This is a genomic window from Phaeodactylibacter xiamenensis (assembly GCF_000759025.1).
GTDB lineage: Bacteria > Bacteroidota > Bacteroidia > Chitinophagales > Saprospiraceae > Phaeodactylibacter > Phaeodactylibacter xiamenensis.
Window position 1 is genome coordinate 173,015 of sequence record NZ_JPOS01000029.1, and the last position, 57,160, is coordinate 230,174.

55 protein-coding genes and 1 pseudogene (2 of these 56 cut by a window edge) are annotated in these 57,160 nt (G+C 51.2%); 24 read left to right on the forward strand and 32 right to left on the reverse strand.

The features are described 5' to 3' along the window. Window positions 1-1,114 carry the 3' portion of a protoporphyrinogen/coproporphyrinogen oxidase gene (locus IX84_RS11885; protein WP_044220575.1) on the forward strand. 119 nt of this gene lie to the left of the window's left edge, so the window shows 1,114 of its 1,233 coding nt (coding positions 120-1,233); its start codon lies beyond the left edge, outside the window; the stop codon is at window positions 1,112-1,114. 268 nt (window positions 1,115-1,382) lie between these two features. Here IX84_RS11885 and IX84_RS11890 read toward each other — a convergent pair whose 3' ends face one another. The 5 genes from IX84_RS11890 to lpxD all read right to left on the reverse strand — a co-directional run bounded on the left by IX84_RS11890 (window position 1,383) and on the right by lpxD (window position 6,459). Further along, window positions 1,383-2,384: a fasciclin domain-containing protein gene (locus IX84_RS11890; protein WP_044220578.1), complete on the reverse strand. Its 1,002-nt coding sequence runs from the start codon at window positions 2,382-2,384 to the stop codon at window positions 1,383-1,385. A 131-nt stretch (window positions 2,385-2,515) separates the two neighbouring features. Continuing rightward, a complete protein-coding gene (locus IX84_RS11895) occupies window positions 2,516-3,136 on the reverse strand; it encodes an ABC transporter ATP-binding protein (RefSeq protein WP_044220581.1) in 621 nt (206 codons plus the stop codon). Next, entirely contained in the window at window positions 3,126-3,944 is an 819-nt protein-coding gene (gene lpxA / locus IX84_RS11900; protein ID WP_044220584.1) for an acyl-ACP--UDP-N-acetylglucosamine O-acyltransferase, read from the reverse strand. The genes IX84_RS11895 and lpxA overlap by 11 nt, the downstream gene beginning before the upstream one ends. Before the next feature lies 1 nt (window position 3,945). Next, window positions 3,946-5,340: a bifunctional UDP-3-O-[3-hydroxymyristoyl] N-acetylglucosamine deacetylase/3-hydroxyacyl-ACP dehydratase gene (locus tag IX84_RS11905; RefSeq protein ID WP_044220587.1), complete on the reverse strand. Its 1,395-nt coding sequence runs from the start codon at window positions 5,338-5,340 to the stop codon at window positions 3,946-3,948. Window positions 5,341-5,409: 69 nt separating this feature from the next. Next, entirely contained in the window at window positions 5,410-6,459 is a 1,050-nt protein-coding gene (gene lpxD, locus IX84_RS11910; RefSeq protein WP_044220590.1) for a UDP-3-O-(3-hydroxymyristoyl)glucosamine N-acyltransferase, read from the reverse strand. A gap of 206 nt (window positions 6,460-6,665) precedes the next feature. Between lpxD and IX84_RS11915 the strand changes: the two genes are divergently transcribed. Then, on the forward strand, window positions 6,666-7,268 hold the full coding sequence (locus IX84_RS11915; RefSeq protein ID WP_052515966.1) for a DUF4240 domain-containing protein: 603 nt from the start codon (window positions 6,666-6,668) through the stop codon (window positions 7,266-7,268). 6 nt (window positions 7,269-7,274) lie between these two features. Then, window positions 7,275-7,589, forward strand: a complete 315-nt coding sequence (locus IX84_RS11920; protein WP_044220594.1) for a hypothetical protein — start codon at window positions 7,275-7,277, stop codon at window positions 7,587-7,589. A 5-nt stretch (window positions 7,590-7,594) separates the two neighbouring features. Here the strand turns inward: IX84_RS11920 and IX84_RS11925 are convergent, their stop codons facing one another. The 6 genes from IX84_RS11925 to IX84_RS11945 form a co-directional block, all read right to left on the reverse strand. Continuing rightward, window positions 7,595-7,858: a hypothetical protein gene (locus IX84_RS11925; RefSeq protein WP_044220597.1), complete on the reverse strand. Its 264-nt coding sequence runs from the start codon at window positions 7,856-7,858 to the stop codon at window positions 7,595-7,597. A gap of 45 nt (window positions 7,859-7,903) precedes the next feature. Further along, window positions 7,904-8,269 carry a serine hydrolase domain-containing protein gene (locus IX84_RS11930; RefSeq protein WP_044220600.1) on the reverse strand — a complete coding sequence of 122 codons (366 nt, stop codon included), beginning with the start codon at window positions 8,267-8,269 and terminating at the stop codon, window positions 7,904-7,906. 44 nt (window positions 8,270-8,313) lie between these two features. Continuing rightward, window positions 8,314-8,454, reverse strand: coding sequence for a hypothetical protein (locus tag IX84_RS33330; protein ID WP_160213741.1), 141 nt, complete (start codon window positions 8,452-8,454; stop codon window positions 8,314-8,316). Window positions 8,455-8,500: 46 nt separating this feature from the next. Further along, window positions 8,501-9,799 carry a hypothetical protein gene (locus IX84_RS11935; RefSeq protein WP_044220603.1) on the reverse strand — a complete coding sequence of 433 codons (1,299 nt, stop codon included), beginning with the start codon at window positions 9,797-9,799 and terminating at the stop codon, window positions 8,501-8,503. Window positions 9,800-9,891: 92 nt separating this feature from the next. Then, window positions 9,892-10,776 carry a LytTR family DNA-binding domain-containing protein gene (locus IX84_RS11940; RefSeq protein ID WP_044220605.1) on the reverse strand — a complete coding sequence of 295 codons (885 nt, stop codon included), beginning with the start codon at window positions 10,774-10,776 and terminating at the stop codon, window positions 9,892-9,894. Beyond that, window positions 10,773-12,569 (reverse strand): helix-turn-helix domain-containing protein, encoded by a 1,797-nt coding sequence (locus tag IX84_RS11945; protein ID WP_044220607.1) that lies wholly within the window; start codon window positions 12,567-12,569, stop codon window positions 10,773-10,775. Before IX84_RS11945 ends, IX84_RS11940 begins: the two co-directional genes overlap by 4 nt. Before the next feature lie 150 nt (window positions 12,570-12,719). Between IX84_RS11945 and IX84_RS11950 the strand changes: the two genes are divergently transcribed. Both IX84_RS11950 and IX84_RS11955 read left to right on the forward strand, forming a co-directional pair. Then, a complete protein-coding gene (locus IX84_RS11950; RefSeq protein ID WP_044220801.1) occupies window positions 12,720-14,009 on the forward strand; it encodes an amidohydrolase family protein in 1,290 nt (429 codons plus the stop codon). A 185-nt stretch (window positions 14,010-14,194) separates the two neighbouring features. Beyond that, window positions 14,195-14,830, forward strand: a complete 636-nt coding sequence (locus IX84_RS11955; RefSeq protein ID WP_044220610.1) for a DUF4294 domain-containing protein — start codon at window positions 14,195-14,197, stop codon at window positions 14,828-14,830. Window positions 14,831-14,914: 84 nt separating this feature from the next. On the opposite strand, the gene IX84_RS11960 is transcribed toward IX84_RS11955, so the two are convergent. The 4 genes from IX84_RS11960 to IX84_RS11975 form a co-directional block, all read right to left on the reverse strand. Then, a complete protein-coding gene (locus IX84_RS11960) occupies window positions 14,915-15,568 on the reverse strand; it encodes a hypothetical protein (RefSeq protein ID WP_044220613.1) in 654 nt (217 codons plus the stop codon). 420 nt (window positions 15,569-15,988) lie between these two features. Then, window positions 15,989-16,378, reverse strand: a complete 390-nt coding sequence (locus tag IX84_RS11965) for a PIN domain-containing protein (RefSeq protein ID WP_160213743.1) — start codon at window positions 16,376-16,378, stop codon at window positions 15,989-15,991. A gap of 13 nt (window positions 16,379-16,391) precedes the next feature. Next, window positions 16,392-16,601, reverse strand: coding sequence for a hypothetical protein (locus IX84_RS11970; protein ID WP_044220617.1), 210 nt, complete (start codon window positions 16,599-16,601; stop codon window positions 16,392-16,394). 409 nt (window positions 16,602-17,010) lie between these two features. Beyond that, entirely contained in the window at window positions 17,011-17,997 is a 987-nt protein-coding gene (locus IX84_RS11975) for a hypothetical protein (RefSeq protein WP_044220621.1), read from the reverse strand. A gap of 92 nt (window positions 17,998-18,089) precedes the next feature. Here IX84_RS11975 and IX84_RS11980 point away from each other — a divergent pair, with 92 nt between their 5' ends. The 8 genes from IX84_RS11980 (at window position 18,090) to IX84_RS12020 (ending at window position 26,036) form a co-directional block, all read left to right on the forward strand. Beyond that, window positions 18,090-18,314, forward strand: a complete 225-nt coding sequence (locus IX84_RS11980; protein ID WP_044220624.1) for a hypothetical protein — start codon at window positions 18,090-18,092, stop codon at window positions 18,312-18,314. Window positions 18,315-18,578: 264 nt separating this feature from the next. Beyond that, window positions 18,579-18,980, forward strand: coding sequence for a hypothetical protein (locus IX84_RS11985; protein WP_152605014.1), 402 nt, complete (start codon window positions 18,579-18,581; stop codon window positions 18,978-18,980). Between the two features lie 48 nt (window positions 18,981-19,028). Then, the gene (locus IX84_RS11990; RefSeq protein WP_152605015.1) at window positions 19,029-21,017 is read left to right on the forward strand and encodes an RHS repeat domain-containing protein; all 1,989 of its coding nucleotides are present in this window, start codon (window positions 19,029-19,031) and stop codon (window positions 21,015-21,017) included. Further along, the gene (locus IX84_RS11995; protein WP_044220634.1) at window positions 21,001-21,765 is read left to right on the forward strand and encodes a toxin-antitoxin system YwqK family antitoxin; all 765 of its coding nucleotides are present in this window, start codon (window positions 21,001-21,003) and stop codon (window positions 21,763-21,765) included. The genes IX84_RS11990 and IX84_RS11995 overlap by 17 nt, the downstream gene beginning before the upstream one ends. Before the next feature lie 434 nt (window positions 21,766-22,199). Next, window positions 22,200-23,255 carry a helix-turn-helix domain-containing protein gene (locus IX84_RS30940; RefSeq protein WP_052515967.1) on the forward strand — a complete coding sequence of 352 codons (1,056 nt, stop codon included), beginning with the start codon at window positions 22,200-22,202 and terminating at the stop codon, window positions 23,253-23,255. A gap of 205 nt (window positions 23,256-23,460) precedes the next feature. Continuing rightward, window positions 23,461-23,631 (forward strand): hypothetical protein, encoded by a 171-nt coding sequence (locus IX84_RS33335; RefSeq protein WP_160213745.1) that lies wholly within the window; start codon window positions 23,461-23,463, stop codon window positions 23,629-23,631. Between the two features lie 5 nt (window positions 23,632-23,636). Beyond that, window positions 23,637-24,602: an RHS repeat-associated core domain-containing protein gene (locus IX84_RS12010; RefSeq protein ID WP_044220640.1), complete on the forward strand. Its 966-nt coding sequence runs from the start codon at window positions 23,637-23,639 to the stop codon at window positions 24,600-24,602. A gap of 507 nt (window positions 24,603-25,109) precedes the next feature. Beyond that, entirely contained in the window at window positions 25,110-26,036 is a 927-nt protein-coding gene (locus tag IX84_RS12020) for an RHS repeat domain-containing protein (protein ID WP_044220646.1), read from the forward strand. A gap of 416 nt (window positions 26,037-26,452) precedes the next feature. Here the strand turns inward: IX84_RS12020 and IX84_RS34090 are convergent. Both IX84_RS34090 and IX84_RS12030 read right to left on the reverse strand, forming a co-directional pair. Beyond that, a pseudogene (locus IX84_RS34090) lies at window positions 26,453-27,325 on the reverse strand (nucleotidyl transferase AbiEii/AbiGii toxin family protein). Further along, window positions 27,322-27,915 (reverse strand): type IV toxin-antitoxin system AbiEi family antitoxin domain-containing protein, encoded by a 594-nt coding sequence (locus IX84_RS12030; protein ID WP_044220649.1) that lies wholly within the window; start codon window positions 27,913-27,915, stop codon window positions 27,322-27,324. The pseudogene IX84_RS34090 and the gene IX84_RS12030 overlap by 4 nt, the downstream one beginning before the upstream one ends. A 193-nt stretch (window positions 27,916-28,108) precedes the next feature. On the opposite strand from IX84_RS12030, the gene IX84_RS12035 reads away from it, so the two are divergent. From IX84_RS12035 to IX84_RS34550, 3 genes are all read left to right on the forward strand, one after another. Next, window positions 28,109-29,026: an RHS repeat-associated core domain-containing protein gene (locus IX84_RS12035; protein ID WP_238578268.1), complete on the forward strand. Its 918-nt coding sequence runs from the start codon at window positions 28,109-28,111 to the stop codon at window positions 29,024-29,026. 660 nt (window positions 29,027-29,686) lie between these two features. Continuing rightward, a complete protein-coding gene (locus IX84_RS12045; RefSeq protein WP_044220657.1) occupies window positions 29,687-29,947 on the forward strand; it encodes a hypothetical protein in 261 nt (86 codons plus the stop codon). Continuing rightward, window positions 29,941-30,270, forward strand: coding sequence for a type II toxin-antitoxin system RelE/ParE family toxin (locus IX84_RS34550; RefSeq protein ID WP_044220660.1), 330 nt, complete (start codon window positions 29,941-29,943; stop codon window positions 30,268-30,270). The genes IX84_RS12045 and IX84_RS34550 overlap by 7 nt, the downstream gene beginning before the upstream one ends. A 46-nt stretch (window positions 30,271-30,316) precedes the next feature. On the opposite strand, the gene IX84_RS12055 is transcribed toward IX84_RS34550, so the two are convergent. After that, window positions 30,317-33,298, reverse strand: coding sequence for an amidohydrolase family protein (locus IX84_RS12055; protein ID WP_044220662.1), 2,982 nt, complete (start codon window positions 33,296-33,298; stop codon window positions 30,317-30,319). Window positions 33,299-33,391: 93 nt separating this feature from the next. Between IX84_RS12055 and IX84_RS12060 the strand changes: the two genes are divergently transcribed. After that, window positions 33,392-34,549, forward strand: coding sequence for a class I SAM-dependent methyltransferase (locus tag IX84_RS12060; RefSeq protein ID WP_044220664.1), 1,158 nt, complete (start codon window positions 33,392-33,394; stop codon window positions 34,547-34,549). Between the two features lie 119 nt (window positions 34,550-34,668). Here IX84_RS12060 and rpmA read toward each other — a convergent pair whose 3' ends face one another. The 6 genes from rpmA to IX84_RS12090 all read right to left on the reverse strand — a co-directional run bounded on the left by rpmA (window position 34,669) and on the right by IX84_RS12090 (window position 39,643). Next, window positions 34,669-35,340 carry a 50S ribosomal protein L27 gene (rpmA, locus tag IX84_RS34555; RefSeq protein WP_044220667.1) on the reverse strand — a complete coding sequence of 224 codons (672 nt, stop codon included), beginning with the start codon at window positions 35,338-35,340 and terminating at the stop codon, window positions 34,669-34,671. Window positions 35,341-35,388: 48 nt separating this feature from the next. Beyond that, complete coding sequence (rplU, locus tag IX84_RS12070; protein ID WP_044220670.1) at window positions 35,389-35,697, reverse strand: 50S ribosomal protein L21; 309 nt, start codon at window positions 35,695-35,697, stop codon at window positions 35,389-35,391. An 87-nt stretch (window positions 35,698-35,784) separates the two neighbouring features. After that, window positions 35,785-37,206, reverse strand: a complete 1,422-nt coding sequence (locus tag IX84_RS12075; RefSeq protein WP_044220673.1) for a sugar transferase — start codon at window positions 37,204-37,206, stop codon at window positions 35,785-35,787. Between the two features lie 44 nt (window positions 37,207-37,250). Further along, a complete protein-coding gene (locus IX84_RS12080) occupies window positions 37,251-38,141 on the reverse strand; it encodes a hypothetical protein (protein ID WP_044220676.1) in 891 nt (296 codons plus the stop codon). Between the two features lie 135 nt (window positions 38,142-38,276). Beyond that, entirely contained in the window at window positions 38,277-39,281 is a 1,005-nt protein-coding gene (locus tag IX84_RS12085) for a Gfo/Idh/MocA family oxidoreductase (protein WP_044220679.1), read from the reverse strand. 62 nt (window positions 39,282-39,343) lie between these two features. After that, window positions 39,344-39,643: a hypothetical protein gene (locus IX84_RS12090; RefSeq protein ID WP_039730538.1), complete on the reverse strand. Its 300-nt coding sequence runs from the start codon at window positions 39,641-39,643 to the stop codon at window positions 39,344-39,346. A 150-nt stretch (window positions 39,644-39,793) separates the two neighbouring features. Between IX84_RS12090 and IX84_RS12095 the strand changes: the two genes are divergently transcribed. Next, entirely contained in the window at window positions 39,794-42,376 is a 2,583-nt protein-coding gene (locus tag IX84_RS12095; RefSeq protein ID WP_044220684.1) for a M14 family zinc carboxypeptidase, read from the forward strand. A gap of 176 nt (window positions 42,377-42,552) precedes the next feature. Here the strand turns inward: IX84_RS12095 and ppk2 are convergent, their stop codons facing one another. The 3 genes from ppk2 to IX84_RS12110 form a co-directional block, all read right to left on the reverse strand. Then, entirely contained in the window at window positions 42,553-43,335 is a 783-nt protein-coding gene (ppk2, locus tag IX84_RS12100) for a polyphosphate kinase 2 (RefSeq protein ID WP_081968725.1), read from the reverse strand. Then, window positions 43,335-44,864 (reverse strand): carbon-nitrogen hydrolase family protein, encoded by a 1,530-nt coding sequence (locus IX84_RS12105; RefSeq protein WP_044220688.1) that lies wholly within the window; start codon window positions 44,862-44,864, stop codon window positions 43,335-43,337. The genes ppk2 and IX84_RS12105 overlap by 1 nt, the downstream gene beginning before the upstream one ends. A gap of 73 nt (window positions 44,865-44,937) precedes the next feature. Beyond that, complete coding sequence (locus tag IX84_RS12110; protein ID WP_044220691.1) at window positions 44,938-45,612, reverse strand: winged helix-turn-helix transcriptional regulator; 675 nt, start codon at window positions 45,610-45,612, stop codon at window positions 44,938-44,940. 67 nt (window positions 45,613-45,679) lie between these two features. Between IX84_RS12110 and IX84_RS33340 the strand changes: the two genes are divergently transcribed. The 6 genes from IX84_RS33340 (at window position 45,680) to IX84_RS30955 (ending at window position 52,541) form a co-directional block, all read left to right on the forward strand. Continuing rightward, complete coding sequence (locus IX84_RS33340) at window positions 45,680-45,838, forward strand: hypothetical protein (RefSeq protein ID WP_160213747.1); 159 nt, start codon at window positions 45,680-45,682, stop codon at window positions 45,836-45,838. An 8-nt stretch (window positions 45,839-45,846) separates the two neighbouring features. Beyond that, a complete protein-coding gene (locus IX84_RS12115; RefSeq protein WP_044220694.1) occupies window positions 45,847-46,491 on the forward strand; it encodes a 2OG-Fe(II) oxygenase in 645 nt (214 codons plus the stop codon). Between the two features lie 3 nt (window positions 46,492-46,494). Further along, window positions 46,495-47,130: an SET domain-containing protein gene (locus IX84_RS12120; RefSeq protein WP_044220697.1), complete on the forward strand. Its 636-nt coding sequence runs from the start codon at window positions 46,495-46,497 to the stop codon at window positions 47,128-47,130. A gap of 135 nt (window positions 47,131-47,265) precedes the next feature. Then, window positions 47,266-48,249 (forward strand): succinylglutamate desuccinylase/aspartoacylase family protein, encoded by a 984-nt coding sequence (locus IX84_RS12125; RefSeq protein ID WP_044220700.1) that lies wholly within the window; start codon window positions 47,266-47,268, stop codon window positions 48,247-48,249. A 111-nt stretch (window positions 48,250-48,360) separates the two neighbouring features. Continuing rightward, entirely contained in the window at window positions 48,361-51,168 is a 2,808-nt protein-coding gene (locus IX84_RS12130) for an alpha-amylase family glycosyl hydrolase (RefSeq protein WP_044220703.1), read from the forward strand. Between the two features lie 458 nt (window positions 51,169-51,626). Next, window positions 51,627-52,541 carry a helix-turn-helix transcriptional regulator gene (locus tag IX84_RS30955; RefSeq protein ID WP_160213749.1) on the forward strand — a complete coding sequence of 305 codons (915 nt, stop codon included), beginning with the start codon at window positions 51,627-51,629 and terminating at the stop codon, window positions 52,539-52,541. A 45-nt stretch (window positions 52,542-52,586) separates the two neighbouring features. Here the strand turns inward: IX84_RS30955 and def are convergent, their stop codons facing one another. From def to gldB, 5 genes are all read right to left on the reverse strand, one after another. Next, window positions 52,587-53,141 (reverse strand): peptide deformylase, encoded by a 555-nt coding sequence (gene def, locus IX84_RS12140; RefSeq protein ID WP_044220707.1) that lies wholly within the window; start codon window positions 53,139-53,141, stop codon window positions 52,587-52,589. A gap of 7 nt (window positions 53,142-53,148) precedes the next feature. Then, window positions 53,149-53,565 carry a Holliday junction resolvase RuvX gene (ruvX, locus tag IX84_RS12145; RefSeq protein ID WP_044220711.1) on the reverse strand — a complete coding sequence of 139 codons (417 nt, stop codon included), beginning with the start codon at window positions 53,563-53,565 and terminating at the stop codon, window positions 53,149-53,151. A gap of 57 nt (window positions 53,566-53,622) precedes the next feature. Continuing rightward, entirely contained in the window at window positions 53,623-54,312 is a 690-nt protein-coding gene (locus IX84_RS12150) for a Crp/Fnr family transcriptional regulator (RefSeq protein WP_044220712.1), read from the reverse strand. Between the two features lie 172 nt (window positions 54,313-54,484). Beyond that, entirely contained in the window at window positions 54,485-56,266 is a 1,782-nt protein-coding gene (locus IX84_RS12155; protein WP_044220715.1) for a DNA polymerase III subunit gamma/tau, read from the reverse strand. A 45-nt stretch (window positions 56,267-56,311) separates the two neighbouring features. Continuing rightward, window positions 56,312-57,160, reverse strand: partial view of a gliding motility lipoprotein GldB gene (gldB, locus tag IX84_RS12160; RefSeq protein ID WP_044220717.1) — the 3' portion only. It continues 195 nt past the right edge of the window; only the last 849 of its 1,044 coding nucleotides appear in the window; its start codon lies beyond the right edge, outside the window; its stop codon occupies window positions 56,312-56,314.

A 57,160-nucleotide genomic window follows, 5' to 3' on the forward strand; every position in this document is an offset into this window, starting at 1 on the left:
GAAAACCACTGAAAAGCAAGGCTTTTTGCTGGACCACGGCTTTCAGGTGCTGGCCACCGCCTATCCGGAAGCCCGTGCCCTGCTCGATTACAAAAAGCTGGATTTGAAACCGTTTCTGCCGGGCGCTATGCTCCTGCAACCGGATGGCAGCCGCGACCGCATTGGCGATCCGCTCCGCGACTGGAGCAGCCTGTTGCCTACCCTGTTTGCCAAAGCAGGCGGGCTGGGGAGCAAATTTGGTATTCTGCAACTTCGCAACCGCCTAAAGGAAATGCCGCTGGAGGCCATCTTCAAGCAACCGGAAATGACCACCGCTGAGGCCCTGGAAAAAGAATACGGTTTTGACAGCCGTATGGTAAGCCGGTTCTTCAAGCCCTTTTACAGCGGGATTTTTCTGGAAAAAGAGCTTGCTACGAGCCGCCGGATGTTTGACTTTGTATTCAAAATGTTTGCGGAAGGGGCAGTCGCAGTGCCGGACAAGGGCATGCAGCAGATTCCACTTCAGCTTGCCGCCAATTTGCCGGAGGACAGTATCCGCCTGAATTGTAAAGTGGAAAAAGTGGAAGGCCATCAGGTTTCTCTGGAAAACGGAGAAGTGCTGAGCGCTAAAAACATCGTGCTGGCTACTGAAGCTACCGGTCTGGTGCGGGAGTACCTGCCGCTGGTGAATACCGCATACCAAACAACCACGCACCTGCATTTTATCACGAGCCATACGCCGGTTCAACAGCCGTTGATTGCATTGAATACGAGGAGCGGCGACCTGGTCAATAGCATTACGCCGATCAGTCAGGTAGCACAGGGGTATGCGCCTTCTGGCAAAACCTTGTTGTCCGTGTCAATTGTAGGCAAGACGGATTTGGATGATGTAAGCCTGGCGGGCAAAGTACGGGGCGAGTTGCAGCATTGGTTTGGGCAATCGGTCAACGAATGGGATTTACTGGATATCCGAGAAGTCACCTACGCCCTCCCTGCGCAGCGGCATGTGCAGCACGATGCGGATTTGTCGATTGGTGAAGGGCTTTACGCTATCGGGGACCACCTCCTGAATGGCTCCATCAATGCGGCTATGCGGACCGGGCGGTTGGTGGCGGAGGAAATTTCAGGGGACTGAGGGTGATACTTGTCAATTCGGCTGCACTATCAGCGCAAAAACAAAACAACTCTGGCAGTCCTTTACCTGCCAGAGCTGTCCGTTTTTTGCCTAAGAAAGCCTGCTAGTGGTCTGTCAAGTGTTAATTTATGGGTTGAGTGGGAGCGAATTTTGAGGCTAATCAAGGCGGATGTTCCCGCGCATAGCAGCGCTACGTAAGGGGTTATCCAACGAAGAGTAGCCTCAAAAGTCGCCGCAGGCAACCCCTAGTTTTAGCCTTGACAGACCACTAGGGCATGACAACCGCATCAATTGCATGGATGATACCATTAGATGCATTAACGTCAGTAGCAATTACCGTAGCGGTATTGCCCTGTGCATCAGTAAGGACCACTTTCCCGTCCTGAATGGAAGCAGTGAGTTCTGCACCATTGACAGTGGTAATGGTGTAGGTGCCTTCCTCCGCATTTTGAATAGCGTTGGTAAGGGTAGCTGCATCCACCTTGTCGGCTACAACGTGGTAAGTCAGTATTCCCGAGAGCTGATCCTTATTCTCAGCTTCCAACAGGGACTCTACGGTGCCTTCGGGCAGCGCAGCAAAGGCATCATCGACCGGTGCAAAAACAGTAAATGGGCCTTCGCCTTGTAAGGTCTCCACTAAGCCTGCGGCTTTTACGGCAGCAACCAACGTAGCGAATTGCTCATTATCCATGGCTACGCCAACGATATCAGCAGGCCCCAGAAGGGCAGCAGGGTTTACGCCACCCGGTAGCAGTACCGCATCAATAGTGTGAATGACGCCATTCGAAGCCATAAGGTCAGCTCCGGTTACATTTGCTGTGTTTCCCTGTACATCAGCAAGCTTGACGGCATCCCCTTCAAGAGTGGCTATAAGGGCAGCGCCGTTGAGTGTTTCTACGGTATAGCCTTCTGTAGCCATGCTTAGTGCTTCCTTGATCTCGGTTGCTGTTAGCTTAGAGGCGGCGACGTGATAGCGGAGAATGGCAGTTAAAGCGTCCTTGTTTTCGGGCTTTAGCAAGGCTTCAAGAACGTCTTCGGGAAGGGCCTCAAAGGCTGCATTGGTTGGCGCAAAGACCGTGAAAGGGCCCTCGCCTTCTAATGCAGAAGCCAACTCGGCAGCCCCCAGGGCTTCGACTAAAGTGCTTACATTTTCGTTACCGGAAGCGACTTCCACGATGTTCTCAGTTGGAGCGGGCTCCCCACAGGCAAAGGTGAATACTGCCAGAACGCTCGTCAAAAACAAAGCATTAAGGCTGAAATGGGTTTTCATAATGTACTTGGATTGTGTGATTGGAATAGTTTACTAATGACAAAGCTGATTTGCTTTGCCTGCGGAACAGCAAGAAGCAAGTTTTGTTGCAGAATTAGGTCAGGAAGGAGCTGAAAATCAGCAGGAAAGCATTAGTGCTTATACTGTGGTATATCGATATGATACTCGCAAAAATCAAAATCGACCTCCACATTGGAGGCAATGACGAGGGTGCGGCCGGCGGTGTACTGCTCGATGAGCTGCCGGTACCACTGTACCCCTTCGGTGTCGAGGTTGGTGGTGGGCTCGTCAAGTAGCAGGTAAGGGGTGTCGGAAAGAATCGCCAGGGCAAGTTTCAGCCGCTGCTTCATGCCCGATGAGAAGTTGCGAATGGGCTTGCGGCGGGCTTTCTTGAAACCGAGAATGCGATAGATGTCATCAGATTGCAATTGCCCCTGAAAGGGCTTGAACCGTTGGTGAAAGTCGAGTGCTTCGATCAGGGTAAGCTCTTCGATCAGTTCGATATAGGGAGCAGCATAAGCCAGGTGTTGGTAGACCTCGCTGACAGGAACCGGCTTATCGTTGAGCGTGAATTGGATTTTTCCTTTGGAAGGCGTCAGGTGGCCGGAAAGCATCTTCATCAGGGTGGACTTCCCTGAGCCGTTAGGTCCGGTGATAGCATAGCGCTGTGCCGGGTGGATGGTCAGCGCCACGCCTCTCATGATCCATTCCATTTTGTAGCGCTTACCTACGCCCGCTAATTCAATCTTCATCCGGATTTTTTCCGTTCAGTTGCTGAAAGCCCCGCATAATGCCCGGGTCGGCGCTCTTAATGAAGTCCAGGATGGCATCGCGCTCGTCGGTAGGCTCCAGGGAGTCTTCGATAATCTCCAGTGCATGAGAGGTACTGTACCCTTTGACAAAGAGGATGCGGTAAATCTCCTGTATTTCGTTGATTTTCTCTGCGTTAAACTGCCGCCGCCTAAGCCCGATGCTGTTCACGCCTGCGTAGGAAAGAGGCTCCCGGGCCGCTTTTACGAAAGGCGGCACATGCTTGCGCACCAAAGATCCCCCGGCAATAAAGCTATGCTTGCCAATGTGGATAAACTGCTGCACGGCCACCAGGCCTTCCAAAATAGCGTAATCTCCCACTTGTACATGGCCGGCCAGGTTGACGTTATTGGCCAGAATGACGTTGTCGCCCAGTATGCAATCGTGTGCAACATGAGCGTACGCCATCAGCAGGCAGTTTTGGCCTACTTTGGTGGTATTAGCGTAAGAGGTGCCCCGGTTGATCGTCACATACTCCCTTACGGTAGTATTGTCGCCAATCTCGGCGGTGGTTTTTTCGCCTTTGAATTTCAGGTCCTGTGGGATGCCGGCAATGACAGCCCCCGGAAAAATCCTGCAGTTTTTACCAATCCGTGCGCCTTCAAAAATGGTGACAGAAGGGCCAATCCAGGTGCCATCGCCAATTTCAACATCTCTGTCAATATAAGCGAAGGGGCCAATCATGACATTTTTCCCAATCTTAGCTTCCGGATGAATGTAGGGTACGGCGTTGCTATTGTTCGTATTCATCTTATGAGCGCTTAACGATTTGAGCAGTCAGTTCGGCCTCCGATACAATTTTATTGCCTACATAGGCAGTGGCTTGCATCTGGCAGATTCCCCGGCGGATAGGGGCCATGAGTTCCATCTTGAACAGGACCGTATCGCCCGGGACGACTTTGTTTTTAAATTTAGCGTTCTCGATCTTCAGGAAGTAGGTGTCCCAGTTGCCGGGATCATCTACGGTTGACAAAGCCAGGATGCCGCCGGTCTGCGCCATAGCTTCGATTTGCAGTACGCCGGGCATTACCGGGTTGTTGGGGAAGTGCCCCTGAAAGAAGCCTTCATTGAAGGTAATGTTCTTGACACCAACCACGTGGGTGTCTGATAACTCGATGATCTTGTCAACGAGCAGAAACGGAAAGCGGTGGGGAAGCCAGGCAGCGATCTTCACGGAATCAAACAGCGGTTCTGCATCGGGGTCGTAATTGGGCTTGCCTTTGAGCTTTCGCTTTTCGACCAATACCTTTTTGAGCACTCTCGTAAATTCGATATTGGGTGTATGCCCCGGTTTGGTAGCCAGAATTTTCCCTTTGATTGGCATGCCCAGCAGGGAAATATCGCCTACCACGTCGAGCAGCTTATGCCGGGCAGGCTCGTTTTTGAATTGTAGCTTCAGGGTATTCAGGATGCCATCGTCGTAGTCAACAGTGACACTGGGTTTACCCAGTTTTTCAGCCAGACGGTCCAGCTCGTCCTGCTCCACTTTACGGTCTACAATCACAATGGCGTTATCTAAATCGCCCCCCTTAATCAGGTTCTGCTCGAACAAAAATTCCAGTTCGTGCAGGAAGACAAAAGTCCGGCAGGGCGCAATTTCCTTGGCATAGTCCGTAGTGCCATTCAGGTGGGCGTACTGCTGGCCCAGTACGTTGGAGTTGAAGTCAATCATAGCGACCACTTCAAAGCCATCGTGCGGTAATGCGACCAGTTCGGAGCCGGTGGCTTCGTCTTTGTAGAAAATGGGCTCCTCGACTACAAAGTACTCCCGGGCTTTGTCCTGTGGTTCAATACCTGCTTTCTGCAGCGCTTTCACAAAAGGGCCGGCACTGCCATCCAGGATAGGGACTTCCGGGCCATCCAGCTGAATGAGGACATTATCAACGCCCAGTCCGGAGAGGGCAGACAGGACATGCTCTACGGTATGGACTTCGGCCTGGCCTACTTTTATGGTCGTACCCCGCTGAGTGGAAACAACGCGGTTGATGTCTGCACTCAGGACAGGTTCTTTTTCCATGTCTATGCGCTGGAACTTATAGCCATGGTCAACCGGAGCCGGGTGGAAAGTCAGCTTCACAGTTTTGCCGGTATGAAGGCCAACGCCTTCCACACTGACAGTATTCTTGATCGTATGTTGTTGCTCCATAAGAGTTTTAGTCAGCTGAAATTTTCTGCAAAGATAGGATTTTCGCGGATAGTACTGTTAAATACGGCTCTATTGGTCCGCTTCTGGCGCCTTCAGGGTTGCCAGCTCCCGCTCCATCCGGCTGATGGTTTTGTAGAGTTCAGGCAGCTTTTTGAAGACGGAGTGAGAGCGGATGAAATCCCGGTAAGGGATAATCGGGGAGCCAAACCAAGCCTGATTAGGTTCTTTTATGTTTCCGGCGATGCCGCTCTGCGCTTGTATCTGTGAGCCATCTGCAATTTCTACATGTCCGGAAAAACCTACCTGCCCGCCAATACGGCAATATTGGCCAATTTTGGTGCTGCCGGCAATGCCGCTTTGTGCAGCGATCACGGTATGAGCACCGATTTCCACATTATGCCCGACCTGTATCAGGTTATCGAGCTTTACGCCTTCCCGGATGATGGTGCTGCCCATTGTGGCCCGGTCGATGGTGGTATTGGCACCAATTTCGACCTCATCTTCGATGACGACATTGCCGACGTGGACAATCTTTTCGTAGCTCCGGTCTTCTCTTGGGGCAAACCCAAAGCCATCGCTGCCGATCACCGCGTTGGCATGAATGATGCAATTCCGGCCCACCTCGCAGCGGTCCAGGATTCGGGCACCAGGATAGATCAGTGTATTCGGGCCGATTTTGGCGCCTTTGCCGATATAGGCCTGCCCCATGATGATCGCACCCTCTCCAACCTGAGCCCCAGCCTCCACGATTACAGCGGCGCCAATGCTCACCTGATTGCCGAGCATGGCTTCATCGCTAATTACAGCCGTTTCAGAAATGCCGGGCGCTGGCTTTGCCTGTTGCCCAAACTGTTGCAGCAAGCGGGCAATAGAGGCGTACACGTCGTCCACCCGTATCAGGGTAGCGGATACGGGTGACTTGGGTGCAAAGTCTTTACTCACGAGCAGTACGGACGCGGTTGTCGTGTAGGCATACGATTCGTACTTCGGATTGCCGAGAAATGAGATGGTACCCTCTCCTCCTTCCTCAATTTTGCTGGGCTGGCTGACGGTTATATCGGGATTACCCTCGAGGGAGCCTCCCAGAAAATGTGCGAGTTCTCTTGCTGTAATTTGCATCCCGCAAAGGTAATAAAAAGGCAGAAATGGCAGATACCTGTGCGTGGGATTTGAATAGGTAGTTTGGATATACGGTAGTGTCAGGGACGAAAGTAAAAACAGGCGCAGGATATCCGGAAGTCTTCATTCTAAAGTAAGTAATCTTGCAGGGAACTAAATCTGCCGGAAAAGCCTTATCTTAGGGTGGAAAGCAACTGTAAAACAATATGACCTGGGAAGTCCCATTGAAACAAATGACTGCGGAGGAACTAGCCCGCTTGCAAGCTCGGTATCCGGATGCAAAAGTTCGGATTGAAACGGCGGAAGGACAGGGCAATGAGGGTATGGACGAAGAGAAGTTTTGGTCTGTTATTGATATGCTGGATTGGTCGCAGGAAGAAAGCGGCAAAGTACTGGAGCCTGCCATTCTTAAGTTAGGAGAGTACACTAAAGAAGCTATATGCCAGTTTCAGGAAATACTTTCTACAAAATTATTTGATCTGGATGCCAAACGCTTCGCAGAAGAACTGGGTAGTAACGCCTGGCCACCCGATGAGGAGCACGGGCGTTATTTTTCGGTTGATGATTTCCTCTATTCCCGGTGTGCGGTTGTTGCCAATGGAAAGCGCTTTTATGAATCTGTAATCAGGGATCCGTCCCGTATACCTAAAGAGTTTACCTTCGAGCCTCTCTTGTACCTGGCAGACCGGGCATGGAGCCGAAAGACAGGGGAACCACTGGATTGTTTTCCGACGCTTAGTTCTGAGACCTTTAGCAACGCGCAAGGTTGGCCCGGGGTGAAATTACCGCCAAGACGGATTAAACGATAGTGCGCTATGGCCAGGCATGGCAATGAAAATTCAAACCTTGCTGAACACCATCTTTACGAAATCAGAGATCGTGAGTTCAATGATGTATACAAATATGGAATTTGTGGGGACTCACTGTTGGAAGATGGGAGTTCTCCCAGAGCTTTACGCCAAGTCAAAGAGTTGAACAGAGCAGTTAGGTGGTTGCGTTTCTTCCATAAGGTTATTGTCCGGGGAATTGCTGGCCGCGTAAAAGCTAAAAAGTTAGAAAGTGAGTATATTGATCAGCATAAAGCCCGGTTCGGACATGTGCCACCGGGCAATGATGCATTTGAAGAATAATTGATTCAGGGATTGTTTTCTTTCTGAAAAAAACGTTCCACCTTATCCTCAAACCGCTGCAATCGCCCTTTCTCATCCTTCTTCCGCAGCCAGTTCATCACCCGCCCCAGAAACGGGACTTTGTGATGTAAAAGATAAGAGCCGACAAATACGCCTACGTAGCCCAGGGGGATGACTGGGAACAGCATAGCCACTGCGCCTATGACCAGGATGATACTGCCATAGACCACGCGGGCGTATTTGAAGGTAAAAAGGCTTTTAAATTTCATACCACCTTTTCAAAGCATGGGTCTGGGGGGATGTTCATTGTTGTCTTACTCCACCCGCTCAAACACATCCCGCCCAAACGAAAAGTCGACCACTTTGCCGTCCTCCACACCAAAACAGATGACCATGCCGGAGCCCGGCGCCATTTCCACAAATTCGTGGGCAGTGCTGACTTGCTTTTCATAGGATTGCCGAACGGCAGCAGTGGGGAAGGGGCCTTGCTCCGGTGCAAGATAGTACGACAAAAACCGGGCGGCGTCTTCTCCCGTCGTCATCAGCCCACCGGCAGCGTGCATGGTGGCATCGACTTTTCTCAGGTAAACAGGCAGCAATTTGTCCTGGTGCAAGCCATCGTAGGGTAAGGCCTCATTCGGTGTGCTGACTTTTGATGCATAGGCGGTCGTATGATTCATATCCAAAGGGTCAAATATCTTTTCCTGCAACAAATCACGCCAGCTTATGCCTGGCTCAACCCGATCAGGTGGTCCGTGGCGGCCAGGGTTTGCTCGATGAATTGGGTGAGCCGCTCTGCTTTATTGGTTTGGGCCGTGAGCGAAACGGTGCAAAGGCAAAAAAGAATCAGTGGGGTGAATTTCATGTTGATGGTTTATTCTTTTAATTGATGCGTTGAAGAACATTTGCCCCTATAAATTTCGGGCATGCCGCTTCGTTTTGCCTACGTGGTACATCCGCTGCGGATAAAATACCATCTGTATGAAGTTGAATTCCAGTTGGTCCACCCGGGCTTTTCCGCCAGCGACACTATTGATTTCCAGCTTAGGATAGTAGCGCAGATTCGTGCGCAATACCCAGGTCTCCAAGGGGGAAGGCAGGATATCCCACCCAAAAATCAGCCCCGGCTGTATGCCTTCCGTTCGGACCACTTCACCTACTTGTATATTGCCTTCAAAGTCGCCCATTGCCCAGCGGTCATAGGAAAGCGACAAGCCCAGGAAGGGCACAAACCCATTGTAATCCAGCAAAAACTTGTAGCCTTCCAAAGCTACTGATCGCCGTCGCAGGATTTGCTGATAGCCGAAGCTGCCTACCCGGCTGTCGTAGTCGCGGTAGGCTACCCCCATATGTACGCCGTAGCGGTGGAACAGATAGCCCAGCCCAAGGTCAAGGTTGAGCGCGGTTTTGTGTTCGGGCAGCGACTGCCGCACGAAGTCTTCAAATGCAGGCCGGCGGAGAAAAATACCAGCACTTCCACCAATGCCCACTGAGAGGCTGTTGAGCTTGCCGGCGGATTGCAGCGTTTCCTCGAGGGCGTAAGTGCTGCCATCTTTCAACCCGGGTTCCTCCCGCAGGGTGGTGTCGAAATAGTGGGAAAGGCCTAGACTGAGTTGCCAGGGCGGTAGTTCCAGGCTGACCGGCGTCCGGGAATCAATGTAGAATTCCTTTTCAGAAGACAGGATGTAGGTGGCTTTCAGTGTCGCCTGCCAGTTTCGGCTGCCGAAGGATAGGCCGGCTTCCGGGTAAAAAGTAAGCCAGCCATCGGTCCTGTCCTGCCCATTCTGCTCATAAGTAAGGTTGTGCCCGACGTAGGTACCCTCGATGAAGGGGCGGAGCTTGCCAAACTCCATGCGCCAGGGGTAAAAATGGGCGCCCAGGTCTGCAAATTGCTGCCTTTGGATTTTAGTGTTGGGGGCGATTTCTTGCGTTCTGCTTACCGGCAGGTCGAAGTGCATCACAAAGTTGAGGTGCCCCCAGAAGTGCAGCCCGCCAATACTGATTTGTGGGGTGCCAAAAGCAGGAAAGGTACCGGACTCCAGACCATCCGGCCCCTGCAAGAAGAGCTTCCCGCCCTCCGGCTGATAACGGTAGTGCAACCCCACATGGGTTTGTGCAAACCGGTGCTGGGTTTGTTCTTTCAGGTACACCTGCGCCTTCATGGAGAGGCTGCAAAGCCATGCCAGGGCAAAAAGTAAGGTCGTTTTCATCGCGTTCGTGATTTTGGCGCAAAAGACTAGTATAATCCGGGTTTTTGCAACTCAAAGGGACGAACGGGAGAATGCCGGGATGAACGGGAAGCCTATGTTTTTCCGATGATTGCCATAACAGGTGCGGCCTTGCTGCGGGCTACCGGGACCGTCTGCTCGGTTCCTTCCAGGACCAGCTCATAATTCCGGGCATTGCCCTTCACCTGACGGATGAGCTGCTGGTTAGCCAGATAGCTGCGGTGGCATTGGATGAAATGGCCTTCGGGCAGGGTTTCCTGCAGCACCTTAAGGCGATTGCGGAGGAGCTCCCGCCGGGGCTGCCGGGTTTCGTCCAGAAAGTGCACTTCAGCGTAGTTGCCGGCCGCCTGCAAAAAGAGGATGCGCTCAGCAGGGAGTTGGAGGACGGGCTTGCCATTTTCATCCGTAAGGGAAACTAAGTGCTCAATTGGTGCTGCTTCCGGTTGGTCCAATTGCCGGGTGTACTGTTCGGCTTGTTTAAGATGGCGTTTCAGCAATCTGTTCTGGTCTCGGGCGATGAAGATCAGGATGGGAACCAGCGCAATAAGGGCTGTATTCAAAAGCACCTTAAAGGCTTGCTTCAGGCTAAGCAGTGCTATGATATTATGAGCATGAAGGATGCCCCCTACTGCAACGGCTATCAGTAATGTGGTAAAGAGCGTCAGAATCAGCTCATGCTTTACCATCCACTGATCTGCCGGCTCAAAGTTGGGGAACAGGCGGTACAGTAGCCACCAGTTCAGGCATATGAAGAAGATGACAGCTGCTGAGATTTCCAAGCTAACGAGCAATAGTGCAGCAGAGGAAAGCTGGTAAAACCCAAAGGGCTCGAAAAACCAAAGCACTGCAAAAGTGATGGCCCCGAAGCCTAAAGCCTGCCGGAATATTGCCCATGGGCGGTCCTCCCAGTAATGCGGGCGACTGAGGTATTGTTTGAGTTGTGCCCATCCGTTGCTCATGCCTGCTGCTGTTTTTTGACCCAGGCGCGGGGCGTCATCCCCGTCGATTTTTTGAAGTAAGCGTTGAAGACGGTTTTAGAGTTGAAGCCACTTTCGTAAGCCAGCCCAAGGAGTGTCAGGTGGCTGTTGGCGGGGTCAAGGGCCAGCCGTTGGAATTGCTTCAGGCGAAAGGCGTTGATGTAGGCATTGAAGTTTTGCCCGACATGCTCATTGAGCAGCCACGACAGCTTATTGGCCGTGAGGTTGAGGCGTTCGGCCAGCTGGCGGAGCGAAAGGTCGGCATTTTGGTAGGCCCCTTCGGTTTCCATCAGTTGTTGAAGCTGGGCGAGCAAAGCCGGTATTTCTGCTTCGTCTATGAGGTTCCTGCTGCCTGCTGGTTCTGTTTTGTCTCCTTCTGTGGCAGGAGGGAGGCGGTTGGGCGCAAAGACTTGCTGTAGCAATTGCTGAAAAACAGGTGCGCTGTGCAGGGGCTTCAGCAAAGGGAGGTGTGCGAAATTGACATATTGTCCGATACAGCGGCTCGTCATGGCTTTCAGATGGTCCAGGGCAGATGCGGTGGCACCAAAATGGGTTTGCAGGAACAAATCCCAGGTGAACAGATAGATATCCCTTTCTGACTTGGGCGTTTGGATCAGCCGGGCGGCATCGCTTTTTGTAATCTGGTCATGCAGGAGCTGATAGAGTGTGCGGCATTCCTCCGGGCACTCCACCAAACGATTGCTTTGCAAAAAGGCTTCCAGTGTTTTGGGGCGGTTTAGGAGGATGAGGCAGAGCTGTTTGAGCCCAATAGCATGGGTGAAATTGGGGGCGATCTGCAGTGCCGCTTCGGCAGCAGCCAGTGCCGCCTCGTAATCGCCCGTCAGGTAGCGGATATTAGCCAGCGTGAAGTGGTGGTTGGGCGATAGTGGGTTGAGGGTCAGAATATGCTGCGCGTGCTCCTCTGCCAGGTCAAAATAGCCGATGGCGGTGTAAAGCTCGGCCAGCCCCTCCTCCGCTTCGGTATTGGAAGGGTTGATGGCGAGTGCTTTGAGGTAGGCTGCCGCTCCGCCTTTGAAGTCCCACCGGCCCCAGAACAGCAGAGTGCCCTGACTGAAATAGCCGAGATCAGAATGCTGGTCCAGCTCAAACCCGCGTTGCAGGTAGTGCTCGGCGGTATCCAGTAGCCCGGGCATGCCGCCGAAAGAGGCCCGCATGGCAAAGCAGTAGCTGATGCCAAAGTAAGGGAGCGCAAACTTGGGATCAATCGCGATGCAATCCTGATAGTATTGAATGGCGTTGGTGATGCCCTCATTATCCCATTTCAGGTGGTTATAGCGGGCTTTGAGGTAAAGATCGTAGGCTTTGATGTTTTGCGTGGGCGCCTGCACCAGGTGGTCCTGCACTTCGAAGTGGCCGTAATGCTCGCGGATTTGGTCGGCAATGAGCAGGCTAATCTCGTCCTGCAGTTCAAAGATATCCGCCAGTTGCCGGTCGAAGCGGTGGGCCCAGAGATGGGCTCCATCTTCGGCATTAACCAGTTGAGAGGTGATGCGCACTTTATTGCCGGACTTGCGGACGCTGCCCTCCAAGAGGTTGGCTACGCCCAGTTGCCGCCCGATTTCCCGGATATCTGCAGGTTTATTCTTGTAAGCAAAAGCGGAGGTCCGGGCAGTCACTTTCAGCCCCTTGATTTTAGTCAGGGCATTAATGATCTCTTCGGTAATGCCATCGCTGAAGTACTCGTTTTCGGGGTCTGCACTCCGGTTGACAAAAGGCAGGACAGCGATAGAAGCAGAAATGGGTTGGGCAGTCATTTTTCAAATGGGTTCGGGGCAAAAGTACAGGATTCTGGTTGAATGGGGCCAAGATTACCAGGCTTTACGGCCAACCTTTTGGCTCATCCGATATTCTTATCCCGTAATCTGATGTATATTACCGGTCAAGAACCAATCATTACTACTGCTATGCGACTTTTCTTTACACTTGTCTTTGCCTGCCTTGCCTTTGCCCTGAAGGCGCAGGTGCCTGCTCCCGCTCCGGCTCAGGCGCAGCCCGTTTACGTCACCGGTGCCACGGCTCATGTGGGCAACGGGGAAGCTATTGAAAATGCGGTCATTGCTTTCGCCAACGGTAAAATTACCTTTGTGGGCACGGCTGCTGAAGCCGCTGGTCAAAACTGGGCCGGGCATCAGCAAATTGAAGCCAACGGACAGCATATTTACCCCGGCTTTATCGCCACGGCCACCAATTTGGGGCTGGTGGATATCAGCGCCGTACGGGCGACCCGCGATTACGACGAGACCGGTACGATGAACCCCAGTGTCCGCAGCCTGATTGCTTACAATACCGATTCTCCGGTGACGCCCACAGTGCGTTCCCAAGGGGTACTGCTGGCACAGATTGCACCATCCGGTGGGCGCGTTTCGGGTATTTCCAGTATTGTGCAGCTCGATGCCTGGAACTGGGAGGATGCGGCTTACGCTGCTGACGATGGACTGTACATCAACTGGCCATCCCTTTTCAGCTACAGCTGGAAGGATAGGCGCTACAGCAAAAACGACGATTATACCGAGGATGTGGAAGCGCTGCGCGACTTCTTTAAGGAAGCCCAGGCCTACAATCAACGTAAAGACCGCGAGCAGCCCAACCTCAAGCTCGAAGCCATGGCCCCGGTGCTGAGCGGTGAGCGTAAGGTTTACATCCGTGCACAGGAGGCTAAGGAAATCCTCCATGCCGTACGCTTTGCGCAAAATTTCGAATTGAACCTGGTCATTGTGGAAGGGCGGGATGCCTGGATGGTTGCCGATGCGTTGAAGGAGGCTGAAGTGCCGGTCATCCTCAGTTCCACTCAAAGCCTGCCCGCCCGGGTGGACGCGGACATTGATCAGCCCTTCAAAACGCCCACCCAACTGCAGGAAGCCGGCGTGCTGTATGGGTTTGGCCACGAAGGGTACTGGCAGCAGCGCAACCTGGCTTTTCAGGCCGGGCAGTCGGTGGGTTATGGGCTGGACTACGAGCAGGCTGTGGCCGGACTAACGGGCAATCTGGCAAAGATTCTGGGCATCGACGACCGTACCGGCACCCTGGAAGCCGGCAAGGACGCTAATCTGTTCATCAGCCGGGGCGATGCCCTTGATGTACGCACGAGCGAAGTGCTGCACGCCTTTATTCAGGGGCGCAAGATCAATCTGGACAATCAGCAAAAGGTACTCTACCGTAAATTCCGGGACAAGTACGAACAGGGCGGCCGTTAATGTTGTCCTAAATCCGCAATGATGGCCGGTGCAGGGCGTTACCTGTAAGTAAGACTAACGTCTAAATTCCAGAAATACATGGGGGTTAAGCAACTTATCGCCCCCGTTTGTACGTTGTGTGTATTGGAGCGGCTGGCATCAGCTTAGCCTGCTTAACCGCTCCTGAATCACTGAACTGTAACAATATGAAAAATATACTCCTGACCTTCGCCGCATCCCTGTTTTTCCTCGGCCTTTCCGCTCAGGAAACGAGTGGCTCTGTAACCATCAACGGGCAGCGCCTGCCTTACATGATCGATGCCTGTGGCGACACCCTGATTATGGCAACGCTTGATGATGTCTCCGTCTCTTCCATGCGGGAGTTTGACAACCGGGAGGACTACCTCAAGTACCGCCGCTACCGCCGTTATGCTGCTGTGGTGTACCCCTATGCTGTAGAGGCCATCAAGCTGTTCCGGGAAGTGGAATACGCGACTGAGCACATGAAAGACAGGGAGCAACGCCGCTATATCCGTCAGCTGCACCGTGACCTCAAGCGCGAATTTACGGACCCCCTCAAGGGGCTGACCAAGACACAGGGTATGATCCTGATAGAGATGATCGAACGTGAGCTCGACACGCCGCTTTTTGAACTCATCAAGGACCTCCGCAATGGTCTTACCGCTTCCTATTGGAATACGATGGGCAGCCTTTTTGGCCATGACATAAAGGAAGGGTATGTGGAAGGGAAAGACCCCATCCTCGACTCCGTACTCCGCGATATGAACATCAGCTACGAGATTCCGGCCAGCCGCCCGGGCGGAGCTGTGGGGGGAGAGTAGCACGCAGTGAGGTCAGCGTATTATGCGGGCAAACATACAATGGCCCCGGCAAAGGCAATGCAAACCTTTACCGGGGCTGTTTTTTTAGAACTTTATACCGAAATACAGATTGGGCTCAAACAGGAAGTAATTCCGCCATTTGTCGTCCAGGGCTTTAAATTCATCAGGCGTATTGGTGTCAAACATCCAGTGCTGGCAGTGGACCTGCGGTTCTATGAAAAACCGTTTTTCCTTGCCGAAGGCAAAATGGTAGCCCAGGTGATAGGAATTGTACAGCTTGAAGCCATCTCCAACCTTGTTGTTGTCCTCGTCCAGGTAGATTTTGAACTGCGGGAGGACTTCAACGGTTGCAAACAGCCCTTTCCACAGCATACGCTGATAGGTGATGCCTATACCTGATTCCCGCACATGGCCGGGGTAGAATTCGCTTTCAGACTCTAGCTTATCCAGCAGGCCGTCCCACCACACAATGCCCATAGGCTGGAATAACCGCCAGGTCGCCAGCTTGAGCCCGATGATGTTCTTGTCATCCAGATCGCGTTTGATGTGAAGTTCTATGTGCTGTGTATGGGTCCGGTCGTCCCAGGATTTGGTGGCCAGCTGAGGCAGCGTGATGACGGGTAGGCTCACCCTGTACTTACGGGCTACTTTGGCGGCACTGCCGGTCTGTAGGTCGCGCTGAGCAAAAACACTGCTAAGGGTGCAAAAGGTGAAGAGGAGAAGGAGTGTGTTTTTCATTTTGAAAGAATTAATGGTGAAAAGTCGAATGATTGATTACACCACAAAGATGCAGGGGCAGGGCGCGGCGGTCGTCCTGAAATGAGATTGAGGACGTTTAGTAGGCTGTACCAAAATTGATGGGCGGCCCGGGCAGCCGCAGCCTATGAAAACCCGCAGGACTTCAAGCGGACAGGCGGTTTTGTAATTGTGTGGATTTGGTTTGAAAAGCTAAGGAATAGGGCCGAAACCCTGGTTTGGTGAGATTTGGGACTTTTTTGAGGGGGAGGTGTGGGCTATAAATAACCTTTTTGGAGCATATCCAGGGTTAGGCTTCATGATTTGTGGACACGTAAGTTTGATGAAGCCATCGCTCGCAGAAAGGTAGATCAGTGCAGCTGAATAATTAGAAAGCCAGGTTGGATCTATGCAGGCCTCCAGTCAAACGAAAGGATTTTTCACCGTCAGCTCTTTATCGAAGACTTGCCCATGCTGTAAATCTTCAGAGTATAGAACTGAGCAGCCCACTTCTAAAGCAGAGGCTATAATCAGGCTGTCGTAGAAGGAAAAGCCGTAGCGGTTCGCTATCTGGCAAGAACTCTGTATCGTATTGGTAGTGTTGGTGTACACCTCATTGTTTTGTTCCATCTCAAGTAACACCTGTTGAATGTCCTGCCAGGCAAAATTGAATTTTTTGAACAGTACATTTGCTGCTTCCTTGAACACCTGAGTACTAATAATGGTCTGTTCGGTTGAAATGATACTTTGAATTTTATGCTGTTTAGGCGTGTCTAAATTGGTATGGGCATAGATCAACAGATTGGTATCCAAGAAAACTTTTTGATTATCGTTCATTGGCCTGATCTCGGTTAAAACGGTAATTGAATTTTTGTTCGTTTGTCACATTCAAAACGGTGAAGGATACCTCTTTCTCGGATTTCTGGATAGCTTCATCAATGACAAAGGCAATGACCTCAATCTCTTTCCCGAGGAAATCATCAGGCAAGGTCAGCGTCAATTCATTGCCCTGAGCGGTAACAATAGTTCGTATCATAATAGCTTTAATTTAGAGTGCTGTGATTTTTTTGAAAAAGTCTCAGTCCATATGCGAGGCATAACGGTGCCTGTAGTGCTGAAGATAGTGCCTCTGTTACTTTCGTCCAACTGACTCATCCGTTTACTTGTTCAAACCCTCATTTGTCCTTAAACATTGATTGTACTAGGTAAATTATCCATTGAGTACGAAACCCATAATTATGATTAAACAACCTGATAAATATTTAGAGTTCCTTTAGATATGTTGTTCTAACTGTCATTTTTCAGGTAGCTGCAATCAAGACAGTTGATATACTGACAATTAAGTGGTTTGCCACAGCAAACCTACTCAATGTCAGCATTTACGCTGAGAATTGGCTTGCTCCGATGTCGCAAACCAATTCGTATTGCGTATAACTGGTTTTGCACTACTGTTTTTGAAACGTTTCCTCAAAGTAAGGCTGATTAGCGGCATCATACTCCAGGCTGATGGTATATTCAAAGGGCTGCCCGTGCAAGCGCAAGTTTTGACCATCCGGAGACAGCTGTAGCTGAAAACGGCGTGTTGGTGGGCGCTGCTTTTGTTCGTCGGTACGTTGCCCACAGACCACGAAAGCTCCTTCATAGGCGGTTGGTTGCAGTTCCAGCCATTCACCCTCTTGCTCAAAGCGCCCCTCTTCGGTGAATGCTGCTTTGTTTTCACAGCCTTGTGTGAAGTTGTCGTAGGAATAAGTCAGCTGGTAGCTGCCATTCTGCCGGAGCTCGAGCAGGTGGCCGTAGCCGTAGGAGCCGTAGCTGATTTTCCCGGATACCGGCTCCTCATACACCTCACCGGTCTGATAACTGACCACCTGCATCCAATTGCCGGTAAGGGCTGCGGTCGGGCTGTCTTGTGCCAGCGAATCGCCGGTTTTTTCGGCATAAGCCGCACAGTCCCTTGAAAGGCTCGCACAGAGCAATTGCATACCACCGAGCCGCCCGAAGTCAGTCGGCAGGGCGGAGAAATAACTGCAAAAGACATAACCCGAAGACGGATCATAGGTATAGTACCCGGCTACTTTAGCCTGTTGCCCTTCAATGCTGGCCCGAAACCACTGTAGCTGGTCTGCCCCAGCTTGTTCCGTCCGCAGCACCTCAACGGTGCCCACCAGTTGCTGTAAGAAATCCTGAAGTAATGCAGGGGTGGGCGCAACGGAAGTAGCCGGCATAGCCGCAACGAGCAGGCCGGGGCTCTCAGGGTCACCGGGCCGGGCTTCGGCGGTCCAGAGGAACAGTTGCTGTTGTTGCTGTACCTGTGCGGTCCATCCGGCCGGGCAACGGTACTGAGTGTGGCCGCTAGGGTCTGTGACAAGGCCGGGCACCTGTGCGGATAGCGGCAGGCAATAGCAAAGAAATAAAAAGAGGATTAGTCGCATGAGTCCTGGATTGGTATTTGGGTACCGAAAAATAGTATATTTTGGGCATTAGGTCTTATGGGGGGAGTGTAAAAGACAAAAGCAGCCAGGCAATGAGTAGATTATTTGATATTGGGTTGATGCTGTTTTTGCTGATTATTCTGTATCGAATCACCCTGCTGAATAAAGAAAGAAAGCGGTTGAAGGCTGCTCTTGAGCAAAAGCCCGGCGATGAAGAAGCTGGAAAGTATCGTTTCTTTTTGTTGTTCCGGTTGAGCATGTACGTATTATGGGGGCTGATTTTCTTTTACTACGTCTATTTCTTTCTCGTGGGGTAAGGTTTCGCGTTCGAAAGATCAGTTATTAACGTTAGATACTACAAAGGAGGACAACTTTACCAGGTCCATGGACTCGGCTATATTATGGGAGGGGAAGTGTTCCCGGTCATGGCTTGATCCATGGAACATCAACATATCCTCTTCCTGCCACAGGATACCCTCATTTGTCGAGAAGTATGAAATGGGCTGTAGGTGGAGGAGGTGCAGCCTTAGCTTTTAAATATGGGTGGAACAGTAATGTTTCTTCAAAAACAAGTAAACAAGATGAATTCATTCGAAGATTCAGTAAAAATACTCCGACAGACATCAGAGTCAAAAGCTCAGCTAGATATACTTAGAAACGGGCAGGTTTTACTGCAGGTTTTCAGAGCTACTGATGTAAAGGCTTGGGAAACCAAAGTAGACTGTGAGCAAGATGATGAATTGTTTATTGCATTGTTTTTTCACGCAGCCAAACTTTCCAATTCGGAAAACTTTGATCGATTTTTAAAATCTGAGCTAATTGAGCTTTTTCAAAAAGTAAACTTAGGGATAGATACCTTTTTACTCAGCACTAAGATATACTTTACAAATGGTGAAGTTTTAAATGTGATTACCAAAGTTTTGCAATCAGTATATCAACTATCTCCGGGCGAGCAACTAGAGTTTCGAGTTAATAGTTATTAGTGCATTTAGGTCGGCTGCTCGGTGATACCCCCAGGACAGCAGCTGTCCGTGTCCCATAAACAGTCCGGGCAGCTGTCGATGACGATGGAGGCTTTCCTTTTGGAAGCGAGCGGCTCAGGGCGTGGCGACATAACAGGCGTGGGCACAGAAACCGAAGGGGAGGAGTGTGAACTGCCCCCGACCGGCTGCACGCCTGAAGAGCAGGCGGCCCAGAATAAGTCGCTCTCGGAAATCCACAATAACATGTGCAGCCTGACAGGCAGCGGCCAGGCAGCGTACCCAATAACGGTATACCTGGTACAGCTTTGCGACGGCTCTACCGCATATATAGCAGGAGATGGGAATATGGAGCTATTAGAGGGCGACTATAATATTCTTGACCAGCTAGTGCTGACTTCCCCTGATATGATATTGGACATTGTCATAACCAAGAAGCGCCCGCTGTTCGCGATGCGCTTCGGCCATCAGGAGAATGGGAACATAGACGAGCTGGCCTGGAAGATAACGAACCGCTCAGAGAAAATCTACTACCCGTCCTACGACCCGCTAGACCGGCTTACGGGCGCAAACTATGGTTTTACAAGAGTACAGAGTATAACACCACAAGTAGGTGCGCCGTATCTGGATATGCAGGTAGTGATGAGCAACACCTATCAGGTGCCAAAGATAGGTTATGACGGCATCGGCAATATCATGGAGCTGGTAAGGATGGGACAGCGCCCGTCCCCGCAGAACTGCTTCGAGCCAGGCCTGATAGACGACTTGGGCTACACTTATGATACGCAGAGCGGGCACCTGGTTTCAGTCCGAGACGGTGCCCCAAGCGGCTTTAAAAATTACGGCTTCAAAGACGGCGCCCCGGGGAACGACTATATGTATGATGACAATGGGAACCTCATACAGGACAACAACAAGAACTTGTCATTCACCTACAATTACCTTAACTTGCCAAAGACGATTGGCCAGGCAAGCTTCCTGTACGATGCAGATGGCACGAAGTGGCGCAAGATAGGCGAGGACGGCATTACGGAATACGCCAGCGGCATCATCTTCAAGAATGGGAGTGTGGAGGCCATAATGGACAAGTCCGGGCGTCTGGTAGCAGAGGGCACGGCCCTAAGCCAGGGCATGCGGGCGGAGTACTGGCATCAGGACCACCTGGGCAACACCCGCCTGGCATTCTCCGACTACGTCGTACAAGATGGCGTGATAGAAACGCAGGACGACCCCAATACGCCGCAGGACGATATTGAGGTCACTCAGGAATTACATTACTACCCCTTCGGTATGGAGCAGCTGGGCAGCTGGTACGGTACTGTTGCTCCGGACAACGACTACCGCTATAATGGCAAGGAGCTGAATGAGGATTATGGGATGGACCTTTATGAGTATGGCTTCAGGTGGTATGATGCGGCTATAGGGCGGTTTACGGGGGTGGATCCGATTGCGGATGAGTTTGCCTGGGTGAATACGTATAATTATGCGGAGAATGAGCCGGTGGCGCATATAGACCTTCATGGGTTGCAGAAGTATAGGGCAGATATGAAGGAGTCAAATAGTTTTTTGCAGCATTTGAAAAACCTGCCTCATAATCTTATGGAAGGAACAAAAACAATTATGATCGAGTTTGGCGATGCAACAGGTATATCTAGCTTGTTTGAGCAGGGTTCTCCAAATACGGAAGATTTCCACGATCATGGATCGGCTAAAGGAGGGTATGAAGAATTTTCCTCAGGTGGCGATTTAAACAGTGAAGGGACTAGTCCCACGGCGTCTGCTGAGGAAGGGGCTGAAGTAGAAATTATCATAGTCGACGATATGTTCCCTTCGGGAGGAGGCTCAGGCGGGATGAGTGGTATTCCTGATGAGATTCAGCAGTTTGATGATTTTTCTTCGGCCGTAGATCAAGCAAGAAAAGTTTACGATAAAATAAATTCAGATGAGAATTCTCAAGAAGCTATAGAAATAGACACTGTTTATATGTTTGGAGATTCTAAGCAGACAAAATCAAGACCTATAAATGAAGAAAGAAATTAAATTTTTCAAGCTAAGTTTATTCCTCCTCTTGGTCTTAATAGGGTGCGAGAAAGATGATTGCAGGGTAGTAGAGTATTACGAAGAAAGTCATGATCCTATGATGAAGATGTGCCTTATTGATGGTAATGCTGAATTATATGAAGTTGAGACATATTACCAAAGTGGCCAGATTAAATCACGGTTTTTGATGGAATCAGGAAATATTAATGGCAAGTTGAAGAAATTCTATGAAAGTGGATCATTGAAAGAAGAATCTACCTACAAAGAAGGAATATTGCAGGGGGATTACCATACTTACAGAGAAAATGGTAAGCCTTATGTATATAACTACTTTGTCGACGAATTCGCTGTGTATGCTAAGACATATAAGGATCAAAATGGACACCAAGAGGTACTAGAAACATATAGACCAGTATTAGTTTACGAAGCAGATACAGTTTATGAACTTGGGAGTACTTTCAGAGTTAAAGTTAGCTTACCCATCCCCGATAGCCTTTTAGGAGATAAAGAGCTATATTTCGCCTACCAGATGAAATCAATTTCATTGAAAGATAGTGTGATTATTAACCCTTCGAACGAAGTACATTTGAATAGCAAAGAACCAGTAATTTGTTCCGTTTTATTGGACACACTAGGTAAAAGAGTATTTTATGGGCATGTTGTAAATAAACCGGAAAAATGGTTTTATGATTCGTTTGAACGAGTGATTGAAGTAGTCCCTCCTTCATCTGTAAATAAGGAACAATAAGAGCTATGCAATAGCTAAAGTGCCCCGCTAACAGTAGCCTGCAAGCAACCGTCCAAAAGTAGCCGCTGCAAGTCAGTTCCACCGCCACGCCAGCTATCCACCCAGCAATAAGACCGTAGCAGTTGCACTGCGGCTGGCTGGAGTGTATTTTGGGATATTGCGCCCCAGCTGCCCTGCGTTATGCCAGTCGCTACAGCAGCAGCCAAGACCACAAAAGCCAAATTGAATCCATCTCGCCAGGAATGCAAAATAGGCCTCCATTTTTTTTTAGCGGCCTGGTAATTTCCCTATTCCGCTCCGACTTTGGTCTATCAACAACATGCTGGATGCCAAGATAGCAGTAGTATTTGATTAGGAAAGCGAGGAGAAAAGAACCCAAATGGTTTACTTTTTGTTTATAATCATGTATTTTGTCAACCAAAGCAACTTCCAGCATGCATTCAGCATTTCCTAAACGGCTCAAAGCTGCACGTCTTCAGGCGGGCGCCACTCAGGCAATCCTGGCTGCTGCCATAGGGGTGAGCAAACAGGCTGTTAGCCAGTTTGAGCATGGGCGCAAAAGCCCGGAGAGTAATACCCTTATCAGGATTGCGCAGTTTTTGGGGAAGCCGGTAGGGTACTTCATGCGCCCACTGTCCATTCAATTAGAACAGGTAGATTTCAGGAAACGGGCAAGCCTAAAAGGCAAGGCACTCGAAGCTGTAAAAGCTAAAGTGCTGGACCATCTTGAGCCCTACCTGGAGCTTGAGGAAATCCTTGGAATAGGAATCGGTTTCACTAACCCGATTGCTGATATCCAGATTACTCAGATTGAAAATGCTGAAGAGGCGGCCTGCCGGTTAATGGAAGCTTGGAAGCTGGGCAACAACCCAATTCCCAATATTGTGGAAATGCTTGAGGAGCACAACATTAAGGTAGTCATGGTAGATGCCGACCGTCAGTTTGATGGCTTAAGTACTATGGTAAATGGCAGGATACCAGTTATAGTGGTCAACCGCAATTGGGATACTCTTCGTGTCCGGTTTACTGTTCTGCATGAGCTTGGACATTTAGTGCTTCAGTTTCCAAAAGAAGCCGGGCACCAATTCTGTGAAAAAGCCTGCAATCGGTTTGCAGGCGCAATGCTGTTGCCAGCAGAGGTGTTTCAGGAAGAAATAGGATTAAACCGTAAAAGGGTAGCGCTATCTGAATTGATCCCAATAAAGGAATATTATGGCCTCTCTTTAGCTGCAATGATCTACCGTGGAAGTGAGCTGGGCATCTTTACCCGGGGCGTTGCTAATAGGTTTTGGAAAATGAGAAACCAAAATCCGGAGCTAAAAAAAGAAAATCCGGCACAATTCGGCCACTACCTTGGGCAAGAACGGTCTTCCCGCTTTGAGCAATTGCTCGCCAAAGCGCTGACCCTGGAATTGGTCACCTACAGTAAAGCAGCACAGATGGCAGGGAAGTCTCTGAACGATCTCAGGAAGGAACATCAATTGGTTTAGATGCAGGCTGTTGCGATAAAAGGCTTCGGAAAGTGGGGCAGAAAACAGGTGTTGAGGTACATGGAATACTGTGGTTGCTTGATCAACTGTTTGCTGAAGGGATGATCAGTCCGACAACAGCCTGTGAAAAAATAAGACTGCTAAACAAAGTGAACCCGCGACTACCCTCAGCTGCGGTTCAAGAGCGGATGAAAATATGGTGTGCTTGACTAAGTATAACGACCCCAATACGCCGCAGGACGATATAGAGATCACTCAGGCTGAAGCAAAGCGGAAGTCCCGGTTCTTACCGGGAAGCTGCACTACTACCTACCGCTTACAGCGGCACAGGCTATTTGGCATGGTGCAGCTGGGCAGCTGTACCATGCCGCCGTAACTGTAGTGCAGGCGGCCTACAGCACCGTAGCCCCGGACAAAGACTACCGCTATAATGGCAAGGAGCTGAATGGGGATTATGGGATGGACCTCTATGAGTATGGCTTCAGGTGGTATGATGCGGCGGTGGGGAGGTGGCATGGGGTGGATCCGTTGGCTGATTACCAAGAATCCAGAACTCCTTACGGCTATTCTTTAAATAGTCCACTAGTTTATATTGATCCTGACGGCTCTTTACCTATATTGATAAATGGTCGAGTTGCAGGCTGTGAATCAAGTTGTAGAGGGAGTAAAGATTACTGGGGTGAAGAAATTCTAAGAACTATTGCTAACAGCGGAATTCCTAACCCTGGAGGGCAAAGGCATTTCGTTGATGGCGATAGGCACATGACTCAAGATGAGGGCGGGTTTTCTGTGATAGCAGCAGGCAGTTATTTTACTGGTAATATCGCTTGGCAAAGAACTGCTGCAGGTTATTCTCAAGCTTCTGATGATTTTGAGAAAATCATTTCTAAACTGGAGAGAGACCCAGAAACAGGATTAATTACCGAAAATATTCAGATTTATTCTCATAGTCGAGGTTCAGCATTTGCTGAAGGGTACACAAAAAGACTAATTGAGTTGATCAAAGAAAATTCTGATCTTTTCGCTGATCCTAATGGCGTTGTAAATCTTTCTATGAATCTAGCACCTCATCAGTCGTGGGCTGTTGATGCTACAGATGGAGTTCCAAGCTATTCCTTTCACCATAATGACGACAAATTATCAGGAAACTCAATGGAAGGAGTTCTGGGAGCTTTTTCATCTGGTATAGGGAACGGGACAATGGAAGCCCATGGGGTTTCTTCTTTTGTGAATGAAGTTGGCGCATTTCTTTCATCTTACAATAGTAACGGAGCCTCTCAAGCTACAATAAATGACTTTGTCAGTAAGATGCAGAACCAGTATGGAATTAAGGTTACAGTTCAGTAAATAGTATTATGATGAAGTATCTTGCTTTCATTATCGCAAATGTCGCAGTTTTTATCCTGCTGAGGTATTTTTCGATTTTCACCTTTGTCCTTTACAGACTAGGACCCCACGCAAAATATTCTGTTTGGGATTTTGTTCCGGCTTTTGCTTTGCATCTATTGTTCTTGATAATTTGTCTCTTTAAAAAAGGTTGGTTCTGGACAACTATTTTGACTATCAGTATAACACTTCTATTGTTTTATGGTCGTCATTATAACTATATACCTAACTCAATAGTCCCTTCTTAACGCCCCACTAGCCCCGCTAGATGCAGGCTGATCCCGAACTGGCTGCGGGAGAAGCTTGACGGTTAGCGATGACGGATGCATCAGTAGAACCACCCTGTACGTCAGTGCCTTTGAATTTGAGGAAACGCCTGATCATCCTATGCGACTAGAGAGCATTAATGGTCATTCAGATGGACACTTATTACAAGACTAGGCAACCGCAGATCTTGTCACGGGTGATGTGCCAGGCAGACAGGAGTATTATTACCGGGATCACTTAGGGAATGTTCGCTTGACCTTCTCCGGCCTAAATGCTGATGGAGGTATTACCGTGGGTAGTATCTATGATCCGGCCAACGAAATCATTGCGGAGCGACATTATTACCCATTCGGTATGGAGATGAACGGGGAGTGGTTTGCAACTGTGGCACCTGAAGGTCACTACCGCTATAATGGCAAGGAGCTGAATGAGGATTATGGGATGGACCTCTATGAATATGGCTTCAGGTGGTATGATGCGGCTATAGGGCGGTTTATGGGGGTGGATCCGATTGCGGATGAGTTTCCATATTTGTCTGTGTATAACTATGCAAGTAATGATCCCGTCACGAATATTGATTTGCATGGGTTGCAAGGGGAACCCTATTTTAAATTGAATGCTAAAGGTGGTTTGACTCAAGGCACATATGGAGCTGAATTAAGAGCACTTGGAGCTAGAGAAGGGACTGTAGCAAAAATAGCTGCCTCAAATTTAGTGAAATTAGAAGGGGGACTTACAGGAAATGAAGAAGAAGGCATTCGTTTTGAAGGGCAAGAAAATGTGATTTTTAATGATCCTGAATCTGCTTTTGGAATTAGTTTTGGAGAGTTTTTTGGTGGGAGTTTTGAGGTTACTGGCAATGAGGAAAATGGGAGTATGAAAACTACTGCCGAAATAAACTTAGTACTTTTCAAAGTTAAAAGAGAGGTAGTTGAGAAAGAAGGCGGTGAAGTTGAAACATCAACCTCTTTTGTTTTCGAATTGGGTGCTTCAGGAGGGTTAGGAGTGCTTGGAGGCTTTTTCAATATTTCACTTGAGTTTGGGGAAACAGAAACTATGAACTCGTTACAAGATAGTTCATCTGATGAATCGTCTTCAAATCAAGCAGAATTAAGACCAAAATATTGATATCATGAGCGGCTTTATTGCATATAAACTTGTACTTTTTCTACTGTTAGCAAATCTTTATATCTGGAAAGCCTATATGCTATTAAATACATGCATCTTTCAAGAGGAGGAGAATGGTCAAATTTTTTTAAAGCCTACTTTAAGCTCCCCTTTTCTTCTAGACTATTAGCACTAAGCCCGCTGCCAGTACTCAATGGGAAGGAGGAACATACAACACGGAGGAAAGTCAATGTTATATTTTTTTTATTAGTTGTTATTTTCCTTCTATTTGTTTTACCGCCTCATTCATCATAGGCCGTACCGTCCACCTTAACCGCGTGCAGGCGGCCTACAGCACCGTAGCCCCGGACAACGACTACCGCTATAATGGCAAGGAGCGGAATGGGTAAGAGGTTGCCTTGCCAAGATGTAAAGGGCTAACTACCCGGGTTGATTAGTCTTTCATAAGTGGGTTTGATCCGCTCGCTAATTAGTTTTATTACTTCCGAAAGCTGAAGCCCAGTGTCAAGTTTTGCTTTGTTGAGCCAAGCTTTCCAAATAGTATTCCTGTCTTTATCTTCATGGAATGCGGGCTTAAAAAGACTGTGGTCTGAGCTTACTGGTGTACCCCGTCGCCCGAATGTTTGCCGGATTGCTTCCTCTAGAGTTACATCATCCACTGTATGGTTTTTCAATAAGTGATAGACATCATAGAAATCTTTCATTCTAGTGTTCATTTCACCCAGGTCGATCATAGCTTCGAATTTTTATGCGATGGCGGATTCGATAGAGTAGGTATAAATAACGGGAGGCTCCATATCAAGAATAACAGGGTAGGTCATTTTAATTGGGGCAGGTACGACTTTATCTCCAAAACCAATGTCTATTTGTAACCGTTGCTTAGTCCGGTGAAGGTGTGCTGTAACACCGATTCGGACTCCCTGATAGTTGCCATCCTTAATAATGTCTTCTGTGGAAAGGGAGTCTAAATTAAAGGTTACGCCATCTTCTTTGTATGGCTGCTCACAAATGTGTGTTATTGCCGCTCTAAGCGCCTGATGATTTGGATCAAGCTCAAGACCCAGAAAGTCAATATCCTTTGTGACCCGGCTACGCTCTCCTTCCAGTGCATAGAGGAACGCAGCACCTTTGAGGCAGAAGTGATGCTTGTATTTTGACTGGGATATTCGGTACAGAAACCGTTCCTGAAAATAGCGAAGTAAAAGCAATTGATGGCTTTTGCCTTCTGAACGGGCGATGTGTAACAGCCGTCCTTTTACCGAAGCCACGATGTTCTTCTTTTCCTTCATAGCAGCATATTCAGATAGCGCTTTATAGTATTTTCAACCCTTAGCAGGCGGGCGAAGCGGAGCAATTTATCAATGTTTCGATCTCTTTCTTTTAGAAAGTTTTTCAGTACTTCTTTCTCAATATCCTTTCCGATTTTATTCCTAAACCGAATCGCATCACACACTGACTTTTCCTTTTCGTAAATCGGAACTTCCGTATTCCCTATTTTGACGTAGGTGATGCCCAGCTGCCAGTAGGCTTCACTCCAATAGTAAAGCTTTATTGGTGGGTAATCTGGCAGCGCAACCTTTTGGGACTTCTCAATGGCAATGTGGTACTCAGGAGGTACAAAATCCGAAAGCCCGTAGTAATCCCAAGCGGAAAAGAGGCATACGACACCCTTTGGGACGATCCGGCAAACCTCTTCCTGCTCGCTGTCTGCACTGACCGAAGTAAGACGGTACAGCCCCCGTTTAAGCTTGATAATGGCTCCTTTTTCCAGCAGTAGGTCAAGGTAGTGGTTGTGGAAGCCTGCTTTAAGGATCTCACCTGTTCTTGCATAGCCGTTATTCCGGCGGAATATTCCGAGAATAGCCTCTTCTTTTTCCATATTGTAGAGTATACTGCTAATTTAAATAAAGGCAGTAGATTTTACAAATCTTGATTACATACATGATATTGGACAATTAGCAACCGCGCTTTTGATCTGCTGCCCAGGCTTTAGTATAGAGAGAAGCTTGGTTATCAAAAGCCTATATTGGTTACCTTTGTTTAGACTACTACGAGGTGATGTAATTACACATTTGGCATGGAGCACCTGGGCAGCTGTACCGTCCACCGTAACTGCGTGCAGGCGGCCTACAGCACCATCGCCCCGGACAAACCGCTATAATGGCAAGGAGCTGAATGAGGATTATGGGATTGGGCTGCATGATTATGGGGCTCGGTGGTATGATGCGGCTATTGGGAGGTGGACAAGTGTCGATATGATGGCTGATGACTTAATGCAACTAGATAAATCCCCTTATGCTTACGCCTGGAATAATCCAGTTAAACTGACAGATCCTGATGGTAATTGTCCGTGGTGCATTGGCGCTGTAGTGGGGGCTGCTCTTGATTATTCTATACAGGTGGGGGTAAACTTGGCTGAAGGAAAAAAGTTAGGAGACGCTTTGACTGATGTAGATAAGAAATCCATACTCATTTCTGCGGCAGCAGGTGCCACTGGGGCAGGTCTTTTAAAAAATGCGTCTAAGTTAGCTGATCCAAAGACTAGGAAAGCAGCAGAGATGGCAGTTGATGCGAGTGTAAATATTGTTGCTCAAGCAGCTAATAAAGGAGAAGTTGATTTAAGAGAAACAGGTATTGCTATGGGCTTAGGTCAGGCGGTAAGAACTCCTGTCAAAAAGGCTGTTCAAGATGGAGCTGCAGAAACCACTCAGCAGTTGAATAAAAAGGTTGATGCTGCAAAAAATGCTCTTAATAAAGTTCAAAATAGGAATAGAGCGGGTTTAGCTCCTGAAAAAGCTAGCGCAAATACTTCAGCACAACGACAGCGTTTACAAAGTATTCAAAGAAACAGAGCTGCACATATTAGATCAACTAATACTGATGCAGCAGCAGCAGGAGCAGTTTCTTCGGGTGCAGGTCAAAGGTTTATTAATAGTCTTTTGCCTAACACCGGACCAACTTATAAAACTTATGTAGAAAAGAGAGATTAAAGAAATAATCTTTTGTAAACAAATAGAGATGATTGAAAAATATGTTAATGTGAAATGGCTTGCGTGGATGTTTGCTCTAGCACTTTTTATTTCTGTTGCTTATGATATCCGAACAGGAGTTCTATGGGCGAGCATTGTTAGTGTAGCTTCAATATACTTGTATTCTTTGAATAGGATAATTAGCCGGCTTTTTTCTGATAGCAGTGAATTGAGGTCAGCTAAAAATACTTACGATGTTATTTTGATTTTATGTATGGTTGTATTAACTTTTTTAATAAGCCAGAATATCACTCTTAGCCTATTTTTAATTTTTAGTGGTTGCATATTGGTGGCTATTATAAATTTGATTAGCTACATACAATCTAGGTATACTTAATCCATGCTGCAACTAGTTTACGCTCTCCGCTGACAGCAGCTTACAAGCCGCCGTTCAAAAGCAGCTGCAACAAGTCGCTTACACCAACGCGGTAGCTATCCAGCCAGCATTAAGACCGTAACAGTTGCACCGCGGCTGGCTAGAGCGTATTTTGGATACTGTGTCTCCCGGTGGAAAAGGAGCTGGAGATTACGCAGGCTGTAGCGCAGCGGGTATGATGCGGCGATTAGGGTGAGTCCATTTGGGATAAAACCATTATATTTATGATTACAAAACAAATGCTTATGAGTGCTGTAGAAATCAGAGCCGAAATCCAGTCTTACCTGGAGCAAGTGAAGGATGAGCGCTTTTTGAAAGTTGTTCATTCTATGTTGGATACTTACGTCAAAGAGCAGGAAAACGAGATCGTTGGCTATCGGACCAGTACACACGAACCTGTCTATAAAAATGAGTTGGCTGCTGAATTGGATGCTGCTGTTGCTGCTGTTGAAGCAGGTGATTTCATTACATTGGAAGAGCTACAGGCAGAAGTCGAGAAATGGTGAAATCCTATCAGGTAGTTATTACCAGTGGGGCCAGGCAGAGCCTCAAAGATATAACAGATTATATCCGTCGAACAGACTCAGACAAGCAAGCTAACTACGTTAGTTCGGAAGTACTAAAGTTGGCTCAGTCCTTAGTCAAACTCCCCAACCGGTACCCTGAACTGCTGACTTCCGAAGCAACAGGTGCAATTTACCGGTATATCCCTAACAGGTACAAAGTGAAAATCATTTACACTGTTCAAGAGGATAAAGATCGGGTAATCGTCGTGAGAATGTATCATGATCGCCAAAGTCTTGATGCGTTGAAGAAAATCTTACCTTAGGTTCTAAACGCACAAGCCTGACGTAGTCTGTACACAAACACCCCCCCTACCGCGCCTCATCCTCATAATCATCACAGTGGTAGTGGCGGTACTGCCGTTGGCTGCTCACTTTCTGGGTTTTGCCGCCGTTCTTCTTGTCGTCCAGCATCAGCTGAATGAGGCGGTGGCGCTCGGCAGCGATGGCTTCCCGGGCTTCCAGGTCGGCGGCCCGGTCAAAGAAGAGGGTGCCGTCGATGAAGGTCTTTTCCGCCCGGCTGTACATGGACAGGGGGTGGCCGGACCAGAGCACTACATCGGCATGCTTGCCTGCTTTGATGCTGCCCACGTATTCATCAAGGTGCAGGAGTTTGGCAGGGTTCAGGGTTACAAACTTCAGGGCGTCTTCCTCAGATACGCCACCGAAAAGCACGGCTTTGGCAGCTTCCTGATTGAGGCGGCGGGCCATCTCTGCATCGTCTGAGTTGAAAGCCACCGTGACACCCTGCTCGTGCATCAGCGCACCATTGTAGGGAATGGCTTCCTGCACTTCGTATTTGTACGCCCACCAGTCGGAGAAGCTTGAGCCGCCGGCGCCGTGGGCCGCCATTTTGTCTGCCACTTTGTAGCCTTCCAGGATGTGGGTAAAGGTGTTGACGCGGAACCCAAACTGCTCGGCTACCTTCATCAGCATATTGATTTCGCTTTGCCGGTAGGAATGGCAGGTGATGAAGCGCTCTCCGTTGACAATCTCCAGCAGCGTCTCCAGGTCGAGGTCGCGGCGGTAGGGGGCGCCCGAGGCTATCTTTTCGCCGTAAGCGACGGCCTGCGTGAATTTATCCACATACACCTGCTCCACGCCCATGCGGGTCTGTGGGAAACGGATGCGGTAGTCTTCGCCCCAGTTCGACTGCTTGACGTTTTCGCCCAGCGCAAACTTGATGAAGGGAGCGGCTTCCTTAAATTTCATTTCCTCCGGCGTGTAGCCCCACCGCAGCTTGATGATGGCCGACTGCCCGCCAATGGGGTTGGCAGAGCCGTGCAGCAGTTGGGAGGTCGTTACTCCGCCTGACAACTGCCGGTAGATGTTGACATCTTCAGAGTTCACCACGTCGCCAATGCGCACCTCGGCCGTACTGGCCTGTGAGCTTTCGTTCACGCCCCGGCTGATGGCAATGTGGGAGTGTTCGTCAATAATGCCGGGCGTGAGGTGGAGCCCGGTGGCATCAATGACCGTTGCGCCCTTGGCCTTCAGCCCCTGCCCAATGGCCGTAATTTTGCCGTCCTGCAGCAGCACATCGGCCGCTTCCAGTATGCCGTCCGCTTCGTTGGTCCAAACGGTGGCATTTTGGATGAGGTAGGTTTGGGGCTCGGGGCGCTCCGTCCAGCCGTAAGCGGTGAAGGGGTAGATGAGGTCGCCCATCTCCGGCAATTCCGGGGCAGGAGCGGGCTTTTTCGCATCTTCGTCCTTTTCGTCTGCTTCAACCGGTTGTTGGAAGGCCGCCCGCCAGTCCACCCACTGCCCGTCGGCCGATTGCCCGCGGCCGCTCCAGTTGCGCCCGTTGAGGGTGCCGGAGAGGCGGACCTGCCCGGTGGAGTCAGGGGCAAAGGAAAGGGTCAGCAGTTCATCCGCTCTTTCCAGTTTGACCTTTACGGAAGTGGAATCAGTAGTGTTGATTTTGGCAGCCGGTTGCTCATCGGTGCCGGTGATTTCCAAAGCATAGGTGTCGCTGCCTACTTGGAGGTCGTACTGCCCGGTCAGCTGAGGGGTGGCAATGGCTTTGTGGGTGTAAGCTTTGCCCTTGACCCAGGTCTGATAAATTTCCGTGCCGTCCCCAAAGAGGGAGCCGTCCGTGACGATAAAATTGGCCAGCTTGCCTTTTTCCAACCCTCCAAGGTGATCCGTCGCCTGCACCAGCTCTGCCGGGGTGTAGGTCAGCGCTTTCAGGGCAGCGGTGGTGTCGAGCCCGTACTGTACCGCTTTGCGCAAATGCTTGAGGAAGTCGGTTTTCTTTTCCAGTCCATCCGCCGTAAAAGCGATGGGGATACCGGCATTGGCCAGGCGGGCAGGGTTGGAAGGGGCAAGCTCCCAGTGCTTCAGCTGCGCCAGGGTGACCTGTTGGGCATCGTAAGGGTCAGTCACATCGTAGGCATCCGGGAAGTCGAGGGGGAGAATGAAGGCGGTGTTAAGGTTTTTCAGGGCATCCAGGCGCTGATATTCGTCCCCCGTGCCTTTGAAAATATAGGTTTTGTCAAATTCAGCACCCAGCTTAGCTGCCCGCAGGATTTCCAGCCGGTCGCCAATCGCAAAGAACTGGGGCAGCTCCTGTACGGCATTCCAGGCTTCCAGCGACAGGTTCACCTCTTCGCTTTGCTGTTGGTACCAGCCGGCATCGTAGTAAGTTTGGCGGAGCAATGCGATCATGCCCATCAGGGAATTGGGATAGCTCTGCGTGGAAGTCCCTTTGCTGAAGGAAAGCGCATGGCCGGCTTTTTCGGCTACAATCATCTCGTGGGCGCGTTCGTCACCCAGCCCTACCAGCGTCATCGTGCCGCGTGAAATGCCATCCATACGCTGAGCCGCCACGGCACCAAAGCCAATTTGCCGCAGGGTTTTGGCCGCTTTGGCATCCGGGTTGAAATGGGCATGGGCTTCAAAGTCTGGCTTCAAAGCTTCATTCCAGCTGTAGGCGCCTGCTTTATTGGAAAGCATCTGTGGCTTGCGGTCAGGAGATTGGCCCTCCGCTTTAGGCTCCGGCATGCCATAGTCGCTGTAGAGGTCGATAAATGCCGGGTAGATGACCTTGCCTTTGACTTCCACTTCCACAGCGCCCTGCGGTACCTGCCCGCCGGCCGCCACGGAGACCACATAGCCATCGCGGATGACCAGCGTGGCATTTTCCACTTTGGTGTCGAAATCGGTGAAAACCGTCGCCCCGGTCAGGGCGTAGTAGCGTTCGCGCGGGTCTTCCACGCCGTTGTTGGGGAAGGTAACCTGTGCGGATAATTGGATGGAGAGCAGGCTCAGCAGGAGAAGAATGGTGTTTTTCATACGTATCGCAGTAGTAATTTAGAGCAAAATAAAAAAAAATCCCGCTTTGTTCAGCTTTTCAACTAATGCGGACTGAAAAGACTTAATAGAAGTATGGAAGCCAAGGAAACTTTTTTGCAGCATCTGCAGCGCAGCCTTTCGCAGGGCACTTTCGTAAAACTGACCCTGAGCAAGCCGGGCGGTGCGGACAAGTCGTTTAAGAATGTCTACGCCCGCCTCATCGAGCTGAAGGGGGCGCCGCAAGTGTCCTTTACCCTGCGCTACAGCACCAGGGACATCACGAAGAACCACCCCCCGGAGGAGGCGGTGCCGATGATCGGCCTGTGGCTGGGGGAGGATTTCCTCAATGCCGACCTGCTGACTACCGAAGCGGATTACAGCCTGCAGTACAACCGCAAGCGGAAACCCCGTTTGCATCAGCGGCAGGCTTCAAAAGCGGCACCGCCCCCGAAGGCGCACAACAAGCCCAAGCAGTATTTCATTGAGGCTTCCGGCAATGCCTATCTGCAGGCTATGGGCATCACCACGGCTGAAGGCAAGGTGCGGGCGGACGGGCAGCGCAAGTTCCGCCAAATCAATAAATACATTGAGATCGTGGATAGCCTCCTGCAGCAGCATGGGGACTTCCCCCGGCAGCCACATATTGTCGATATGGGCTCCGGCAAGGGGTACCTGACTTTCGCCCTTTACGACCACCTTGTCAACAACCGGGGCTGGCAGCCTTCCATTACGGGTATTGAGCTGCGGGAAAACCTGGTCGGCTTCGGCAATGAGCTGGCGCCCAAAGTAGGGTTCACCGGGCTGCAGTTCCGCGCACAGGATATTTTTGAGTACGAGCCGGAGCGCATAGACATGCTCATCGCCCTGCATGCCTGCGACATCGCCACGGATATTGCCATTGCCAAAGGCGTGCAGGCGGGAGCGGAGATCATCATCGTGGCGCCCTGCTGCCATAAGCAGGTCCGCAAAGCCATGCAGCCCACCGAAGGCTTACAGCCCATGCTCCGGCACGGCATCCTGCAGGAGCGGCAGGCCGAACTCGTCACCGATGGCATCCGCGCCCTGCTGATGGAAGACCGGGGGTATGAGACCAAGGTGTTCGAATTCGTCTCCACCGAGCATACGCCCAAAAACCTGATGATTGTGGGCATCAAGGGCCGCCGCAATGCCTCCGCTTTAGCTGAGGTGGAGCGGATTAAGTCGGACTTTGGGGTGGGGGAGCATTACCTGCAAGGGCTATTGGACAGATAAGGGCATAAAAAAAGCCCTACCAAAAGCAGGGCCCTGAAATATAAAGCTATGAAAACTAAAAAATCTTATAGTTGAACCGATTGGGGCGGTAAAGTGCCTGCCCCAACGGTTCCTATGTTTTACTCCTTCTCGTCGCTGACTTCACGGCCACCGTCAAGGCGGTCCTGAAGTTCTTCGAGCTCTTCCCACTTACCTTCGTGCGCAAGTTTAGCTTGCTTAGCCCAGGTAGCAGGGTCGTGCATCCGGTAGCGGGGACCTGCCTCATCGAGGATCGCCTGTACCTTTTCAGTAGGTGCATTGGCGAGGTCTTCCCAAGTGTGGATACCGCCTTCATTCAGCAGACCTTCGATTTTCGGGCCTACGCCCTCGACCATCTTCAGGTCATCCTGATTGATTTTCTTACCGGAAGGTAAGGTAATTTTTTCAGATTTGGAAGCTTTTGCCTTTGGCGTTTCTTCTTTTGCCTTTGGAGCAGGTGCTTCTTTCTTTTCAGGAGCCGGAGCCGCTACTGCTGCTGCGCCGTTGCCGTTAGCAGAACCATTAGGCATAACGTTAACGTAAAGGCGGTTCTTGCGGCGGCGGCGGAAGGTTACGGTGCCTTCGATGCCTGCGTGCAGCGTGAAGTCTTTGCCCATGTAAACGTTTTCGCCCGGGTGGTACTTGGTACCGCGCTGACGAACGAGGATGTTGCCGGCTTTAGCGTGCTGGCCTCCGAATAGTTTAACGCCGAGTCTTTTCGATTTACTGTCCCGGCCGTTGTCCGTACTACCTACACCTTTCTTGTGTGCCATGTCTTAAACAATTTTAGGTTTTACAAAAACCGCACCCCTGGCCGGGGATTAAACGGCGATACTGTCGATTTGGATTTGGGTGAAGTGCTGACGGTGACCGTTCTTACGACGGTAGCCCTTGCGGCGCTTCTTTTTGAAGACGATAACTTTGTCTCCTTTCTGGTGGCCGAGTACCGTAGCGCTTACCTTGGCGTTCAGCGTCGGCGTGCCTACAGAGACTTTGCCGCCGTTGTCGACGAGCAGTACGTCCTCGAAGGATACGTTGTCTCCTTCACTGGCTTCTAGCTGGTGGACGAAAAGCTTCTGCCCTTCCTCAACTTTGAACTGTTGACCAGCTATTTTTACGATTGCGAACATGATTCTATCTGTTTGAAAAGATGAATATTGAAATTGAGGGGCAAAGATACAATACTCGCGCCAGATTACCAAGCCTTTCGGGCTTCCCTACTTTCCTTTGCCCTGCAGGAGCACCAGCAGGGTGTAGAACATGATTTTAAAGTCCAGTGCCAGAGACATATTCTCAATGTAAAGAATGTCAAACTTCAGCCGCTGTAGCATTTGGTCCAGGTTGGAAGCATAGCCATATTTTACCTGTCCCCAGGAGGTGATTCCAGGGCGTACCTTGAGCAGGTGTTTGTAGTGCGGGGCTTCTTTGGTGATCAGGTCAATGAAATACTGCCGTTCCGGCCGCGGGCCAACGAGCGACATGTCCCCTTTCAGCACATTCCAGAACTGCGGCAGCTCATCCAGCCGCCACTTGCGCATCACTGCTCCCCAGGGCGTGCATCGGTTGTCGGTATCGGAGCTTAGTTGTGGCCCATCCTTTTCTGCATCTGTAAACATAGACCGGAATTTGTAGATCATAAAGGGCTTGCCGTTCAGCCCGATGCGTTCCTGCTGAAAAATAATGGGGCCCTGTGAGGACAAGCGTACCCGGGTGGCAATGTACAGGTACAGGGGCGATAGGATCAACAACATCATCGCGGAGGCCGTCAGGTCAATAAGCCGCTTGACCAGGCGTTGCCACTTCGGCATCAGGTCCTGCCGGATTTCGATGAGTACTGCCCCGTAAATGTGGCTCATCTTTACGGTGCCCAGCATAATATCGTACATGTCCGGGATGATCTTGACCAGCACCTGCTCATCAAAATCGAACAGGATATTAAGCAGCTCCCTGAGGCGGTTGTGCTCTGAGGTCTCAATAGCGATGATGACCTCTTCTATATTCAGGTCTATGATACTTTGCTCCAGTACATCCATACCGCCAATGCGGGGTAGGTGAGCGGCCAGTTCCTCCTCTTCTGTACCGTTCAGGCTGATGAAGCCGATAAACTTATTGCCCAGCCCTTTCTCCCGGCCACTGATTTCTTCGTAGAGTTCCACGGCCTTTTGGTTACTGCCAATGATGAGCGTATTGTAGGTGATCAGGCCTTTCTTGAGGCGTTGGCTGGCGCGGGTCAGAATGTACATGCGCACCGTGGCCGTCAACAGGAAGTGCAGCAGGAATAGTGTGGTGAAGGAGGCCCGGTAGGTCGTGTAGTTGGTAACAAAGTCATCCAGAATGAGGGTGAAAAACAGGAAAGTGACCCCCAGAAAACTTAGGAAGAAGGTCCGGGCAAGCGTAGCCAGGCGGGAAAGGCGGTAAATATCCCGGTACTGATCAAAAATGGAGTAGAATAGCAACCATCCGGTAGGAATAACCAGTACGCCGTACCAGAAATTCGTATCCGTACTGATCACCGACCAGTCCGGTTGAGGGGCTTCCAGCTGCTTGCGGTACACGAAAAAACAAGCCCAGGACAGCATGGCTGTAATGAAGTCTGCCACCTGATATTGCAAGGTGTGCAAACGGCGCTGTCGGTTCATGTTTTTTTGCATGTAGATAAGTTGCTTGGTTCAGGACTGAGCAGTTAGAAATGCAACAGCTTTATATTATCCATCAGGACTACTGCTTCATTCCGTACGAATTGCCCATTCTCAATAGGGATAAGAGCCTGAAAAACAATTTGGTATTCATCAAGCCCGGATTCCACAACGGCAGCGGAAAGGTTGAAGTAGATTTTTTTCCATTCCCCGGAAGCGTTGAAACCAGAAAGGAAAATAGCCTGCCCGTTGCCTATAGTCCCTGCATTGTCAAAGCCAATGATCCCGAAAGTAACCGGCACATCGGATTTATAGTCTACCTCCAGATATACGCTTGTGGTAAAAGGGCCGGTAAGGTCCGCGTAGCGCTCAAAGGTGGCTGCCTCTACAATGGCTGCGGAGGTGTCCAGCTCAATGCGAAGGGAGCGGCCTTCAAAGGCATCTTCATCTACAGATGACATTTGTGAAAGGCTGCCCCGTCGTATTTCGGAAAAGATCTGCGTCCCTTCATTAAAATCCTCAATAAAGGCAAATTTGGTGTTGTCGCTGTAGCGAAAGACCGGGCGGATGGTATCCGTGGTGTTGGGCCCCAGGTCAGCCTGTGTCTCAAAGTTGGCAAAGAAGGGGTAAATGTCAGGGCTGTTGCCCAGGCCATTGTCCTTTACGCCGGCCTGTACCACAACTTCTGATACGCCCTCCTCCAGTACGGGCAGCGTAGCCGGCAATGCGTAGGCACCTACAAAGCTACCGTTTACAGACACCCAGGCTTCCGAGATATTTGAGGAAGCGGAGCCCTCGTCAGCAGCTGTTTGTACACTCACGGAAGGGATGTGAATGTACCCCGGAATGGGTTCTTCCGGATTGATGATTTCACAGCTGACCAACAAAGCGGCGGCTAAAATCAGAGCGGGTAAAAAGGATGAGTTTTGCTTTTTCATAGCTTAATAGTTTGTCGGCTCTGGTAAGCAAGAGCCGGAATTTAGCGTCAAAGGTTGGGTGTTACAGGTGTTAAAACTCCAAAAACGTTGTCCGGCTTGCCTGATTACACCGGCTTCGTCAGTTAAATGACGAAGTCAGGAGGAGGACCTGGCAGCAATCAGCCGCTCCTCAATCTGGTCCATGATCTGATGCGCCAAATCCAGGGCGCGGTAACCATCTTCGATGCTGACTACCGGGCGTTCATCCCTTTCAATGCTATGGGCCAGGGATTCCAATTCCATTTTGATAGCATTAACCGGCGCGGTTTCAGGCATGGAGAGATGGATGTAGCGCTTGCCGCTCTGGGTTTCCAGCTCCATAAGGTTGTCCTGAGGTAGCTGAGTAGGGGCTGCATCCGTATCGTAAAGGCGGACGACCTGTGCTTCCTTTTCCAGGAAATCGAGGCTGATGTAGGCGTCTTTCTGGAAAAAGCGCACCTTGCGCATCTGCTTCATAGAAATGCGGCTGGCGGTAAGATTGGCGATGCAGCCATTCTCAAACTCTATGCGTGCATTGCAAATATCGGCGCTCTCGCTTACCACCGGCACGCCACTTGCACTGATGGATTTCACCGGCGATTTCACGAGGCTTTGAATGATGTCCAAATCGTGGATCATCAAATCCAGGATTACACTGACGTCCGTACCCCGAGGGTTGAAGACCGCCAGGCGGTGTGCCTCAATGAACATGGGGTTGAGTGGCTGATCGCCCAATGCCAGCAGTGCCGGGTTGAAGCGCTCCACATGGCCTACCTGCACCTTTACACCCTTTTCTTTGGCCAGTTGCAGCAGGGTTTTGGCTTCGTCCATGGTATTGGTCAGGGGCTTCTCTATAAAAAGGTGCTTGCCCTGCCCGATGACCCGTTTGGCGAGCGCGAAGTGGGTGGTGGTTGGTGTCACGATATCGATCACATCCGCTGCAGCGATTAAAGCATCCAGGTCGGTCCAGCGCTGCACGCCATACTGTTCCTCTGCCTGCCGGGCGGCCGCATCATCGGGGTCATAGAAGCCAATCAGTTCGTAAGTCTCCTCCGCCAGCTGAATGCACTTGAGGTGGATTTTACCGAGGTGGCCGGTGCCCAAAACGCCAATCTTTAACATAGGTGGTCCTTTTTTACGGCTGCAAAAGTAGGGGATTTTCGGCATATTCCCCATTTCACGGTTTACCGGTAGTACATCAGGATCGCCCCAAAGAGCGTGATCAGCGCAATCAGCACCGTAGCCATGCGCATGGAGTATTGTATATGGCTGGTGAAGGTCTCGATTTCCTCCCGCATATCCGGGTACTTGGGCATCACCTCAGCTTCCATTTTTTCTTTGTTGAACAAGTGCGCCGCGCCAAATTCCACCCGCGCCTTGATCAGCTTGCGGTAGCTCTTCAGCACCTTCACCCGGAAGTAGACATTGACAAACAGCATGGCCACAAACAGGCCGATAACGATAGATATGAGCAGGATGTACATGGTCTGTAGATTCGTTGGTGGACAAAAATACGTTTCTGCGGGGGCTTTGGTTTGAAAAAGAGAGAATTCTGTTGCTGCTTTGAATGGCTTTGGCAACAATTCCCAAAAAATCCTCATTTTAAGGGCAAACAATAACCAAAACCAACGCCAATGAGTTGTAAGCCCACGCTGCTAGCCTGCCTGCTGGCCTTTTTTACCCAACTAAGCTTCGCACAGCAACCTTTAAGTTACTACCTGCCGGATATCGAATACGATGAACGCATCCCGACTCCGGAGTCCTTCTTCGGGCATCAAATTGGGGAGTGGCACCTGAGCCATGATAAACTGGTGTACTACATGAAGGCGTTGGCGGAAGCCTCTCCCCGGGTGACGTATACCGAGTATGCCCGCAGTTACGAAGGTCGCCCTTTGCTTTACCTGACTATCACCTCCCCGGATAATCAGGATCGGCTGGACAAAATACAGGCGCAGCATGTGGCCCTTTCCAACCCGGAAACCAACCGCAAGCCTGGAAAGGAGCAGCCGGTAGTCCTCTATCAGGGCTTTAGCATACATGGCAATGAAGCTAGCGGGGGCAACGCAGCGCCCCTGGTCGCCTATTACCTGGCGGCAGGGCAGAGCCCGGAAGTCCTGCAAACCCTGAATGAAGCGGTTGTTCTGCTCGACCCCTGCTTCAACCCGGATGGCTTCCACCGCTTTTCCACCTGGGTAAATATGCATAAGAACCTGCACCTCACTCCCAACCCTCAGGATCGGGAGTACGACGAAAGCTGGCCCGGCGGCCGCACCAATCACTACTGGTTTGACCTCAACCGCGACTGGCTGCTGGTACAGCATCCGGAAAGCCGGGGCCGCATTGAGGTTTTCCATCAATGGAAGCCCAATGTGCTGACGGACCACCACGAAATGGGCTCCAATGCGACCTTCTTCTTTATGCCGGGTATTCCGTCCCGGACCAACCCCATTACTCCGCCCCTGAATCAGGAGCTGACCGGGCGCATCGGCAATTTTCATGCGGAAGCCCTGGACGACATCGGCTCCCTTTACTATACCAAGGAGAGCTACGACGATTTTTACTACGGCAAGGGCTCCACCTACCCGGATGCGAATGGCGGTATTGGGATCCTGTTCGAGCAGGCGAGCTCGCGCGGGCATGTGCAGGAGACGGAGAATGGCCTGCTGACTTTCCCCTTTACCATCCGCAATCAGGTACGCACGGCGCTTTCCACCCAAAAGGCGGGGGTGGCGCTGCGTCAGGACCTGCTGCAGTATCAGTATGATTTTTACCGGGACGGGCTGGAAGAAGCGCGGGGCGCTAAAGTCAAAGGCTACGTATTTGGAGCACCGGAAGACCCGGTACGGACTTCGGCTTTTCTCGATCTTTTGCTGAAGCATAAAGTGCAGGTCTATCAGCTGGAGCGGGAGGTGGAAGCTGAAGGGGTGGTGTATGCGCCGGGTCAGAGCTATGTGGTGCCTGCAGAACAGGCGCAGTACCGGCTGGTGAGAGGCATGTTTGAGACCATGACCTCCTTTACCGACAGTATTTTTTACGATGTGTCCAGTTGGACGCTGCCCTTGGCTTTTGGCATGGACTACGCGGAGCTTGGCGATGGGCAGTTTAGCAATCGCTTGCTTGGTCAGCTCGTAGAGGCGGTACCGGAAGCTGCTTTTGCTGCTCCGGAGCAAAGTGCCTACGCTTATCTGCTGGAATGGGAAAGCTACTGCGCTCCGAAAGCGTTGTACCAGATTCAGGCAGCTGGCCTGCGCACCAAAGTCGCTACCGAACCCTTTGTGTTAAATGGAAAGGCCTATCAGCGGGGCACAATTTTGGTACCCGTTCAAAATCAGGAAAAGTCTGCCACTGAAATCCATGAGCAAGTCAAAAAGGCAGGCGCAGGCTGTGCAGCCATCACCGCCGTCAGCACGGGGTTGACCCCAACCGGCATAGACCTCGGCAGCCGGAGTTTTGAACGGCTGGAGGCGCTGAAGGCCGCCCTGATCGTAGGGGAGGGCGTTTATGCCTATGAAGCTGGCGCGGCCTGGCACCTGCTCGATCAGCGCTACGGCATCCCGCTCACGATGCTGGAAACCGATGAACTTGGCCGGGCAGACCTGACGGATTTTAATACGATTATCATGGTCAATGGCAGTTATGGCAGCATTAGCCAAAGCGGCAATAACAACCTGCGCGAATGGGTAAGCGATGGCGGTAACCTGATTGCTGTTAAATCCGCCATTGACTGGGCAGACCGGCAGGGGTTAGCGAAGGTCAGTGCCATTGGAGATGCCCGGGAGGCGTCCGGGCAGCGACCTTATGAAAAGCTCGGTGCGGACCGGGGCTCTGATCGCATTGGTGGTGCCATTATGGAGATCGAAGCTGATCTGAGCCATCCACTGTTTTTTGGGTATTCCCGCTCCTCTATTCCTGTTTTCCAGCGGGGCACTACAGCCTATCGCCCCACCGACAACCGGTATGCCACGCCTGCCGTTTATGCGGAGCCACCTTTGATCAGCGGTTATGCCCGGCCGGAGCATGAGCGCAAGCTGGCGGGAGCTGCTGCCGCTATAGTCAGCGGTGCAGGGCAGGGACGGGTCATCTGCCTGCCTTTTGACCCCAATTTCCGGGCTTTTTGGTACGGCACCAACCGTATTTTCGCCAACGCGCTTTTTTTTAGCGATGCAATTAGTGGCAGCGCAGTGGAGCGGGCGAGTGGAAAGCCGAACGGCCGGTAGCCCAAACTATCAAACCTGATTAATAGCAACAACCATGAAGGCCATATAAGCCCAATCCTATTTCCCGCCTTCGCTGCCACCGGATGTTGATCCGAAAGGGGTGGAAGGGGATATGCCGGAGGTAGCGCCTGAAGGAGCGGATATGGCCTCCTGACGTTACTGAGCTATCTTAACTCTTAACGGAGCCGTTGCAAGATCTCCTCTGGCGGGGGCTGTAATTTTTCCGTCTTACCTGCATAATCAAGGAGGTAAAGCACATGGCGCATTGCCGCAATTCTGGCGCGCTCCCGCTCATTGCCTTTGACAACGAACCAGGGGTTGGCCTCAGTGGAAGTCTGTTCGAACATACGCGCTTTGTAAGCCGTAAAAGCATCCCATTTTTCCTGGGCAAGGAGGTCGACCGGGCTGACTTTCCATTGCTTAAGGGGGCTCGACAGGCGGTCTTCGATACGACTGCGCTGCACCTCGGCATCTATGGAAAACCAAAACTTGACCAGAGTAATGCCATCATCGGTGAGCATGCGCTCCACGGTATTGACCTGCTGCATAAACAGCTCGTACTGCGCCTGCGTACAGAAGCCCATGACCGGCTCCACCACCGCCCGGTTGTACCAGCTGCGGTCAAAGAAGACCATTTCCCCGGCATTGGGCAACTGCCGGATATAACGCTGAAAATACCACTGCCCGCGCTCTTCCTCCGAAGGCTTGCCCAGGGCTACGATGCGGTAGTGGCGTGGGTTAAGAAATTGAGAAAAACGGGCAATCGCACTGCCCTTACCGGCGGTATCCCGGCCTTCAAAAAAAATCGCCAGCCGTTGCCCCTGCTCATGAATGTGCTTTTGCAATTTTAGCAGTTCCACCTGCAGGAAATACAACTCGTGTACATAGTCCGGATTGACCCCATAGTGGCGCAGAACGTCCTCGTCAAACTGCTTGTCCTCTCCTTTTTTCAGGCTCATTACTTCTTTAGTTTTACCTCGTAGAGGTCTTTGCGCCGGTCTTTGAGCGTATTCACACTACCGTATTCGTGCAGCTCTTTGAGCAGTTCCAGGTTGACATCCGCAATCACCGTCATTTCGGTATTAGGAGTAGCCTCAGAACGGATGGCATTGGTAGGGAATGCAAAGTCGGAAGGGGTAAAGATGGCAGACTGAGCGTAGTTGATGTCCATATTATTAACGCGGGGCAGATTGCCCACTGCCCCCGCCATGATGACATAGCACTCATTTTCGATCGCCCGCGCCTGCGCACAGAGCCGGACCCGGTTGTAGCCATTCTGTGTATCGGTGAGGAATGGCACGAAGAGCAGCTGCATGCCCTGATCTGCGTAGATGCGGGCCAGCTCCGGAAATTCCACATCGTAGCAGATGAGAATGCCCACCTTGCCGCAATCAGTATCAAAGACTTTCAGCTCACTGCCTCCCTTCATGCCCCAGGCGTCCCGCTCAGAAGGTGTGATGTGTACTTTCTGGTATTTTTCCCATGTGCCATCGCGCCGGCACAGGTAAGACACATTATAAAGGTGCCCATCCTCTTCTACTTTAGGCATACTGCCTGTAATGATGTTGACGTTGTAGCTGACGGCAAACTCCGTGAATTTCTCGCGCAGGGCATTGGTATACCCGGCCAGTTCCCGTATGGCACGAGCCTCCCCCAGGTGGTTGTAATCTGCCATAAGGGGCGCTTCGAAAAACTCCGGGAACAGGATGAAATCGGACTGATAGTCGCTCACGGCGTCTACAAAGTACTCCACCTGCCGGATGAGGGCATCAAAGTTGGGAAACAAGCGCATCTGCCACTGTACGATACCGATACGCACATCCGATTTAGGGACATTGATGAGCTTTTCCTCTTCCTGATAGTAGATGTTGTTCCATTCCAGCAGGGTGGCATACTCTTTCGAGGCTTTGTCCTCCGGCAGGTAATTTTGAATGATTTTACGGACGTGGAAATCATTGGACAGCTGAAAGGTCAGGGTGGGATCGTAGATTTCCCGCATCTTCACCTGATTGATGTACTCCCGTGGCGTCAGCTCATCGGCATATTCCCTGTATTTGGGGATACGCCCACCGGCGATGATGGAGCGCAGGTTGAGGGATTCGCAGAGTTCCTTGCGGGCATCATACAGCCGCCGCCCCAGGCGCATGCCCCGGAACTCCGGGTGCACAAACAGCTCAATGCCGTAGAGCACATCTCCGTTTTCATCGTGCGTATTGAAGGTCTCGTTGCCGGTAATCTGATCGTAGGTGTGTTTATCGCCATACTTGTCATAGTTGACGATGATAGAAAGCGCACAGGCCGCCACTTTATCGTCAACGACTACGCAAAGCTGCCCTTCCGGAAAAACCTTGAGCAGTTTTTGTATGGCCTTTTTATTCCAGTGCGTCACCCCACCGCCCGAATAGGCTTGGATCATCGCCTCTTTCAGGCCGATGTAATCATCCAGGGTGAGGTTGCGGAGTTCTATTTTCTTTGTTGCGACTTCCATGTTTCGATTGTTGTACTTCGAATAAACGAGCGGGCAGTGGCCCTTGTTGAGTCTGGTATTAAATTCAGCCCAGTCAGGACCGCAGGATGTAGCCCATGCCGTAGAGTGTTTCGATGAGGCCCTCCGCGCCCAACGCCTTTAGTTTCCGGCGGAGGTTCTTCAGGTGAGCGTACAGAAAATCATACCCATCTATGTCTTCTGCCTCTTCACCCCAAAGGTAGTCAATCAATTGGTCTTTGCTGACTACGCGATTGCGGTTGCGGGCCAGGAAAAACAGGATGTTAAACTCTTTTTTGGTGAGCTCCAGACGTTGCCCGCCAATCCATACAGTGGCTTCGTCAGGCAGGACAACCAGGCTGTCCAGCCGGAGCTCCCGCTGATACAGCCCGGTGCGGCGGCGTACGATGGCTTTGAGGCGGGCGTGGGCTTCTGCTAAATCATATGGCAGAGACAGTACGTCATCGTAGCCCGATTCCAGGGCCTCAATCCGATAAGCGGGTAGGGTAGCTGGGGTGAGCAACAGCAGCCCGCCCTGCATCTCCTGCTGCCGGAGCAACTGCCCCAGGCGTATGGCGCTGCCTTTTTCGAGCGGCTCTGTTACCACTACAGCATCGAATTCCACCTGTAGCACTTTCTGTACAGCAGCCTTCGGCTGAGCAACCGTTTGGCCCTCCAATCCCTGTCTTTTCAGGTATCGCTGCAGGGCTATTCGGGAGGAGGATTCAGCTCCGATAAGTAAAACCTTCATATTTTTTTATTCAGGGCGGTAAAATTCAGTTTTTATTCAGAATCTGCGCGCTTTTTTGCCTGAAAAAATGAGCAGGAAAGGTAAATCCACAGACAAAGCACGCCCTAAAAAGCGGAGCACTGGGCAGGAGGATGCCCCCCGGCCCAAAAAGGCCGGCAGGGCCAGCAAACCACCAAAATACAACCATCCGCAGTACTGGCTGAGTGAGGAAGCCAATCTGCAATAGCAAATATTATGACCAAAACGATCGCGCTTCTTCAGGAAGCTACATACGAACAGGCTTCTATTGAGATTGCAGAGCGGGGCTACAGTATTATCGATGGCTTTCTCAGCCCTGTGGAAGTCAGCCAGATCCTTAATACTATACATGCTGAGGAAGCAGAGGGCGCCTTTAATCCTGCAGGTATAGGACAGGGGGCGGATTTTCAACGCAATCAGAAAATTCGCAGGGATGAAATCCGGTGGATAGACCACAATGATCCTCCTGTATCCTGTTTGCCTTACTTTGAACGCCTGCAAAATATGATCCGATACCTCAATCGCACCTGCTACCTGGGGATTCGGGACATGGAGATGCACTTTGCTGTTTACCAGCCGGGTGGTTTTTACAAACGCCACCTCGATGTTTTCCACCGCACGCAGTCGCGTAAGTTGTCCGCTATTTGCTACCTCAATCCGGAATGGACGGCAGCCGATGGTGGCGCCCTGAAACTATACCTGCCTAACGAAGATGGCACAGAAGAGACGCTTACCGTACTGCCGGAAGCCGGACGCCTGATGCTGTTTGAAAGCCATGCCATTGAGCACGAAGTTGAAGTTGCCCACCGCGAACGGTGCAGCATAACCGGTTGGCTCAAGGACGAAACCCAATTATTCTAAACAATGATCCATCCGCATACTCAACTGCAATACATCGACGACCACAAAGGCTATGGTGTATTTGCTACCCGGTTTTTGCCCAAAGGCACCATTACCTACGTCAAAGACAGCCTGGAAATGGAGATCAGCCCGAACACCTACCGGAATCATAATCCCGAAATGCAAGCCGCTATTGAGAAGTATTCCTACATTGATGAACGCGGGTACCGTATTGTCAGCTGGGACTTCGCCAAGTATGTCAATCATTGCTGCAACTGCAACACCATGAGCACCGGCTATGGCTTTGAAATTGCCATTCGTGACATTCAGCCCGGTGAGGAAATCACCGATGAGTACGGCCTCTTCAACCTGACACAGCCTATGGACCTGCAGTGTGCGCATGATTGCTGCCGCAGACAGCTCCGCCCCGAAGATTTTGAGCAATACTATAAGGATTGGGACCTGAAGCTGCGCGATGCCCTGCCCCAAATCTGGAAGGTCGACCAACCGCTCGCAGCCCTGCTCGACGATGGTACTAAAATCGGTGTCGATGCCTTCCTGAATAATCCGGAGGCTTATCGCTCGGTCTACCAACTCAAGGCGCAATCCCTGGAAACTTACACGCCTGGAGACAACGGCATACAATTGCACCTGACCTGACCCATTTGTTTTCTTTGATTTTCGTATTTTGGACTTCCTATCCGCCCCGTAAACAAAGAACAGTTGCGGGGCGTATTTTTTAGGGTTTAGGGCTTACCTTTGTTGCCCCCATGTTCGCTCAGCTAAAAAAAGTATATGGAATCCACCTACTCTGCACTGCCCGATGACGCCCCCGTCATCCGGGAACTCGATTTAGAAGCTGTACCCCAAGGCACTTTACAGCGTTTTTGGCTCCACCTCGTGACCGATGGCATGGGTATGCCCGTATTCATCCCGGTTATAGTGGCAAGAGGTGTGGAAGAGGGCCCGGTAGTGGGGTTGACCGCTGCGGTGCACGGCAATGAGCTCAATGGGATACCGGTGATTCAGCGCCTTTTTCGGGAGATTGATGCCCGGGAAATTAAAGGCACTATAGTAGGTGTGCCTGTGGTGAACCTGCCGAGCTTATTGCGCAAGAAACGGCGCTTCATCGATGGCACCGACCTCAACCATATTATGCCGGGCCGGGAAGACGGCAACGTCAGCCAAGTATATGCTTACCGCATCGTTAACTGGATAGTTGCCAAATTTGACTACCTCATTGACCTGCATACAGCGAGTTTTGGCCGGGTCAATTCCTATTACATCCGGGCAGATATGAGTAGTGAAATTACCCGCCGTATGGCGTTGTTGCAAAACGCTCAGATTATCGTCCATAACCCGCCTTCCGATGGTACGCTCCGTGGGGCTGCCGATGAGTTAGGCATACATGCCATCACACTGGAAGTCGGCAATCCCAATACTTTTCAGAAAGGGCATATCCGCTCCGGGCTGACCGGTATCCACAACGTACTGGCGCATCTGGGCATGACGGGGGACACGGTGGAAGAGCCGGAAGAGCCTGCAATTCTGTGCAAGGATTCCAGCTGGCTGTATACGGATACGGGAGGGATTCTCACGGTGCAGCCTGGCCTGACGGAGCGCGTTAAAGCCGGGCAGGAAGTCGCCACTTTGCGCAATATCTTCGGGGACTTTATCAAGCGCTACACCGCGCCACACGATGGAGTGGTCATAGGAAAGAGTGTGAGCCCGATCAATCAGACCGGAGGGCGCATCCTCCATTTGGGCGTCCCGATGTAGAATGGACTGCTCTTTTTGTCTCCATTCAGTCAATTTGATGGCACAGACGTCCCGAAATTTGCGTAAATTTGATAGTCTTGCTATCATAAAACTGAAAGAAAAATCATTAGCATGCTTAAATCAATTTTGCCGTTGCTGTTGCTCGGCCTAAATACTGCGCTCCTGCAAGCTCAGGTCGTTTACAGCGAACCAGCATTCCCAACACCCGAAGATGAAGTCACGGTCTTTTTCAACGCCTCAGAAGGCAACGGAGGGCTGGAAAACTGTGGGTGCGATGTGTACCTGCACACGGGCGTGATCACCAATGTCAGCTCAAGCCCCGCCGACTGGCGCTACGTGCCTACCACATGGGGGCAGGCCAACGATGACTGGAAGATGACACCGGTGCCCGGGGAGGACAATCTCTACAGCTACACCTTTTCGCCTTCGGTCAACGCCTATTACGGCGTACCCGGTAGTGAGACGGTAGAGCAAATGGCTTTCGTGTTCCGCGATGCTGCCGGTAACCAAACCGGAAGAGCAACGGGCGGTGGCGATATCTTTCTTGAGCTATTCGAAGCTGGGGTTGGTTTTACAGCCGTACTGCAAAGCCCTGCCAGCAATGCCATCATCGCACAAACCGGAGAAACCATACCGGTGCGGGTAGCCATTTCGGAAGAAGCTACTATAACAGTTACCGATAACGGTGAAGAACTGATCTCTGAGGCCACAGCGCTTCTGGAGTATGACCTGATTGCCGGTGAAGCGGGTACCCACCTGGTCGAAATCACGGTAGACAATGGCGAAGAGAGTATCGTGCTGGACTTCGCCTACGCCGTTCCTCTGGATGTTGCCCCTCAGGCTGTGCCTACTGACCTGGAGCCTGGTATCACTTTCGAATCCGGTACCCTCCGCCTGAATCTCTTCGCTCCCAACAAAGAGCACGTCTTCGTCCTCGGCAGCTTCAACGATTACCGCCCGCTGACGGAATACCAAATGACGCCCTCCGCTTCCGGTAACTGGTGGATAGAAATTGATGGACTGGACCCCGAAGGGCCACACACTTTCCAATACCTGGTCGATGGCAGCATCCGGGTGGCAGATCCTTACAGTACGCTGGTGCTGGACCCCGGCAACGACCCCTTTATTGAAGAGGAGGTGTATCCGAACCTGCCCGATTATCCGGATAATGCGCAGGGGATCGTGTCCCTGGTAGACCCGCAGGTGGCGGAGTACGACTGGCAGGTGGACAATTTCGAGCGCCCGCCCAAAGAGCGGCTCGTGGTGTATGAGCTGCTGGTACGCGACTTCCTCGAAAGCCACAGCTATACCGATCTGATCGACACCCTTGACTACCTCAAGCGCCTTGGCATCAATGCCATTGAGCTGATGCCGGTGAATGAGTTTGAGGGTAATATCAGCTGGGGCTACAACCCGTCCTTCCACATGGCGCTGGACAAGTACTACGGACCGATTTATGAATTCAAGCGCTTTGTGGATGTCTGCCATCAGCGCGGGCTGGCCGTGATTATCGACGTGGTGTACAACCATGCCTTTAGCCAAAGCCCCCTTGCACAGCTGTATTGGGATGGGAATAACTTCCGCCCAACGCCTGACAACCCCTGGCTGAATGAATTTGCCAAGCACCCTTTCAACGTAGGCTATGACTTCAACCACGAAAGCCCGCACACCCGGGAGTTTGTAAAGCGTACCATGCGTTACTGGCTGGAGGAAATGCGGGTGGATGGCTTTCGCTTCGACCTTTCTAAAGGGTTTACACAAGTAGAGACCACCGATGTGGGCGCCTGGAGTGCCTACGACCCGTCCCGGCTGGTCATCATCAAAGACTACGCGGATGAAATGTGGGATGCCTCACCGGGCTCCTACGCCATCATGGAGCATCTGGGCGACTGGGCTGAAGAAGTGGAAATGGCCAACTACGGCGAGGGCATGCTGATGTGGAACAATATGCAGCCGCAATACAAAAATGCCGTGCTCGGCTTTGGCTCCAATCTTTCCGGCGCTTCCTACACCCACCGCGGCTGGGATGTACCGGGTATCGTGTCTTACATGGAAAGCCATGATGAAGAGCGGCTGGTGTACGAAGCCCTTGAGTTCGGCAGTTCACAGGGCGACTACAACGTGAGAGAGCTGGAAACAGCCCTGGACCGGGTAGCGGCCGGCGCTACGATGTTCTACACCATCCCCGGGCCAAAAATGCTCTGGCAGTTTGGGGAACTGGGCTATGATTTTTCCATCAACTACTGCGAAGATGGCAGCATCAATCAGGATTGCCGGACCGGCCCCAAGCCTATCCGGTGGGACTTTCTGGAGGAAGAAGGGCGGCGCGACCTTTACGAAACGATGAGCGACCTCATCCTGGTGACGCAGGCCTATGACGTATTTCATACCGATGATATTGAGTATGACCTGGCGCCTTCCACAAAGGTGATCAAACTGCGGCACGAAAGCATGGATGCTGTGGCTGTCGCCAACTTTGGGGTGACCAATCAGAGTGCGTCTCAGGTATTCACGCAGACGGGCACCTGGTACGAATACTTCACCGGAGAAACCTTTCAGGTGATTACGCCCAATCAGTTGCTGCCACTTGAGCCCGGAGCATACCGGTTGTATACCACAGAACCGCTGGAAACGCCCACCTCTACTCAAAATGAGCGGACAACCAATGGCTTTGAACTCCGCGTTGCACCGAATCCTACTGCCGGCGAACTGCTGGTCAGCTACGATCTGCCCAGGGCGGTTGAAGTGCAATTGGAAGTCGTGAATCTGCAGGGGCAGACGGTACATCAGGAAGACTTGGGGCAGCGCAGCTTTGGCTGGCACGGAGAGGCCCTTGATCTTGATCTGCCTGCTGGCAGCTACGTGCTGCGTATTACGGCCGGCCAACGGGTAGAGACTACCTTGGTTGTGGTACAGTAAGGCATCCGCCTATGATATTCTACTGCGCCGCTTTTGGGAGTGTTTTGTCTCCCAAAAGCGGCGCTTCCTTTTGTACAGAGGGCTGCCTGCCTGCTTTCGTCGGCAAAAAAACAGCGTTGATAGATTAATTCTCTTTAAATCACTGATATTTCCAATCTTTAAGCTGCAATAATTTTAGGTAGGTCAATCCTGCTTTCATTGCCCATCATCTGTTACGTAAATAAAACTGCCCGCAGTGCCTTTCGCTGCGGTATTCATGCCGGTACCATCGGCAAAACACTAAGACTATGTTGTGAATCCGCTTTTGGAGCGAATGTAGTCAAATTTTATTCTGAACAAGGCGTGATGAAGGAGCCTAGCCAAAGCTAAGCGACTGAAGAGCAACGAAGTTCAGGATAAAATTTGGCAAATGCAGCCCAAAGGGTGGAGTCCCAACATAGTCTCAAATGCAGTCCAATATGACGCTATTAACAGGTAATGGGATGCTCAACCGGCAACCGCTCGTCCGTATGTCAGAGCAATTGCAGCAAACGCCACTTAACTTCGACGATCTTATCATTCACTCCCGGCTTAGGGATTTTGACAAATCCGTCAGTGATTCCGGCCTGTCAATTAAGCTGGGGCATATTGGCACGGAGCGTTACTTCTTCAGGAACCGTCAGGTCAGCCTGCAGCGTGGAGAATACCTGCTGGTGAACCGCCATCAAACCTTCGATTGTTTTATCCGTAATCCCACGCCGGTGGAGGGCTTTTGCTTTTACCTGAGCCCACGCCTGATTCAGGAAGCTGCCTCAGGCTTGTCGCGCAATACGGAGGATCTACTGGACCACCCGGCACCGAAGTCCAACAAAGCACCTCGTTTTCTGGAAAAGATTTACCGGACGGATGAGAATGAGCTCGGCCGCTACCTCGAACAACTGCGCCCGGCCCTTGCTACCCATCAGCAACTCGATTTCAATCAGGTATTTTTTGATGTGGCAACAGCACTCCTGCGCACCCACTGGCGTACCGAACAGGAGATGAGGGGCATTGACTGTGCCCGGCGGTCTACACGGGAAGAACTGTACCGCCGTTTGTGCACCGCCCGGCAGTATATTTACGACAACTACTGTAACGATCTGCAGCTGGAAGAGCTGGCTAAAGCGGCTTTGCTATCCAAATATCACTTGCTGCGGACTTACAAGCAGGCATTCGGCATCACGCCTTATCAGCAGGTACTGGAACTGCGCCTGGAGAAAGCAACTGACCTGGTACAACAAGGTGAAAAACTGAGTAGTGTCGCCCGGGAGCTCGGCTTTTCTGACCGTCGTTCCTTCACCAAGGCTTTTAAGAAAAAGTTTGGGGTGGCGCCTTCTTTCTATCGCGCAGGTTGAGCCCAGGGCGCTCCGCTCGTATTTTCTGAAAGCAGGAAGTGTTGTTTACCGCGGGAACTTCATCTTGTAGTCCACCTTGATTTTACCTTTTTTGATGCTGTCCAGCTTTCGGCGGACAAGGCGTCGTTTGATCGGCTTGAGGTGCTCCGTGAAAAGGATGCCATCAATATGGTCGTATTCATGCTGAATGACCCGGGCATTAAACCCGGTGAATACTTCCTCGTGCTCCTCGAAGTTCTCATCCATATAGCGCAGGCGAATCTGCGCCGGGCGCTCTACTTCGCCCCGCACATCCGGGATGCTCAGGCAGCCTTCCTCATAAGGCCATGGATTGCCCCCTTCTTCTACTTTGTGGGCATTGATGAAAACTTTTTTAATGCCTTCCTCCTCGCTGTCTTCACGTTCGACCTGTGCGGTGTCGACCATAAAAATGCGGATAGACCGGCCAATTTGGGGAGCAGCAAGCCCCACGCCCTCGGCAAAGTACATGGTCTCCCACATATTCTCGATCAGCTCTGTAAGGCCGGGGTAGTCCGGCTGTATGTCTTCTGCTTCCTTTTTGAGGACAGGTTGTCCGTATGCGTAAATGGGCAGTATCATGATTGAATTAGTACCGGTTTTGTTCAAGATAATCCCGCAGGATGAGGACGGCGCTTACTTTGTCCACAAGGCCTTTGTCCTGCCGTTTTTTCCGGCGGGCACCACTTTGACGGATTACAGATTTGGCTTCTTCAGAGGTAAATCGTTCGTCCTGCATAACAACTTCCACTTCGGGAAAAAGTTTGCGCAGCTTCCGGGCCAATCCCACCACCATATGATGGATTTGGGCCGGATTGCCATCCGGATAAAGGGGCTCGCCAACGACGATGGTTTCGACCTCTTCTCTGCTCAGGTAATCCTGCAGATAGGCTTCCAGCCCGGAGGTAGGCACCGTGTCCAGCCCGGTAGAGATGATCTGCAACGGGTCGGTCACTGCCAGCCCGGTGCGTTTTGTGCCATAGTCGATGCTCAGAATCCTTGCCAAACGTAGTGATTTAGGGCGCAAAGGTAAGACAGTTACCGCTAAAAACGGGCAAACACATTATTTTTCCTTTTCAAGGGCTTCCATATCCCGGACCAGCAGCCGTTTGCGGTCGAAAGTAAGGATGTCTTTATTGCGCAGCTCGTTGAGGACGGTGGTCACGGTTTGCCGGGAAGTAGCGGTGAGGTTGGCAATTTCCTGATGGGTGAGGAATTTCCGGACCAGCATTTCATAGCCTACGCGCTGCCCTTTTTTGTGGACGAGGCTGACCAGGTAGTCAATTATGCGGGTTCTGGAATCTTTGAAAACGAGCGATTGCAGGCGGTTCTCCATTTCCAGCATTCGGGAGCCCATGGTGCGCATCAGGAAGAGGGACAGGGCACTGTGCTCCCGCATCATATCCTCCAGATCTCCTACCGTCATGACGCAGGTATGGGTCTGCTCCATAGCGTAAGCAAAGTCATGCCGCCTGTTTTCTCCGATCATCGACAGCTCGCCAAACACCTCGCCGGGGCCGATAATGGCTTTGGTGACCTCCTTGCCCTGATCGCTGTAGGTGCCGATTTTTACCCGGCCTTCGGTGATGAAAAACATGCGGTCGGCGTATTCATCAGGCAAATAAATGTAGCTGCCTTTCTCAAATACTTTTTGTTCATGGGTATCCAGGTCTCCCCGCTGAATTTTGCGCGGGCATAAGATGCCGCTCAGGTCAATATTTTCCAGATACCAAAGGGACTGATCGCTAGTCATAGCCTTTCAGGTTTAGTTTGCGGAGATGTATCGCTTTGCAAATAAGCTAACCAAAGGTTAACGTCAGTTGCGTGCTCCCATTTCAAAGATAATCCGGAGAAAGTGTCCGGCACAGAACATTTGCAACAAATAGCTGCTGAACGCGCATTGAGTGTGTGATCTCAATATAGCCCTACTCATCGGGGCGCAAATCAAACCGCTTTTGCATTTCCTGAAGCAGGGGGTTGGTTTCCCGCATCTCCAGGTATTTTTCTTTGCTGGTCATCAGCCGTTTCGGCTTGGGCGGGGGCTCCGGAGCGCTGCTTTTATCCACTTCCACCCGCATCAGGATGCCTGGTGCTTTGAGGGTAGCGCGCAGGTGCTCTACCAAGCCGTCTTCCTGCCTCACGGTATTTTCTGCCAGATTGGAAGAGACGGTCACCTGTATTTCCTGTTCGCCCAAAAGTGCGAGCTCAGAATTGCGCATGATTACTTTCACTGATTCCTGCTCGCATTGGTCAATGTATTGGTCCCAGGCTTCCTGTGCCCGCTCCAGGGTGATGGGCTCTGCCGTTTCCTCCTTAGTTGTCTGTGCCTCTTCTTCCTTAATTTCAGCCAGCATCGCATCCAGCTTCTTCATCTTGGGCAAGACATGTTTAGTCTTTTTTACAGGCGTGGGGGCGGCGGGTTTTGTTGCTAAATCCGGTGGTGGTGCTACTGTCGCTTCGTCCGCAATAGTTGGGGTGGAAGTCTCCGCTTCAGGGGCTGCTACGGGCTTAGGCGCAGGTTCCGGGACTTGTGGTGGTGGCGCTGAGGTGCTTACGTCAGCCGTTTTTTTTTCCGGGGCAGGCGCAGACAACTGAGCTTCAGACAGCTGAAAGGCCCGGTTGATGTAGGTCATTTTGAGCAGCGCCATTTCAACGTGCAGCCGCTTGTTGCGGGCCAGACGATAGCCAAGGTCACAGTCATTGGCAATATTCAGGGCGGTGAGGAGCAGTTGGGCGGGCAACAGCCGGGCTTGTTGCTCGTACCGGTCTTTTAGCCCACCGCTGACTTCCAGCAAATCGAGGGTTTGGGCGTCTTTGCACACCAATACATTACGCAGGTGCTCTGCCAGCCCGTTGATGAACAGATCAGGGTCAAAACCCTTGCGCAGGATTTCATCAAAAATCAGCAGCATCTGATTGCGGTCCTCCTGCAGCATGGCGTCCACGACCCGGAAATAGTAGTCGTAGTCCAGCACGTTGAGGTTCTCAATGACATCCTCGTAGGTAATGCGGTTGCCACTGAAGGAGACGATGCGGTCAAAAATGGACAAGGCATCCCTTAGGGCGCCATCTGCTTTTTGCCCGATGATGTGCAGGGCATCCGGGTCGGCCTGAATGTCTTCGGTATCGCAAATGCTCTGCAGGTGATCGACCATATCCTGCACCTGTATCCGCCGGAAGTCGAAAATCTGGCACCGGGACAGGATGGTCGGGATAATCTTGTGCTTTTCGGTGGTGGCCAGGATGAAGATGGCGTAGGAAGGCGGTTCCTCCAGGGTCTTCAGAAAGGCGTTGAAGGCCTGCTGGGAAAGCATGTGGACCTCATCAATGATGAAAATCTTATACCGGCCCTGCTGTGGCTGAAAGCGCACCTGCTCGATGAGCGCGCGGATGTGCTCCACGCTGTTGTTAGAGGCGGCATCCAACTCAGTGATGTTGAAGGAGGCATTCTCACTGAAGGACTTACAAGAGTCGCAAACCCCGCATGGCTCGTGGTCCTCGGTTACATTCTGACAGTTCAGCACCTTGGCCAGGATACGGGCACAGGTGGTTTTGCCGACCCCCCGGGGGCCACAAAAAAGGAATGCATGCGCCAGGTGATCGTTCTGCAGCGCATTTTTTAGCGTAAGCGAAACGTGCTGTTGGCCCACCACTTCATCGAAGCGGGTAGGGCGGTACTTTCTGGCGGAAACAATAAAATTGCTCATGCATGGCTATTTTCGAGGTATGCAAAGATACAAAATTTCGGGCGTTTACCGGCCAGGTTTGTAGCGGCTGGCATCGAGCAGGGCCTGTGCGTCCTCCAGCGCAATGAGGTCCTGCATCGTCGCCTCCGGGTGCCGTTGCATGTAGGCCCGGACGATCTGCCAGCCCACCCAGTTGGCGGTACGGCCGGGCGCTTCTTCCGGCATGCCCGGAGAGTGGGGGCTGTAATCCACGAATTTTCGGATTTTGCGGCTGTCCGTCTCGTACATCAGGTCCTCTTTGATGAAGAAAGCCCACATTTCCAGCTCATTATCGTTTAGCCATTCCACCTGCTCGCCGGTCACTTCCAGTTTGACGCTGTCCGGAGCGTAAGGCAGGAGTTTGTCCAGGATGTAGAGCTTTTTGCCGTTGTTGACCATCAGGTCGATAAGGCGTTGCTGCCGGGGCGGGGGCACGAGCCCGTTGATGAGGGTCTGAATGGCTTTGGAAGTCAGGTGCTGCCGGTTGAAGGTACGGGTGAGGTAAGCTGAAAATGCCGGATCGCGGGGGTTCAGCTTTTGGTAGGGGTAATCCTCTCCGAGAAAATAATCCAGAGAAACTCCCAGGTCGTTTTCACCGTACACGAAAGCCGCTACTGCGTATTCCGAAATTAGTGTGGAGACGGTGGGTACTGGCTCATCGGGGAAATAATACTGGAAAAACCGGAACGCCTGCTCCAGCTCCTCCTCTATATCTGACAGGTCCGGGTAGTGTACCTGTACGGAATCATAAAGGTTGCGCACCGGCTCGTGCTGCAGGAACCCTTTGACATAGGGAGCGGGCCCATCGGGTGCCATGCGCGGGTCGTTGGCCCGGAGGATGCGGCTGAAGTAAAGGTCGCCCAGTTCCGGATAGTC

Excerpts from the sequence above, each read along its gene's own strand:
- IX84_RS11890 (WP_044220578.1), bottom strand. The coding sequence starts at position 2,384 with ATGAAAACCCATTTCAGCCTTAATGCTTTGTTTTTGACGAGCGTTCTG.
- IX84_RS11895 (WP_044220581.1), bottom strand. The coding sequence starts at position 3,136 with ATGAAGATTGAATTAGCGGGCGTAGGTAAGCGCTACAAAATGGAATGG.
- lpxA (WP_044220584.1), bottom strand. The coding sequence starts at position 3,944 with ATGAATACGAACAATAGCAACGCCGTACCCTACATTCATCCGGAAGCT.
- IX84_RS11905 (WP_044220587.1), bottom strand. The coding sequence starts at position 5,340 with ATGGAGCAACAACATACGATCAAGAATACTGTCAGTGTGGAAGGCGTT.
- lpxD (WP_044220590.1), bottom strand. The coding sequence starts at position 6,459 with ATGCAAATTACAGCAAGAGAACTCGCACATTTTCTGGGAGGCTCCCTC.
- IX84_RS11915 (WP_052515966.1), top strand. The coding sequence starts at position 6,666 with ATGACCTGGGAAGTCCCATTGAAACAAATGACTGCGGAGGAACTAGCC.
- IX84_RS11920 (WP_044220594.1), top strand. The coding sequence starts at position 7,275 with ATGGCCAGGCATGGCAATGAAAATTCAAACCTTGCTGAACACCATCTT.
- IX84_RS11925 (WP_044220597.1), bottom strand. The coding sequence starts at position 7,858 with ATGAAATTTAAAAGCCTTTTTACCTTCAAATACGCCCGCGTGGTCTAT.
- IX84_RS11930 (WP_044220600.1), bottom strand. The coding sequence starts at position 8,269 with ATGAATCATACGACCGCCTATGCATCAAAAGTCAGCACACCGAATGAG.
- IX84_RS33330 (WP_160213741.1), bottom strand. The coding sequence starts at position 8,454 with ATGAAATTCACCCCACTGATTCTTTTTTGCCTTTGCACCGTTTCGCTC.
- IX84_RS11935 (WP_044220603.1), bottom strand. The coding sequence starts at position 9,799 with ATGAAAACGACCTTACTTTTTGCCCTGGCATGGCTTTGCAGCCTCTCC.
- IX84_RS11940 (WP_044220605.1), bottom strand. The coding sequence starts at position 10,776 with ATGAGCAACGGATGGGCACAACTCAAACAATACCTCAGTCGCCCGCAT.
- IX84_RS11945 (WP_044220607.1), bottom strand. The coding sequence starts at position 12,569 with ATGACTGCCCAACCCATTTCTGCTTCTATCGCTGTCCTGCCTTTTGTC.
- IX84_RS11950 (WP_044220801.1), top strand. The coding sequence starts at position 12,720 with ATGCGACTTTTCTTTACACTTGTCTTTGCCTGCCTTGCCTTTGCCCTG.
- IX84_RS11955 (WP_044220610.1), top strand. The coding sequence starts at position 14,195 with ATGAAAAATATACTCCTGACCTTCGCCGCATCCCTGTTTTTCCTCGGC.
- IX84_RS11960 (WP_044220613.1), bottom strand. The coding sequence starts at position 15,568 with ATGAAAAACACACTCCTTCTCCTCTTCACCTTTTGCACCCTTAGCAGT.
- IX84_RS11970 (WP_044220617.1), bottom strand. The coding sequence starts at position 16,601 with ATGATACGAACTATTGTTACCGCTCAGGGCAATGAATTGACGCTGACC.
- IX84_RS11975 (WP_044220621.1), bottom strand. The coding sequence starts at position 17,997 with ATGCGACTAATCCTCTTTTTATTTCTTTGCTATTGCCTGCCGCTATCC.
- IX84_RS11980 (WP_044220624.1), top strand. The coding sequence starts at position 18,090 with ATGAGTAGATTATTTGATATTGGGTTGATGCTGTTTTTGCTGATTATT.
- IX84_RS11985 (WP_152605014.1), top strand. The coding sequence starts at position 18,579 with ATGAATTCATTCGAAGATTCAGTAAAAATACTCCGACAGACATCAGAG.
- IX84_RS11995 (WP_044220634.1), top strand. The coding sequence starts at position 21,001 with ATGAAGAAAGAAATTAAATTTTTCAAGCTAAGTTTATTCCTCCTCTTG.
- IX84_RS30940 (WP_052515967.1), top strand. The coding sequence starts at position 22,200 with ATGCATTCAGCATTTCCTAAACGGCTCAAAGCTGCACGTCTTCAGGCG.
- IX84_RS12030 (WP_044220649.1), bottom strand. The coding sequence starts at position 27,915 with ATGGAAAAAGAAGAGGCTATTCTCGGAATATTCCGCCGGAATAACGGC.
- IX84_RS12045 (WP_044220657.1), top strand. The coding sequence starts at position 29,687 with ATGAGTGCTGTAGAAATCAGAGCCGAAATCCAGTCTTACCTGGAGCAA.
- IX84_RS34550 (WP_044220660.1), top strand. The coding sequence starts at position 29,941 with ATGGTGAAATCCTATCAGGTAGTTATTACCAGTGGGGCCAGGCAGAGC.
- IX84_RS12055 (WP_044220662.1), bottom strand. The coding sequence starts at position 33,298 with ATGAAAAACACCATTCTTCTCCTGCTGAGCCTGCTCTCCATCCAATTA.
- IX84_RS12060 (WP_044220664.1), top strand. The coding sequence starts at position 33,392 with ATGGAAGCCAAGGAAACTTTTTTGCAGCATCTGCAGCGCAGCCTTTCG.
- rpmA (WP_044220667.1), bottom strand. The coding sequence starts at position 35,340 with ATGGCACACAAGAAAGGTGTAGGTAGTACGGACAACGGCCGGGACAGT.
- rplU (WP_044220670.1), bottom strand. The coding sequence starts at position 35,697 with ATGTTCGCAATCGTAAAAATAGCTGGTCAACAGTTCAAAGTTGAGGAA.
- IX84_RS12075 (WP_044220673.1), bottom strand. The coding sequence starts at position 37,206 with ATGAACCGACAGCGCCGTTTGCACACCTTGCAATATCAGGTGGCAGAC.
- IX84_RS12080 (WP_044220676.1), bottom strand. The coding sequence starts at position 38,141 with ATGAAAAAGCAAAACTCATCCTTTTTACCCGCTCTGATTTTAGCCGCC.
- IX84_RS12085 (WP_044220679.1), bottom strand. The coding sequence starts at position 39,281 with ATGTTAAAGATTGGCGTTTTGGGCACCGGCCACCTCGGTAAAATCCAC.
- IX84_RS12090 (WP_039730538.1), bottom strand. The coding sequence starts at position 39,643 with ATGTACATCCTGCTCATATCTATCGTTATCGGCCTGTTTGTGGCCATG.
- IX84_RS12095 (WP_044220684.1), top strand. The coding sequence starts at position 39,794 with ATGAGTTGTAAGCCCACGCTGCTAGCCTGCCTGCTGGCCTTTTTTACC.
- ppk2 (WP_081968725.1), bottom strand. The coding sequence starts at position 43,335 with ATGAGCCTGAAAAAAGGAGAGGACAAGCAGTTTGACGAGGACGTTCTG.
- IX84_RS12105 (WP_044220688.1), bottom strand. The coding sequence starts at position 44,864 with ATGGAAGTCGCAACAAAGAAAATAGAACTCCGCAACCTCACCCTGGAT.
- IX84_RS12110 (WP_044220691.1), bottom strand. The coding sequence starts at position 45,612 with ATGAAGGTTTTACTTATCGGAGCTGAATCCTCCTCCCGAATAGCCCTG.
- IX84_RS33340 (WP_160213747.1), top strand. The coding sequence starts at position 45,680 with ATGAGCAGGAAAGGTAAATCCACAGACAAAGCACGCCCTAAAAAGCGG.
- IX84_RS12115 (WP_044220694.1), top strand. The coding sequence starts at position 45,847 with ATGACCAAAACGATCGCGCTTCTTCAGGAAGCTACATACGAACAGGCT.
- IX84_RS12120 (WP_044220697.1), top strand. The coding sequence starts at position 46,495 with ATGATCCATCCGCATACTCAACTGCAATACATCGACGACCACAAAGGC.
- IX84_RS12125 (WP_044220700.1), top strand. The coding sequence starts at position 47,266 with ATGGAATCCACCTACTCTGCACTGCCCGATGACGCCCCCGTCATCCGG.
- IX84_RS12130 (WP_044220703.1), top strand. The coding sequence starts at position 48,361 with ATGCTTAAATCAATTTTGCCGTTGCTGTTGCTCGGCCTAAATACTGCG.
- IX84_RS30955 (WP_160213749.1), top strand. The coding sequence starts at position 51,627 with ATGACGCTATTAACAGGTAATGGGATGCTCAACCGGCAACCGCTCGTC.
- def (WP_044220707.1), bottom strand. The coding sequence starts at position 53,141 with ATGATACTGCCCATTTACGCATACGGACAACCTGTCCTCAAAAAGGAA.
- IX84_RS12150 (WP_044220712.1), bottom strand. The coding sequence starts at position 54,312 with ATGACTAGCGATCAGTCCCTTTGGTATCTGGAAAATATTGACCTGAGC.
- IX84_RS12155 (WP_044220715.1), bottom strand. The coding sequence starts at position 56,266 with ATGAGCAATTTTATTGTTTCCGCCAGAAAGTACCGCCCTACCCGCTTC.